The 57,495-nt window shown below is 39.0% G+C and carries 54 protein-coding genes and 2 pseudogenes (2 of these 56 only partly in view); 24 read left to right on the forward strand and 32 right to left on the reverse strand.

The window, feature by feature from the left end:
* The 4 genes in view from LEP1GSC202_RS06960 to LEP1GSC202_RS20010 are tightly spaced (at most 51 nt apart) and all read right to left on the reverse strand, a layout consistent with a single transcriptional unit that may run on beyond the window.
* Positions 1 to 754, reverse strand: the 5' portion of a protein-coding gene (locus tag LEP1GSC202_RS06960; RefSeq protein WP_015676832.1) for a 3-deoxy-7-phosphoheptulonate synthase. The gene continues 296 nt to the left of window position 1, outside the view; 754 of the gene's 1,050 nt are visible here — the first part of the coding sequence; its start codon is at positions 752 to 754; its stop codon lies off the left edge, out of view.
* 2 nt (positions 755 to 756) lie between these two features.
* Entirely contained in the window at positions 757 to 1,098 is a 342-nt protein-coding gene (locus LEP1GSC202_RS06965) for a rhodanese-like domain-containing protein (RefSeq protein WP_015677413.1), read from the reverse strand.
* Complete coding sequence (locus LEP1GSC202_RS06970; RefSeq protein WP_015676983.1) at positions 1,098 to 3,041, reverse strand: ABC-F family ATP-binding cassette domain-containing protein; 1,944 nt, start codon at positions 3,039 to 3,041, stop codon at positions 1,098 to 1,100. Before LEP1GSC202_RS06970 ends, LEP1GSC202_RS06965 begins: the two co-directional genes overlap by 1 nt.
* A gap of 51 nt (positions 3,042 to 3,092) precedes the next feature.
* Positions 3,093 to 3,254: a hypothetical protein gene (locus LEP1GSC202_RS20010; protein WP_012387307.1), complete on the reverse strand. Its 162-nt coding sequence runs from the start codon at positions 3,252 to 3,254 to the stop codon at positions 3,093 to 3,095.
* Between the two features lie 110 nt (positions 3,255 to 3,364).
* Between LEP1GSC202_RS20010 and LEP1GSC202_RS06975 the strand changes: the two genes are divergently transcribed.
* On the forward strand, positions 3,365 to 4,201 hold the full coding sequence (locus tag LEP1GSC202_RS06975) for a YihY/virulence factor BrkB family protein (RefSeq protein WP_015677076.1): 837 nt from the start codon (positions 3,365 to 3,367) through the stop codon (positions 4,199 to 4,201).
* Here LEP1GSC202_RS06975 and LEP1GSC202_RS06980 read toward each other — a convergent pair.
* On the reverse strand, positions 4,186 to 4,599 hold the full coding sequence (locus tag LEP1GSC202_RS06980) for a hypothetical protein (RefSeq protein WP_015676465.1): 414 nt from the start codon (positions 4,597 to 4,599) through the stop codon (positions 4,186 to 4,188). The genes LEP1GSC202_RS06975 and LEP1GSC202_RS06980 overlap by 16 nt on opposite strands.
* Positions 4,600 to 4,761: 162 nt before the next feature.
* Between LEP1GSC202_RS06980 and LEP1GSC202_RS06985 the strand changes: the two genes are divergently transcribed.
* Genes LEP1GSC202_RS06985 through LEP1GSC202_RS07000 form a run of 4 tightly spaced genes read left to right on the forward strand, consistent with a single transcriptional unit; the run spans position 4,762 to position 7,608 of the window.
* Positions 4,762 to 5,202, forward strand: a complete 441-nt coding sequence (locus LEP1GSC202_RS06985; protein ID WP_015676639.1) for a hypothetical protein — start codon at positions 4,762 to 4,764, stop codon at positions 5,200 to 5,202.
* Positions 5,183 to 5,761, forward strand: a complete 579-nt coding sequence (locus LEP1GSC202_RS06990; RefSeq protein ID WP_015676816.1) for an LIC12231 family lipoprotein — start codon at positions 5,183 to 5,185, stop codon at positions 5,759 to 5,761. Before LEP1GSC202_RS06985 ends, LEP1GSC202_RS06990 begins: the two co-directional genes overlap by 20 nt.
* Before the next feature lie 5 nt (positions 5,762 to 5,766).
* Positions 5,767 to 6,744, forward strand: a complete 978-nt coding sequence (locus LEP1GSC202_RS06995; protein ID WP_015677134.1) for a sulfite exporter TauE/SafE family protein — start codon at positions 5,767 to 5,769, stop codon at positions 6,742 to 6,744.
* Between the two features lie 57 nt (positions 6,745 to 6,801).
* Positions 6,802 to 7,608, forward strand: coding sequence for an EAL domain-containing protein (locus LEP1GSC202_RS07000; protein ID WP_015676408.1), 807 nt, complete (start codon positions 6,802 to 6,804; stop codon positions 7,606 to 7,608).
* A 38-nt stretch (positions 7,609 to 7,646) separates the two neighbouring features.
* On the opposite strand, the gene LEP1GSC202_RS07005 is transcribed toward LEP1GSC202_RS07000, so the two are convergent.
* Positions 7,647 to 8,831, reverse strand: a complete 1,185-nt coding sequence (locus LEP1GSC202_RS07005) for an Acg family FMN-binding oxidoreductase (protein WP_015677185.1) — start codon at positions 8,829 to 8,831, stop codon at positions 7,647 to 7,649.
* 52 nt (positions 8,832 to 8,883) lie between these two features.
* Between LEP1GSC202_RS07005 and LEP1GSC202_RS07010 the strand changes: the two genes are divergently transcribed.
* Positions 8,884 to 9,558, forward strand: coding sequence for a DsbA family oxidoreductase (locus LEP1GSC202_RS07010; RefSeq protein ID WP_015676771.1), 675 nt, complete (start codon positions 8,884 to 8,886; stop codon positions 9,556 to 9,558).
* Between the two features lie 62 nt (positions 9,559 to 9,620).
* Positions 9,621 to 12,707 (forward strand): efflux RND transporter permease subunit, encoded by a 3,087-nt coding sequence (locus LEP1GSC202_RS07015; RefSeq protein ID WP_015676891.1) that lies wholly within the window; start codon positions 9,621 to 9,623, stop codon positions 12,705 to 12,707.
* 95 nt (positions 12,708 to 12,802) lie between these two features.
* Here the strand turns inward: LEP1GSC202_RS07015 and LEP1GSC202_RS07020 are convergent, their stop codons facing one another.
* Positions 12,803 to 13,834 carry a DUF2804 domain-containing protein gene (locus tag LEP1GSC202_RS07020; RefSeq protein WP_015677610.1) on the reverse strand — a complete coding sequence of 344 codons (1,032 nt, stop codon included), beginning with the start codon at positions 13,832 to 13,834 and terminating at the stop codon, positions 12,803 to 12,805.
* Between the two features lie 131 nt (positions 13,835 to 13,965).
* Here LEP1GSC202_RS07020 and LEP1GSC202_RS07025 point away from each other — a divergent pair, with 131 nt between their 5' ends.
* Positions 13,966 to 15,714, forward strand: coding sequence for a GMC oxidoreductase (locus LEP1GSC202_RS07025; RefSeq protein WP_015677019.1), 1,749 nt, complete (start codon positions 13,966 to 13,968; stop codon positions 15,712 to 15,714).
* Positions 15,715 to 15,719: 5 nt separating this feature from the next.
* Complete coding sequence (locus LEP1GSC202_RS07030) at positions 15,720 to 16,631, forward strand: ankyrin repeat domain-containing protein (protein ID WP_015676426.1); 912 nt, start codon at positions 15,720 to 15,722, stop codon at positions 16,629 to 16,631.
* A gap of 26 nt (positions 16,632 to 16,657) precedes the next feature.
* Here LEP1GSC202_RS07030 and LEP1GSC202_RS07035 read toward each other — a convergent pair whose 3' ends face one another.
* The 8 genes and pseudogenes from LEP1GSC202_RS07035 to rpmH form a co-directional block, all read right to left on the reverse strand.
* Entirely contained in the window at positions 16,658 to 18,313 is a 1,656-nt protein-coding gene (locus LEP1GSC202_RS07035; RefSeq protein WP_015676491.1) for a hypothetical protein, read from the reverse strand.
* A gap of 71 nt (positions 18,314 to 18,384) precedes the next feature.
* Positions 18,385 to 18,639, reverse strand: a complete 255-nt coding sequence (locus LEP1GSC202_RS07040; RefSeq protein ID WP_015677234.1) for a hypothetical protein — start codon at positions 18,637 to 18,639, stop codon at positions 18,385 to 18,387.
* Positions 18,640 to 18,718: 79 nt separating this feature from the next.
* Positions 18,719 to 20,104, reverse strand: a complete 1,386-nt coding sequence (gene mnmE / locus LEP1GSC202_RS07045; RefSeq protein ID WP_015676652.1) for a tRNA uridine-5-carboxymethylaminomethyl(34) synthesis GTPase MnmE — start codon at positions 20,102 to 20,104, stop codon at positions 18,719 to 18,721.
* Complete coding sequence (jag, locus tag LEP1GSC202_RS07050) at positions 20,097 to 20,828, reverse strand: RNA-binding cell elongation regulator Jag/EloR (protein ID WP_015677384.1); 732 nt, start codon at positions 20,826 to 20,828, stop codon at positions 20,097 to 20,099. Before jag ends, mnmE begins: the two co-directional genes overlap by 8 nt.
* 28 nt (positions 20,829 to 20,856) lie before the next feature.
* Positions 20,857 to 22,806, reverse strand: coding sequence for a membrane protein insertase YidC (gene yidC, locus LEP1GSC202_RS07055; protein WP_015677349.1), 1,950 nt, complete (start codon positions 22,804 to 22,806; stop codon positions 20,857 to 20,859).
* Between the two features lie 3 nt (positions 22,807 to 22,809).
* The gene (gene yidD, locus LEP1GSC202_RS19615) at positions 22,810 to 23,037 is read right to left on the reverse strand and encodes a membrane protein insertion efficiency factor YidD (RefSeq protein ID WP_015676762.1); all 228 of its coding nucleotides are present in this window, start codon (positions 23,035 to 23,037) and stop codon (positions 22,810 to 22,812) included.
* A pseudogene (locus LEP1GSC202_RS07060) lies at positions 23,034 to 23,339 on the reverse strand (ribonuclease P protein component); the annotation flags it as partial. The pseudogene LEP1GSC202_RS07060 and the gene yidD, both read right to left, overlap by 4 nt.
* Before the next feature lie 26 nt (positions 23,340 to 23,365).
* On the reverse strand, positions 23,366 to 23,527 hold the full coding sequence (rpmH, locus tag LEP1GSC202_RS19620) for a 50S ribosomal protein L34 (RefSeq protein ID WP_004785725.1): 162 nt from the start codon (positions 23,525 to 23,527) through the stop codon (positions 23,366 to 23,368).
* A 212-nt stretch (positions 23,528 to 23,739) separates the two neighbouring features.
* Between rpmH and LEP1GSC202_RS07065 the strand changes: the two genes are divergently transcribed.
* A complete protein-coding gene (locus LEP1GSC202_RS07065) occupies positions 23,740 to 24,876 on the forward strand; it encodes an MltA domain-containing protein (RefSeq protein ID WP_244147655.1) in 1,137 nt (378 codons plus the stop codon).
* Positions 24,877 to 24,932: 56 nt separating this feature from the next.
* On the opposite strand, the gene LEP1GSC202_RS07070 is transcribed toward LEP1GSC202_RS07065, so the two are convergent.
* The 3 genes from LEP1GSC202_RS07070 to LEP1GSC202_RS07080 form a co-directional block, all read right to left on the reverse strand.
* Entirely contained in the window at positions 24,933 to 25,349 is a 417-nt protein-coding gene (locus tag LEP1GSC202_RS07070; protein WP_244147656.1) for a VOC family protein, read from the reverse strand.
* Positions 25,350 to 25,393: 44 nt separating this feature from the next.
* On the reverse strand, positions 25,394 to 26,137 hold the full coding sequence (locus LEP1GSC202_RS07075) for a helix-turn-helix domain-containing protein (protein ID WP_015677328.1): 744 nt from the start codon (positions 26,135 to 26,137) through the stop codon (positions 25,394 to 25,396).
* Positions 26,138 to 26,201: 64 nt separating this feature from the next.
* Positions 26,202 to 26,852, reverse strand: coding sequence for a TetR/AcrR family transcriptional regulator (locus tag LEP1GSC202_RS07080; protein ID WP_015676737.1), 651 nt, complete (start codon positions 26,850 to 26,852; stop codon positions 26,202 to 26,204).
* 128 nt (positions 26,853 to 26,980) lie between these two features.
* Between LEP1GSC202_RS07080 and LEP1GSC202_RS07085 the strand changes: the two genes are divergently transcribed.
* Positions 26,981 to 27,637 carry a DAPG hydrolase family protein gene (locus LEP1GSC202_RS07085; RefSeq protein ID WP_015676454.1) on the forward strand — a complete coding sequence of 219 codons (657 nt, stop codon included), beginning with the start codon at positions 26,981 to 26,983 and terminating at the stop codon, positions 27,635 to 27,637.
* The gene (locus LEP1GSC202_RS07090; RefSeq protein WP_015676979.1) at positions 27,621 to 28,223 is read left to right on the forward strand and encodes a glutathione S-transferase family protein; all 603 of its coding nucleotides are present in this window, start codon (positions 27,621 to 27,623) and stop codon (positions 28,221 to 28,223) included. The genes LEP1GSC202_RS07085 and LEP1GSC202_RS07090 overlap by 17 nt, the downstream gene beginning before the upstream one ends.
* Here LEP1GSC202_RS07090 and LEP1GSC202_RS07095 read toward each other — a convergent pair.
* Both LEP1GSC202_RS07095 and LEP1GSC202_RS07100 read right to left on the reverse strand, forming a co-directional pair.
* Positions 28,215 to 29,138 (reverse strand): cation diffusion facilitator family transporter, encoded by a 924-nt coding sequence (locus LEP1GSC202_RS07095; RefSeq protein ID WP_015677036.1) that lies wholly within the window; start codon positions 29,136 to 29,138, stop codon positions 28,215 to 28,217. The two genes, LEP1GSC202_RS07090 and LEP1GSC202_RS07095, sit on opposite strands and share 9 nt — an antisense overlap.
* A 129-nt stretch (positions 29,139 to 29,267) precedes the next feature.
* Positions 29,268 to 31,160 (reverse strand): putative bifunctional diguanylate cyclase/phosphodiesterase, encoded by a 1,893-nt coding sequence (locus LEP1GSC202_RS07100; RefSeq protein WP_015676544.1) that lies wholly within the window; start codon positions 31,158 to 31,160, stop codon positions 29,268 to 29,270.
* An 88-nt stretch (positions 31,161 to 31,248) separates the two neighbouring features.
* Here LEP1GSC202_RS07100 and LEP1GSC202_RS07105 point away from each other — a divergent pair, with 88 nt between their 5' ends.
* The gene (locus LEP1GSC202_RS07105; RefSeq protein ID WP_015676446.1) at positions 31,249 to 31,758 is read left to right on the forward strand and encodes an acyl-CoA thioesterase; all 510 of its coding nucleotides are present in this window, start codon (positions 31,249 to 31,251) and stop codon (positions 31,756 to 31,758) included.
* On the opposite strand, the gene LEP1GSC202_RS07110 is transcribed toward LEP1GSC202_RS07105, so the two are convergent.
* From LEP1GSC202_RS07110 to LEP1GSC202_RS07150, 9 genes and pseudogenes are all read right to left on the reverse strand, one after another.
* Entirely contained in the window at positions 31,755 to 32,078 is a 324-nt protein-coding gene (locus LEP1GSC202_RS07110; RefSeq protein ID WP_015676764.1) for a DUF1330 domain-containing protein, read from the reverse strand. The two genes, LEP1GSC202_RS07105 and LEP1GSC202_RS07110, sit on opposite strands and share 4 nt — an antisense overlap.
* 22 nt (positions 32,079 to 32,100) lie before the next feature.
* Entirely contained in the window at positions 32,101 to 32,715 is a 615-nt protein-coding gene (locus LEP1GSC202_RS07115) for a class I SAM-dependent methyltransferase (RefSeq protein ID WP_015677011.1), read from the reverse strand.
* Positions 32,708 to 33,932: pseudogene (locus tag LEP1GSC202_RS20480) on the reverse strand (MFS transporter). The gene LEP1GSC202_RS07115 and the pseudogene LEP1GSC202_RS20480 overlap by 8 nt, the downstream one beginning before the upstream one ends.
* A gap of 80 nt (positions 33,933 to 34,012) precedes the next feature.
* Positions 34,013 to 34,585, reverse strand: coding sequence for a gamma carbonic anhydrase family protein (locus tag LEP1GSC202_RS07125; protein ID WP_015676473.1), 573 nt, complete (start codon positions 34,583 to 34,585; stop codon positions 34,013 to 34,015).
* Positions 34,586 to 34,594: 9 nt separating this feature from the next.
* Positions 34,595 to 36,556: a 7TM diverse intracellular signaling domain-containing protein gene (locus tag LEP1GSC202_RS07130; protein ID WP_015677535.1), complete on the reverse strand. Its 1,962-nt coding sequence runs from the start codon at positions 36,554 to 36,556 to the stop codon at positions 34,595 to 34,597.
* A 47-nt stretch (positions 36,557 to 36,603) separates the two neighbouring features.
* Complete coding sequence (gene pheT / locus LEP1GSC202_RS07135; protein WP_015676352.1) at positions 36,604 to 39,003, reverse strand: phenylalanine--tRNA ligase subunit beta; 2,400 nt, start codon at positions 39,001 to 39,003, stop codon at positions 36,604 to 36,606.
* 42 nt (positions 39,004 to 39,045) lie between these two features.
* Positions 39,046 to 41,130 (reverse strand): bifunctional diguanylate cyclase/phosphodiesterase, encoded by a 2,085-nt coding sequence (locus tag LEP1GSC202_RS07140; protein ID WP_015677402.1) that lies wholly within the window; start codon positions 41,128 to 41,130, stop codon positions 39,046 to 39,048.
* The gene (locus LEP1GSC202_RS07145) at positions 41,120 to 42,367 is read right to left on the reverse strand and encodes an amidohydrolase family protein (protein ID WP_208597399.1); all 1,248 of its coding nucleotides are present in this window, start codon (positions 42,365 to 42,367) and stop codon (positions 41,120 to 41,122) included. The genes LEP1GSC202_RS07140 and LEP1GSC202_RS07145 overlap by 11 nt, the downstream gene beginning before the upstream one ends.
* Before the next feature lie 151 nt (positions 42,368 to 42,518).
* A complete protein-coding gene (locus LEP1GSC202_RS07150) occupies positions 42,519 to 44,375 on the reverse strand; it encodes a RecQ family ATP-dependent DNA helicase (protein ID WP_015677439.1) in 1,857 nt (618 codons plus the stop codon).
* 113 nt (positions 44,376 to 44,488) lie between these two features.
* On the opposite strand from LEP1GSC202_RS07150, the gene LEP1GSC202_RS07155 reads away from it, so the two are divergent.
* From LEP1GSC202_RS07155 to ftsZ, 8 genes are all read left to right on the forward strand, one after another.
* Positions 44,489 to 46,045 (forward strand): MBOAT family O-acyltransferase, encoded by a 1,557-nt coding sequence (locus LEP1GSC202_RS07155; protein WP_015676688.1) that lies wholly within the window; start codon positions 44,489 to 44,491, stop codon positions 46,043 to 46,045.
* The gene (locus LEP1GSC202_RS07160; RefSeq protein WP_039928326.1) at positions 46,035 to 47,312 is read left to right on the forward strand and encodes a DUF1574 family protein; all 1,278 of its coding nucleotides are present in this window, start codon (positions 46,035 to 46,037) and stop codon (positions 47,310 to 47,312) included. Before LEP1GSC202_RS07155 ends, LEP1GSC202_RS07160 begins: the two co-directional genes overlap by 11 nt.
* A gap of 56 nt (positions 47,313 to 47,368) precedes the next feature.
* Positions 47,369 to 49,078, forward strand: a complete 1,710-nt coding sequence (locus tag LEP1GSC202_RS07165; protein ID WP_425256019.1) for a caspase family protein — start codon at positions 47,369 to 47,371, stop codon at positions 49,076 to 49,078.
* A 127-nt stretch (positions 49,079 to 49,205) separates the two neighbouring features.
* Positions 49,206 to 49,328 carry a hypothetical protein gene (locus tag LEP1GSC202_RS20370; protein ID WP_279615297.1) on the forward strand — a complete coding sequence of 41 codons (123 nt, stop codon included), beginning with the start codon at positions 49,206 to 49,208 and terminating at the stop codon, positions 49,326 to 49,328.
* A gap of 177 nt (positions 49,329 to 49,505) precedes the next feature.
* Positions 49,506 to 49,871 carry an LIC_10421 family protein gene (locus LEP1GSC202_RS07170; RefSeq protein ID WP_015676882.1) on the forward strand — a complete coding sequence of 122 codons (366 nt, stop codon included), beginning with the start codon at positions 49,506 to 49,508 and terminating at the stop codon, positions 49,869 to 49,871.
* Positions 49,872 to 49,984: 113 nt separating this feature from the next.
* On the forward strand, positions 49,985 to 50,716 hold the full coding sequence (locus LEP1GSC202_RS07175) for a cell division protein FtsQ/DivIB (protein WP_015676479.1): 732 nt from the start codon (positions 49,985 to 49,987) through the stop codon (positions 50,714 to 50,716).
* A gap of 1 nt (position 50,717) precedes the next feature.
* Positions 50,718 to 51,956 (forward strand): cell division protein FtsA, encoded by a 1,239-nt coding sequence (ftsA, locus tag LEP1GSC202_RS07180; protein ID WP_015677055.1) that lies wholly within the window; start codon positions 50,718 to 50,720, stop codon positions 51,954 to 51,956.
* Positions 51,957 to 51,966: 10 nt separating this feature from the next.
* Entirely contained in the window at positions 51,967 to 53,157 is a 1,191-nt protein-coding gene (gene ftsZ / locus LEP1GSC202_RS07185; RefSeq protein ID WP_015676411.1) for a cell division protein FtsZ, read from the forward strand.
* 21 nt (positions 53,158 to 53,178) lie between these two features.
* On the opposite strand, the gene LEP1GSC202_RS07190 is transcribed toward ftsZ, so the two are convergent.
* Genes LEP1GSC202_RS07190 through LEP1GSC202_RS07200 form a run of 3 tightly spaced genes read right to left on the reverse strand, consistent with a single transcriptional unit; the run spans position 53,179 to position 55,974 of the window.
* Positions 53,179 to 54,585: a COG3014 family protein gene (locus tag LEP1GSC202_RS07190; RefSeq protein ID WP_015677129.1), complete on the reverse strand. Its 1,407-nt coding sequence runs from the start codon at positions 54,583 to 54,585 to the stop codon at positions 53,179 to 53,181.
* A gap of 16 nt (positions 54,586 to 54,601) precedes the next feature.
* Entirely contained in the window at positions 54,602 to 55,180 is a 579-nt protein-coding gene (locus LEP1GSC202_RS07195) for a hypothetical protein (RefSeq protein WP_015676553.1), read from the reverse strand.
* A gap of 35 nt (positions 55,181 to 55,215) precedes the next feature.
* Positions 55,216 to 55,974: a hypothetical protein gene (locus LEP1GSC202_RS07200; protein WP_039928327.1), complete on the reverse strand. Its 759-nt coding sequence runs from the start codon at positions 55,972 to 55,974 to the stop codon at positions 55,216 to 55,218.
* Here LEP1GSC202_RS07200 and LEP1GSC202_RS07205 point away from each other — a divergent pair.
* The 3 genes in view from LEP1GSC202_RS07205 to ispF are tightly spaced (at most 19 nt apart) and all read left to right on the forward strand, a layout consistent with a single transcriptional unit that may run on beyond the window.
* Positions 55,934 to 56,449 (forward strand): hypothetical protein, encoded by a 516-nt coding sequence (locus LEP1GSC202_RS07205; protein ID WP_015676675.1) that lies wholly within the window; start codon positions 55,934 to 55,936, stop codon positions 56,447 to 56,449. The two genes, LEP1GSC202_RS07200 and LEP1GSC202_RS07205, sit on opposite strands and share 41 nt — an antisense overlap.
* Positions 56,450 to 56,468: 19 nt before the next feature.
* The gene (gene nadA, locus LEP1GSC202_RS07210; RefSeq protein ID WP_015677556.1) at positions 56,469 to 57,455 is read left to right on the forward strand and encodes a quinolinate synthase NadA; all 987 of its coding nucleotides are present in this window, start codon (positions 56,469 to 56,471) and stop codon (positions 57,453 to 57,455) included.
* Between the two features lies 1 nt (position 57,456).
* Positions 57,457 to 57,495, forward strand: partial view of a 2-C-methyl-D-erythritol 2,4-cyclodiphosphate synthase gene (gene ispF, locus LEP1GSC202_RS07215; RefSeq protein ID WP_015677342.1) — the start only. The gene runs 456 nt beyond the window's last position; 39 of the gene's 495 nt are visible here — the first part of the coding sequence; it begins with the start codon at positions 57,457 to 57,459; its stop codon lies off the right edge, out of view.

Consider the following 57,495-nt stretch of genomic DNA (forward strand, 5'->3'; position numbering starts at 1 on the left):
CACCCACTTCATTCACTGACGCCTCATCAAAGTTAGGCCCTTTGTTTCCACCACGTAAGATCACATGCGTGTCTTTGTTTCCTGCAGTTTTGAAAATGGCGCTACTGCCTTGGTTTGTGACAGATAGGAAATGGTGGCTGGAACTTGCCGATCGAATGGCATCCACTGCAATTTGGACATTCCCATCGGTTCCATTTTTGAAACCAATAGGAGCAGAAAGGCCAGAAGCGAGTTCACGGTGTACTTGACTTTCTGTTGTCCTTGCCCCAATCGCTCCCCAAGCAACGAGGTCTGCGATGTATTGTGGTGAAATCACATCTAAAAATTCGGTTCCACATGGGATTCCCATTTTGTTGAGATCAAGTAATAGTTTTCTTGCAAGTTGTAACCCTTTGTTGATATGGAATGATCCATCTAAATCAGGATCGTTGATGAGACCTTTCCAACCAACTGTGGTTCTAGGTTTTTCAAAATACACTCTCATCACTATGAGGAGTTCTTTTTCAAACTCTTTGATTTTTGGTTTTAATTTTTCGGCGTATTCCATCACGGCACTGATGTCGTGAACCGAACATGGTCCAACAACGACTAACATACGTTTGTCGTCTTTCCCGTGAATGATGTCAGAAATTTGGCTTCTGGTTCTCACAACAACATCAGAAGCTTCGTCAGTGAGTGGAAGTTCTTCAATGATGACGGAAGGTGGAATGAGGCTATGTTGTTCTAATATTCTTAAATTTGCTGTTGGTTTCATAATTAATACTTTTGCATGTTTGGATCCACTAAGTCGGAATACGCTAATGTTCCGCCAGCGACGTTTTTGTAAGATTTAAATCCAGCTTGGGCCAAAATCCCACATGCCATACCAGACCTTCCACCAGACCGACAATAAACTAAAATTTCTTTGTCAATTTGGCTTTTGATTTCATCAATGCGAGCAGCAAGTTCACTCACAGGGATAAGTTTGTCCGTACCAGGGACGAGTGCAATTTGTTGTTCGTTTGGATTTCGTACATCCAAAACAAAAAAATCATCTTTTCCTTCTGCTCTTGCATCCAGACGTTTTTTAAAACTGACTACATCGATTTCCGGTACCATTATGTAACTCCGCCCATTTCCTCTAGTTCTATTGTCGCATCTTCCCAACGTTTTGTCAGGAGTGAGATTTCTCTTTTAATATCGTTATAAGTGTCCATTTCCAACTGAAAACTTCTGTTTTTAAAGAACTCTGGGTCTTGTAAAAGTTCCTCTTTGTCCTTTTTATTTTTTTCCAGTCTCTCTATTTGGACTTCCAAATCGGAAATTTCTTTTTCTAATTTTTTCCGTTTGTTTTTGCTCGCTTGGGGATTGGGCTTTTTTTCATCCGATTTTGGCTTTTGGTAGGTTTGGTCCTTCGCGTTTGTCCCCAATTCGTCTTCTTTGTGGAATTTCAGGTAATCGTCAAAACTGCAATTGAGGTTTTTTAATTCCCCACCAGAAAGTTGGAAAGTGCGGTTACAAAGCCCCTTCATAAAGTCTGGGTCGTGGCTGATGATGAGTAAACTTCCTGGAAAATCAATCAGGGCTCGTTTGATGGCTTCTCGGATCACAATGTCCAAGTGGTTTGTGGGTTCGTCTAGGAACAAACAATTGGATGGGTGGTTTACCAGTAACGCCAATCGGAGTCTACTTTGTTCCCCACCTGACAAATGTTTTACGGATTTAAACACTCCGTCACCGGGGAAAGCAAAATGCCCAAGTAGGGTCCTTGCCTTTTCTTCATTGAGTTCTGGGTATTTTTTTAATACTGTTTCGACAAGATTTAAGGATTCATCCAAATCTTCCCCATGGGTTTGCGAAAAATAACCAAGTTTGGTTTTGGGGCCGTAATATAATTTTCCCGTATCGAGTTTGTGTTGTTCTAACAAACAACGCATCAGAGTCGATTTTCCTGCACCATTTGGTCCAACGAGCGCAACTTTGTCACCAGCGGAAATTTCAATCTCAGCATTTTCAAAGATGGTTTTTTTCTCACCGGTATTACGATCAGGGTAAGAAAAGGATGCATGTTCTAAACGAAGGATGATATTACTCGATGGGACAAATTGGAATTGGTAGTCTGGTTTTTGGTTCCAAAAACTATCTTCTGGATTTTCAACTTTATCCCTTTTTTCCAATCGTTTGATCACAGATTGGACTTGTCTTGCTTTGGTGGCTTGGGCACGAAATCGTTCTACCCATTCCATTCTTGTTTTTAAATAGGTTTCTTCTTTTTCAAATTGGACTTTTAGTTTTTCTTGGATTTCATTTTTGGCTTCAAAAAATTCTTCCAAACTCCCTTGGAATTCAAAGGTTCCATGCGGATTGATTTCGATGATCGTGTCTACTGTTTGGTTTAAAAATTCAGGATCATGTGTGACAAGGACAAAGGCTTGGTTTTGAGAAACCAAAAAGTCAGCTAACCAAGATTTGGTTTTGTCATCCAAATGGTTTGTTGGTTCATCCAGAAGTAATAAGTTATGTGGATTGAGTAGGGCTATCGCTAAACCAATTCTGTGGTGGTAACCTGGTGAAAACTCTTTTGTTTTGCGTGAGAAATCTGCTGTGGAAAAACCTAAACCGGAAAGGATTTTTTTGGCCCTAGCTTCGAGACCGTGTAAGTCGTGTAAGTGGGCAAATTCTTCCAATTCACTTTGTTCATGTAACAAAGATTCGAATGCCGGATCTTCATGGTCTGTGGTTTCAAATTTGGATTCGATAATTTTGCGTTTGGAATCGTATTCGGCATACAATTTGTTTTCGTCGAGTACGGTTTCAATCACCGAAGTCTCTGGATTGAATTCTGGAATCTGTTGGAACAGGGAAAGGACGGTGTGTTTGGAGCGAATCACTTCCCCCGATTCGGGTTTCAGTTTGCCTGCGGCCATTTGGAAGAGAGTCGTTTTTCCAGAACCGTTTGGTCCCACAAGGGCGACTCGGCAACCTGGTTTGATATGCCAGCTGAATCCCTCAAAGAGGACTTTGGGGCCGAAGTGTTGGTGGATTTGGATGAATTGGATCAAGGCGTTTGCGAAAACCCGCCGTTTCGGCGGGGAATTTAGGAGGGACTAACCTTATTTCTTGGCTAGGAGTTCCGCCTTTCTTTCGCGAAGGTGTTTCACATAAAGGCTTGATTCGCCGTTCATGGTTTCAACCGACTTTTTAATGGCTGAGTCAATTTCCTCGACCGTCATTTTCGCGATTTTTTTGTTCTTCTTTTCTTTTTCTTCTGACATGGAAGTTTTCCCCTTTTAGGTACGTCACTGAGATTCTTCCAGGGTTTCCTCTCGAATCGAGACGGCAAGAAAAATAAGACAAAAATACGGACAAGTGGCAAACTGACCGCATGAAACGGATCCGTCGATTTTTCAGCGAAGTGTATTTGTATGATGTCCATGGCCTTGCCTCCGAACTTTCGTTTACCTTCCTTTTAACCCTATTTCCTTTACTCGTTGTGTTTGTGACACTACTCGGGCTTTTGCAAGACCCAAGGACGATCAATTTGATGACGGACCAAATTGGCAAATTTTTGCCGGCACCAATATTCCAACCCATCGACAAAAGTGTAGAAAATCTAACCAAAGTTAAAAGTTACAATGTGATCGCCATAAGCATTGCCATTTCTTTTGTTTCGAGTCTTACCATTTTTGGAACCATTTCCAAAGCCCTTCGATTCATTTCACGGGATGAAACCAAAGTGGGTTTTATCGCTTCTCAATGGATTAATTTTCGTTTGCTTGTTATTTCCCTTGTTTTGTTGGTTTTGTATTTTTATTTAACGTACGGAATTGTTTCCATTGAACGAATGTTATTTAAATCGTTTCGGTTTTCTTTTTTCCGTAACAACCCATACCTTTCTGTATCACTCATCATTTTACCATATAGCATTGGATTATTTACCTTCTATTATGCTTATATCACAAAAGCAAAAACTACTTTAAAAGAAAATTTGCCAGGTGCGATTTTTGCATCATTACTTGTTCTTGGGATGAGTTTTGGATTTCAGTTTTATCTCAAAATGAAAAACGTGGGTGTGAACTATTCTTATGCATATGATTTGATTTCAAAAATGGTGGTGTTGATGTTATACACGTATATAAACTCCACGTTTTTTATCTGGGGATTTTTATGGAACCAAGTGCTTGCTGATGACCGAGGGAAAAAATCTCAATCTAAAAAATAATCAGGTTCTAATATCCTTGGACAGTAAGAGATGATGATACCAAAATAATGTCTCGCCAACGAATGAAATAACCATTCACCACCGGACGATAAAATATCATCGGCATCTAAATCTGTGTATCCTCTTTTATGGAACAATTGGTCAAGACTCCAATTTTCTTCCCCGGGGATCACTTGGACTTTTAGGTGTGCATAAAATTTATTTTCTAGGTGGTGGTAACGAAAGACAATGGCTCTACCACCTAACGGATTTCTGATGGTGAATGTCAACCAAGATGGAAAATCATTGTCTGGTTCAGAACTTAAATGGTATAATTCCCAACCAATGTCTTTCGCATTTCCAAAAAATTCTTGGAAACTGGAAGTGAAGGCAGATTGGTATTCAGCGGTAATTCCCATGCCTAAATGAATTCATTTTACAATCCCATTTTTTAGGCAAACCCTATCTCTTTTTTTTGCTTTGGGATCGGATTCCTAAGAATCATTTTTACTCAATTCAAAACAAATTCAGGTTTCCTAAACAAGGGAAGTCCTTATGATGGGAACTCGAGGTTCGCCGCCATGATCGAAACCATCAACATCAATTGGCCAAGTGGTGCCATCGACCCAACCATCCATTGCCCCGCCTGCGGGAGTATGGTGCTCAGTCCTTTGGAAGAAGAGGGGCCTGGTTGCCATCACATTCAATTCATCATTGATAGCGAATCAGGTGAATTTAACTACATCACCGAATCATTTGATGAAATCCTAAAGGAATTTCGAAAACCAGATGTGGAAGAATTTGATGAATGGGATGCTACAGAAAGTTTTTTAGAAGAAGCCGAATCCAATACATTCTATGTGATGAATCTCATTTTACCAAGTAATGTTTCGATGGAAGATGATCCTGTTTGTTTACGGATCGGATATGAATTATTTTTTACGGAAGACCAAGAAGAATTATATGAGGAATTGGAAAGAAGACATGACGAGGAGGGTTTGCATGACCATAGCCAAAATTAAACAAAAGAAATCTTTATTCACGGGAGTGCTTTTGGCATTTTTGTTTTTGACCAATTGTCTCATTGGTTACAAAGACTATCCAAAAATTTTACCACTTCCTTCCGAAGAAAAAACTTTAGACACAAATTTTGTGTATGTACTTCCTACGTTCCCTCAGCTGAATTTGGGTGGAAGAGAAGCTCTCAAAAATTACTTTGAAAACAAAACTAGATTCAAAAAAACAACAGAAGGGGTTGATGTTCCTAAGACTGGTTATTTGGTGAACGTGAAGGTGAACTATCGTTCTCCTACTCCCATTGCCACAGCATTTTTAGGAGTTTCTACTCTCACAGCAACATTTTTACCTGCTTGGTCGACACAAGATGGATATGATGTACAATACATCCTTTACAAAGATGGTAAAAAAGTTGGAACTTATGATTACCATATCTTTCGTAACTATGCCCAATGGATATTCTTCATCCCTATCTCTTGGTACAATTTTGAAACTGCGACTGAAAAAGAAGTATTTGAGCGTATGACCTTAAAATTCTTTGAGGATGCAAAAGAACATTTTTAAATCATTTGGATCACTCATTTCAAATCTTCCATGAATTTGTTTGGGGTTTTTGGCCCGGTGTATTCATTGTATTTGGAGTGGGTTTTTTTGTTGGTTACTTAGCTTCCTTCCTCGGGCTCGGGGGAGGATTTATATATACTCCCTTTTTTCATAGTTTTTTTCATTTAACCGCTGTTCAAGCTGTTGCTGTCTCCCTCGCTCAAATGCCTGTTTCTGCTCTGTCAGGACTCTATGTGTATTATCAGAATAACAAAATCCGTTGGAAACAAGGGTTTTTGTTACTTGTCACATCCATTCCAGCAGCACAGTATACGGCCTTTGCTTTTGGAAGGTTTGAAGATACCACTTTCGGCAAACAATTGTACTACGGAATTCCACTTTCAGAATTTGTATATTTGTTTGTGTTTACAATTTTTTTAGGAATCCTTGCGACTTATAATTTGATCACCTCACTAAAAAAACGCAAACGATACTACGAATCATTGCCTATCCTCAATTCCGAATTGAATGCAAAACTACAGAACTCTGAAAAACGAACCAATTTGGTTGGTCCAAATCCGAATGAATCAATCATAAATGAAAAAAACCAGGAAGATCAGTTTCGTTTTTCTAAAAAATCTATCTCCATCGTTTTACTCGTTGGAGTTTTTTTTGGGATGTTTTCTTCGCTATTTGGAATTGGTGGTGGTTTTTTAGCAGTTCCATTATTTGTTTATTATTTTCGAATGAGTCCTGTAGAGGCAGTTGCTACATCGTTTTTAGGAATCTTTTTAACTTCTTTCGGAACCACGGTTCAATTTCTATTGTTAGGAAAATTACATTGGGAACTTGCTCTTATTGGAAGTTTTGGAGGAATTTTTGGTGCAAGGATTGGTTCTCTTAAGGCAGTGAATGCAAAACCATATACCATCTTACTTGTTACTTCTTTCTTTCAATTTTTAGTAGTGGTATGGTATTTAGTCGCTAAACTTCCAAAATTTTAGTTCTGAAAACTAAGTTGCAATCTTTGGCCGATCGTCTAAATTGGGTAACCGAAAAACATGAAGCCAAGTTTTCCTGAAGCACAGTTAGTAGATACACCCAATGGAAAAGTACCAAAGTTGTATAGTTGTGCCGAATGCCGTAGCGGGGCAGGTTTGGATTTTTCCTTTTCCATGGCTTTCCAACCCATAGTCGATTGGAACCAAAAGAAAATTTACTCACATGAAGCTTTGGTCAGAGGAACCCAAGGAGAATCCGCGTATTCCATTTTATCAAAGGTAAACCAAAACAATCGTTACCAATTTAATCAGTCTTGTCGGATCAAAGCAATCCAACTCGCAAGCCAAATCCAAATTCCATCTTTACTCAATATTAATTTTTTACCAAATGCAGTTTACCAACCAGAGACTTGCATCCGTACCACTTTGGAAGCAAGTAGAGAATACAATTTTCCTTTGAACCGTCTCGTATTCGAGCTTACAGAAGGGGAAGAAGTCCAAGACCATAATCATATCATCAATATTTTTAAAGCTTACCAAAAGTATGGGTTTTTGACAGCCATTGATGATTTTGGTTCTGGTTACTCAGGCCTCAACTTACTGGCAAAGTTCCAACCTGACATCATCAAGTTGGATATGGAACTCATTCGAAATATCCATATCAATTCTGTAGCACAAAAATTAACGAAAGCGATAGCAGGTGTTTGTCGTGAGATTGGCATTGCTGTGATTGCGGAAGGTGTGGAAACAATTGAGGAACTAAAAGTCCTTGTGGACATGGGTATCAATTTGTACCAAGGTTATTTGTTTTCAAAACCTGCGTTTGAGTCCGCAGGTGAACTTCATTTCCCAAATATCGCAACGTAATACCAAAACCTTTTGGTAACAAAACCAAACAAAAGGTTTTAAACTAAAAAACTTTTTAAATCCCTTCTATAGGAATCAAATCGGTAGGAACTTCGGCCAAGCCTAGCGATCAATTGGATTTCTTGGGTGGGTTTGAGTTTCAGGATTTGTTTTAATTCTTTGGTAAACAAACGACTTTCTGGATAATCTTCCACCGCTTGGTTCATGGTATGAAAGGCTATGTTTTTCACGGAACAAGAAAGAGTGTACCGCATCAAATCTCTACCGGTCTCAATCCAAGTGGTTTCATCATCCTTTCCCTCAGAGAGAAAAAAGACTAAGGCTTTCGCGGAGTGAACTTGTGATGAAAACATACTGATTGCCGCTTGTTTCGAATCTTCCGAATGCCAAACCTCTTTTGATAGATCCACAAAAAACTTTTTAGCAATCCATAGTTTGATTCCAGACAAACCATTTGCTTCTAAGGTCAATCCATCTCGGTTTTCTAAGATCGATGTTTCACTCAATCGAAACCATCTTCGATTGAGTTCGTTGGAAACATACCGATTGGTTTCCATGGCAAATGCGTTTTCTAACACTGGTAAAATGGCTCTTAATTCATTTACATCATTTGTCCATTTCATTTGGTTTTTGAAAGGAAGTGCAAAAGAATGTAATCCTTCTAATTCTTCTTTGGTTAATATCTCACCTGAATATACCGATCGATTCATCCTTCGATCCCTTACACCAGCAAATAAAAAATCGTGAACACATTTGGTTTTGGGTTTTAAAGAAACTTTTGCAATTGGAAATTTTGAAAATGTTTTTGCATATGGTTTTCCATTGGGAAAAAGTTTGATTGTTGTATCAAACATCAGTGAATCAGCAGTTAGGTGGCATAACTCTAAAAAACAACCTTGGGTATGGTAAAATTGACGATTGATGGGATCTATTTCAGGTAGTTGTTTTTCGCCATCTCCAAAAAGGTAAAACTCAAAATCAGATATCTTTTTGAATTTCCAAGGTTGGGAATTATGAGAGTTCGGGGCGAGGATGGCAGTGAGTAAAACTTGGTCGATGGGGTTTGTGTAACCAAGTGATTCTGCATAAGCGATTGGGTTTTCCCTGTGCTGTTTGTTCTCTTCACTGCCAAATGCATAGAGATTTTTTTGTAACGAGGTAAATGAAATGAGGCTACCAAACGCCAAACTTTTTTTTAAAAAACTTTCTCTACTATGTTTCATCTTTTTCCTGGTAATTCAAACAATCTCTTTATGAATCGGAGTCTAATTTCAAATGTCAACCAACTCTGAAGTATTTCCCATCGATATCGTTTCCGATGTAGCCTGTCCCTGGTGTTATGTTGGTAAAAAGAAACTAGAAAAAGCTTTGGCACAGGTTGGCAATTCCATCACACCAGAAGTCCGATGGCGCCCCTTCCAACTTTCTCCTGAGATTCCGGAAGAAGGAATTGATTACAAATTGCACCTAACACAAAAATTTGGAAGTTTGGATCGATTGGATGGAGCATGGAAACGACTCACGGATATAGGAAAAGAGATTGGAATCAACTTCCAATTCCAAAATATCCCAAAAGCCACAAATACATTAGTCTTACATGCACTTGTAGCGGCCCTTCCCACATTGGAAGAACAACAGAATTTGGTAGAACGATTTTTTGCAGCGAACTTTGAAAACGGTTTGGACCTAACAGACAAAGAAGTAGTTTGGAATGTGACAGAACCAGTTTACAAAGACAGAACCCGTTTTGAAGCCATTTACAATGATGGCAATTTGAAACAAGAAATCCAAAAAGAAATCCAATATTACCATCAAAATGGAATTAGTGGGGTTCCTTACTTTATCATTGGTGGCAAATATGCTGTGAGCGGAGCGCAAGACACTTCTGTTTTTGTTGAAGTCATTGAGACTGTCATAAAAGAACGAGAATCCGAAAATAAGGATCAATAAATTTCCGAAACATCTTGACTCGCCAGTCAAGATTCTAAATTCTAAGAATCCGAAGTCATACTATGAGAAAAGTCATCCATTTTTTTGTTTATAAACCGCTAGTTGCCAACCTAGTCTTTATCTTTTTATTCCTTGCGGGGATCATCTCTGTCCTTTCGATGAAACGAGAAGCTTTTCCACGTGTAAACTTTCGTCAGGTGAGAGTTCTAACAGTGTATCCTGGGGCAAGTCCTGTGGATGTGGAAAAAAAAGTTACGATTCCCATTGAAGAGAAGTTACGTGAAGTAGAGGGTCTCAATTCTGTTCGTTCCATCTCAAGAAACTCTGAATCTGATATCAGTATCAAAATTGATTTGGAACACAGTAATCCAGATGGAGTTGTAAATGATATCCGACGAGCGGTAGACCGAGTCACAAATTTACCAACTCAGGTAAAAGACAGACCCATTGTAACAGAACAAAAAAGTTCCAACTTCCCGGTTTTGGAAATTGCCATCCATGGTGCCATGGATGAGATGGAACTACAAGAGATGGGGCGTTTCATCGAAGATGAAATGCGTAAGGTGTCGGGAGTTTCGCGTGTGGATGCTTTCGGGAAAAGGAAAGAAGAATGGCGCATTCGAGTGGATCCCGACCTTAAAAAAAGGTACACCATTGGTTTTGCAGACATCATCAATGCCATCTCCAAACGGAATATCAGTGTTCCCGCAGGATCTTTTTTAAGACCCATCACACAAGACATTCGTGTGACAGGTGAGATCAACGAAATCAATGACATAAAAAATATTCCGATCCGCTCCAATGAAACAGGGAACACAATTTTATTATCGCAAGTTGCCAATGTAAAAGATACTTACGAAAGACCTAGAGTTCTTGCTGTTGTGAATGGGGAGCCTGCTTATGTGCTTCAAATCATCAAAAAAGACAGTGCTGACATCATACGGACTGTTGAAGCAGTTCAGGGAAGAATTGCTGAACTAAAAAAACAAATTCCAGCTAACATCCAATTTACGGAACTAAATAACGAAGGGGCAAGGGCTCTGAAACGATTGGATGTTGTGATCACAAACTCATTACAAGGATTGTTATTGGTTGTGGTGGTTCTGATTCTATTTTTTAGTTTTAAAGATTCACTTTTAACAAGTATTTCGTTGCCACTTACCTTATTTGCTGCAACGATCGCGTTCCCAATCTTTGATGTGTCTTTTAATTTGGTTTCCATGCTTGGGATCATCATTTCACTAGGGATGCTCGTAGACAATAGTATCATCATTTCAGAAAATATCTATAAGTATCGATCCAAAAATTATGATTCTAGAGAAGCAGCAGTACTAGGTGCCAGCGAACTCTTTGTTCCCATCATTGGTTCTTATCTAACAACGGTTGCCGCGTTTTTACCGATGGCATTTATGTCTGGGATTATGGGGAAATTCATTTGGCAAATTCCTTTTATGGTGATTGTGGCACTCACCTTATCACTTTTTGAATCCTTTTTATTGTTACCAGTGCGTTATGCCCAGTTCACTTCCAATGAAACCAAAAAAAGATCCAAACATAGGGAAAGGTTTCGTTCTGCATTAGAAAATGGGTTTGAATCTTTAAAAACAAAATTCACAAACTTCATCACTAAGGTGGTCGGTAGGCCTTTCCTTGCTCTTGGATGTATCCTCATCGTGTTTTTGTCATCATGTGGACTCGTTGGTCTCATGAATTTTAATTTGTTTCCAAAAGAAGGGATTGATTATGTATTAGTGAGAGCAGAATTCCCACCTGATTTTTCTGCCCAAGAGACCGCAAAACAACTGCAATACTTCCAACCGATTTTAGATAAAATTCCAAAATCAGAAGTCCAAAGTGTGATTTTAAAAATTGGAATCCAACAAACTGACCCAACAGACCCACTCACAAGGATAGGGGAACAGTTAGGAATGGCTCAAATCATCCTGATTCCTGAAACAGAACGGAATCGCACGGCCCAAGAAATTTTTGGAGAACTGGAACCCGAACTGAAAAAATTACCAAATGCAATTTCTGTTATGGTGGATTTGGTTGTGAATGGCCCGCCGATTGGTGCGGCAGTAACCGTTGCCATCGAAGGCCGTGATTACAAAACCTTAAAACTCATCTCAAATGAAATGCAGGATTTTTTACGAAAACAAGAAGGTGTCATCAATATCAATGACGATTACAAACCTGGTAGAGAAGAAATCCAAATCCGGGTAAAGGACACTGCCTCTGCCATCACTGGGATTGATACAGAAATCACTGCCTACTATGTGAGAACAGCGATGGAAGGATTGGAAGCATCCAACCTGCGAAAAGGAAAAGATGAAGTGAGGATCATCATCCAAAACGATGATCGTTTCCGAGATGGGATAGAAGATTTAGATTCCATTCGGATCTCCAATAAATTTGGCCTCCTAACACCGATTACAGCTGTGACAACAAAAACAACCGTACAGGGAATTGAAGCATTGTATCATAATGATTATGAAAAAGCGATCACTGTCCTTGCAGATGTGAATGAAGCCATTACCAGTTCTTCGATCGTCAATGGAAAAATCGAAGATGAGTTTGGCAGTATTGGAAAAAAATACCCTGGTTACAAAATCAAATTTCGAGGGGAACAGGAAGAAACGGCCAAATCCATGATATCCTTGTTAGTTGCAGGGGTGTTGGCATTTTTTGGGATTTTTGCCATCCTTGCGATTATCTTTAACAGTATCAAAAAACCAGTGTTGATCATCCTTTCGATTCCATTGGGATTTGTGGGTGTGGTGTTCGGATTTTTAATTTCAGGGAAAGCTCTTAGTTTTCTTGCTATGATAGGAATCATAGGACTTGCAGGTGTGATCGTAAACGCCTCGATTGTGTTAGTTGACACAATTGAAGAATTTCAGTCAAGAGGAGAGGGCCTTTTGGAATCTCTCATCACAGCATCTTCGGAACGATTTCGTCCCATCCTTGTGACTACAATGACAACCATGGCAGGGATGATTCCAACAGCCTACGCGATCGGAGGTTCGGATCCACTTCTCATACCAATGACATTGTCTCTCGCTTGGGGGCTTGGTTTTGGAACCTTTGGGTCATTGATTTTTATCCCAGCAAGTTTTTCTGCGTATTACAAACTAAGAAAACGAGCATGAGGATTTGATTTGTTTTATTTGATGGGAAAACTTTGGATCAGTTTGTAGATCCAAAGTCTTTTTAACCTCAATTCAAATCGACGGCATTGAATTCACTAATAATGATTGAGAACTTCTTCGGCAAAACCTAATATGTTCTCGAGTTTGATTTTTTTCCCATCATCTAAAACAACAGTTCCATTAAATGTTCCAAACACTTGGTGTTGGACGGATTTGATGATAAGAAAATTCATATAAGAGTTTCGGTCCACGATTGGTTTAAAATCCAAATCCAAACGATTGTCATTCGAACGGAATTTCCAAGGCGCCATGTAATCATTTGTATTGATGATGAATTCTACTTCGTCTAACTTGTGGATTTTACCATCATACAAAATCACATTTTCGGAAGCAGGCGTACGATCCGAAAACCCATACCCTAAGTTGAGTCCAAATGGTTTTCCAGCAATCCAAGCGGATACAGAACTCCAATACCAACGATTTTTGTAAGTCCAAACCCCTCTTCCCCAATCTAACGCACCAAAGTCGGTCTTTGCATCGAACTTGTAATGAGTATTTCCTACTCTGACTTGTCCCTCCGCAGGCATACAATTGATTTTGGTATTATAGTAGAAGGCCTTTCGGTTTTCTTTCCAAGAGGTGGCTATGTTCATTGTATCCATTTTCGGTTCTTTTAATTCAATTTTTCCTTGGATCCCTTTGGAACCATCAGGTGTTAGGAATTGTTCAGATCCAAATTCTAATGTACGTTTACCATCTTTTGTTTCAAAACGTAAGTGTAATTTTTTGTCTTGGAAAGCGACAACTCCAAGATCATTCACTTTTGGAAATCCAGTTTTACCTAAAGGAACTACGGACAAAGTATCAATTTGTTGGAATGTTCCTTTTTTAAAATCCAAAAAACAGATTGCAAATAGTCCCGCATAACCTAGATCAGATGCTGTTAAGGTGATTCCAAATTCTTTTGTAGGGGAGAGGATCGAATAATAATCCCATTCTTTGATCCGAAGTTTTGAGGCGGCAATATTTTCTCGGTTATAAGTCCAAAGTGGTGAACGTGCCCAACCTTCTTCAGTAATGGTTCCATCTGCGGTTAATAAAGGGATTTGTTTTTTGATTTCAGGCATGAACCGATTCAAAACCAATCATAACATTCGACCAGAAGTTTTTTCCGATTTCCTAAGAGCGAATTGACAGAAAATGAATTCTATCTGAGAATCGGATTCGCTCATTCTCCACAAACAAGGAAAAACGAACCATGAACCAAACCATTCCAAAAGAACATAAATTTGATTTCGACGTGATCATCGTTGGGTCAGGATTTGGTGGTTCTGTTTCAGCCTATCGACTTTCACAAAAAGGATACAAAGTTTTAGTGATCGAGTCTGGAAAACGATGGAAGGCTGGTGACTTTCCTAAAACCAATTGGAGTTTGCGTAAGTATTTATGGATGCCAAAACTTGGTTTTTACGGAATCCAAAGGATCAACTTACTCAATGATTTTTTACTTGTCAGTGGATCAGGAGTTGGTGGTGGATCACTCGTATATGCTTGTACATTGTATGTTCCTTCTTCCAAAGTTTTAAACTCGCCATTGTATTCCAAAATGGGTGGGGAAAAAGCATTGTTACCTTATTACGAAGTAGCAAAGCACATGTTAGGTGTAACTGAAAATCCACAATTATGGGAACCCGACCATTTATTATTAGAAACGGCAAAATCATTTGGTAAAGAAGATACATTCCGAAGAACACCAGTAGGAATTTATTTTGGAAATAAAAAAGATCCAAAGGATCCATTTTTTGATGGAGAAGGACCTGACCGCGATCCTTGTATTTATTGTGGTGGTTGTATGGTTGGTTGCCGCCACAATGCAAAAAATACATTGGATAAAAACTATTTATACTTAGCAGAAAAGTTAGGTGCCTTGATTTTACCAGAAACAAAGGTTACATCACTCATTCCACTCAATGTAAAGGGAATCCCTGATCCAGAAGCAAGTGGGGAATTTGGATATGAGTTAGAAACAAATAGTACAACAGGTTGGTTTGGGTATCCCAAACGAAAGTTTCGATCAAATCAAGTAGTTCTTTCAGCTGGAGTTATGGGAACCGTTGGTTTACTTCTCAAGATGCAACAAGAAAACAAAATGATTCGTTTGTCAGAGAAGTTAGGTGATACTGTTCGTACCAATAGCGAAACGGTTTTACCAGTCACGGTTCCTGGAAGTCATAATGCAGACTACTCAAGAGGGATTGCGATCACCTCTTCTGTACATCCAGATGAAAACACTCATATCGAACCAGTAAGGTATTCCAAAGGATCAGATTTTTTTGGAGTGATGGCGAGTGTGATGACAGACGGTGGGGGAAAATTTCCAAGACCTTTGAAATTCTTTTGGACAATGGTTCGTCACCCTCTTTATTTTTTAAAAGCCCATAATCCCTTTGGTTTTGCAAAGAATTCGATCATTTTACTAGTGATGCAAACTGTAGATAATAGCGTACGACTTGTTCGAAAGAGGAGGTTTGTTTGGCCTTTCCAAAAGACATTGACATCAACACTTTCCACTGGAGAGCCAACACCAACATACATTCCAATTGCCAATGCTTTTACGCGTAAATTGGCAGAAATTGTAGGTGGTATCCCACGTAGTTCTTTAAATGAAACTCTATTATCGGCGCCAGTCACAGGTCATATCATGGGTGGTTGTATTGTGGCAGAATCACCGGAAAAAGGAGTGATCGATTTAGAAAACAAAGTGTTTGGTTATGAAAACTTGCGAGTTTGTGATGCGTCCATGTTAACCGTGAATTTAGGTGTGAATCCAAGTCTCACCATCACTGCTTTATCGGAAAGAGCCATGAGCCTGATCCCTCCGAAGGAAACAAAAGAAATTCAATTTTTGAAATTTGAAGTGAAACGAGGATTTGATAAAACGATTGGATTCAAACAGACGAAACGTGTTGTTAAAAAATCGACAACCAAACAGAGACAATTATTGTAACAGGAATGGATGTCATTGAGGTAGCAAAATCGGGAAGTATACAAGAATGGGATGAAATCTTAAAGCAAGGTGCCGATCCCAATGAATTGGATTCCTACGGTACCAATGCACTCTCTTGGATGTTGAAAATGGATCATGTTGGTTTATTCCAACATGCGATCATAACTGGTGCCGATCCAAATTCACCGTATCGAACTCCAGGCAATGTGATCTTTGATGCGGTCAGTCAAAACCGCACTCAATTTATAGAAGCTTTGATTGCAACGGCAACCTACTGGAAATCATCACCTCATTTGCACACTCGAGATAAGGAAGGAAACACTTTATTTCATATTTCACTTCTTGAATCAGCAGAAAGTTTATGGGAGACCATCCATCCTTGGATTTCCCATGAAGAAATGATTTTAAGGAATGAATTAGGGAGATCCATTTTTTTAGAAGCAGTTGTGGAAAATCGAATTGAGATCATTTCCTATCTTTTAAAAACATTTCCAGAGATCGTAAGCCAAACAGATAGTGAAGGTAAAAATGCACTCCACTTGGCTTCCGAAAGGAATTTAGACGAAGTTTGTTCTATTTTACTTGAAGACAGAAAATTCAAATTAGAATCAAAAGATAACTTTGGTAATACGGCTTTGTTTTTGTCTGCATCTGCCGATGGAGTGGAATCCATGAAAGAACTTTTGTATGCAGGTGCGAACCCTTTCGTTTGGGGAGAAAATGAAGAATCCATCACGAGGTTACTGGATCGAGAAAAATTTGGACATTGCCTCAAATCTTGGAAAGATTTTGTGATTCAAAAAGCGATCTTAGGTGATGTATATCCCTTCAGAAAAGAAATGATCCAATACATCAAATTAGAAAAACCTTTTAAACCAGAAGAACTCGCCAAAGCAAAGTTAATTGACTTAATTTAAATCAAAATGAATTCAATCACAACTTTCTATTTCTGCGGAGTGGAATCATCTCCTAAAAATTTAGGTCCATAATTCCCTTCTCTGTCTGAATGATTTCGTTCACTCCTAGGACGTTCAAAGGTATAATGTTGTTCGATATTGGTTTTGAAAGGGGCGTTTTCAGGTGATTCCCCATATTGTTTGAGTTCATTTATTTTTAAAACTGTCCTTGGGTGTTTGCCAAGCCTTCCTTGGAATTGAAAAAAGGTCGCCACTGATTTATCAACTTGATGGTGTCCGTCTGGGTCTTCGACAGCTTTTTGGTTCACCCAACCAGGTTCTTCCCACATGACCAACTTCTCGATCCTTTGTTTCACCATCCTTCTAGCATCCACAAATTGTGTAGGAGTTTGGTTCACTTGTTCTCCTTCAATTTCGGAATGATGAGATCCTTTTTGATCAATCGTATCTGTTTTGACCTTGGGGTTAGATGTACCAGGTCCTATTTTTACAGCCATTAAATCATTCTCTGATAAATCAGATGGAATGACTAAAATGGATTCTTTTGCATCAAAACTTGGGAATACATCCCAAGGATCCGAAATATAATTGAATAAAAAATTACCTGCATTAAGTTTTACCGTATAACCACCATAAGCCGAAGTTGGATTTCCGCCATCTGATCCCATATTCCCTTTTGCCACATACAATATGGGATGGTTGTTTAGGGAATTGATATTGTTAAAATTTGTATCGAGTAATATATGATTGTGACCTGTAAGTAAAATTCGTTTTGGTTTTCCATCTTTGGATATCAGAAGTGCATACGATTCCAGATCACCTTGGTGAATGTTTCCAAATTTTGTTGGGCCTTCATTCCAATCATACCAAATCCAATAAGACACAACCATATCACCGTTCCCAACTTCATACCAATAATTGGCATCATCACGAAAACCTGGTAATGCTTCTTTTTGTGTTCCTGATACCGTTGTTTCAGCATACCTCACATGGTAATACAAGTGAGTTGGGTTTTTGGTTGGCAAAAATTCCGGGAAGGAAACAAAATTCCAAGTTGTTTGCCCTTTTGTTTTCCTTCGAAGATCCTTTTCCGGCAATGGGTATTCCTGCGAAGTAAAGAATTCGGAATATTTCTCTATGTTAGATGGTAAATGTTTTTTATCTTTATGGAATACTAGGATTGGTGCAAATTTTTTGGCTATTCCTTCCTGGATGCGATTTGGAATTTTGTTTTCTTGGCTGACAAATCGAAATTCCTTCGTGAGATTTCCACCTAATTTAAGTATGTCGTCTGGAGAATACCAATACGGATTGTGGCCAGGGGAAAACTTGCCGTGAACCTTTTCAATGCCTGTGATGCGAATTGCCAAATGTGTCCAATGGTTTGGAAGTGTTTGATTTTGTTTTAAGCTGGCAACATTCGTTTTGATTTTTCCTAACTCATATCGATTTTCTAAAATAGGAATATAACAGTTTTTAGATGTTGGATCTTGGCATAAAAAGAACTGGAGTGAAAAGGATATCGGTTCTCCGACAAGGTCCTTAGGGATCGCTGATAATTTCAATTGGAGAGAGAGGGAACTTGGAAGACTCGAGGGATTAGTTGTGTTTTGCGTCGTTTTACATTGGTAGGTAACAAAAAAAACAAAGAGGATTGTGAAGAGGCAGTTTGTATGTTTCATAAAATCAGAATTCTTTTAGAAATAAAAAAACCCCTGAAATCAGGGGTTTTTCAATAAAAGGAAGAAAGGAATTACTCAGCGTCTTTCTTTGCTTTTTTTTCTTTTTTGGCTTTCTTAGCTTTTTTTGCCTTTTTATCGCCGTTTTTGTTATTCTTTTTCTCTTTTTTCTCACCGTCTTTGTTGTTCATTTTATCTTTTTTAGGTTTAACGGTTTCAGAAGCTTCTTCTGTTTGCATTGTTGGTTCTTCGTCTGCTTCCGCTGTTTGTGCAAACAAACCAAAACTGCTAAAAGAGAAAAGAGTTAGAATCACAAGAAATTTTTTCATTTTTTACCTCGTATCGAATGTGCGACCAATTAGATACTACTTCGTCGATTATACAAGATTAAATTTGGAACGATCTTGTTTATTTTCCGACACAAAATTTGCTAAAAATTCGACCCAGAATTTCCTCATTTTCGACAGTCCCATTCACTTGCCCAATCTCTTGTAATGCGACATTGATTTCTTGGATGTAAATTTCCGCTGGAGCACCGTTTTCCATCAGTTGGATGGCTTCTGACAAACAAGATTCAATTTTTTGAATGTGATACCTTTGTCGGTCTTCGAGTAAGACCAAATCCTCAGTATCATCTTTGGAGGTAAGTTTTGATTTTAATAATTCTAATAATTCGGGGATTCCTTGTTTTGTTTTGCAAGAAATTTCTGAAATCGTGAGTTGGAATTCCTCTTTGAAATTATGAACGGATTCCATTTGCCATGATGGGTGTTTTGCATCGATTTTGTTGGCTACGATGAGTGAACCAAACAAACGATCTTTGTGTTTTGCAAAAAAAGTTTCTTTTTCGAAGGGAAGGGATGTATCGATGAGAAATAATTTAACATTCGCACTATCTGCTTCTCGTTTACTTCGTTCGATTCCCATTCGTTCGATAGTATCATCTGTATCTCTAATGCCAGCTGTATCAACAAGTCGAATGGGAATGCCATCCAAACTTAATTCTTCCGCTATGTAATCTCTTGTTGTGCCAGGAACATCAGAGATAATTGATCGATCTTTTCCAATCAAAACATTCATAAGACTCGATTTACCCGTATTAGGTTCTCCATACAATACAACTGTTGATTGTAAGATAAAGGATTCTGCTCTCTCTGAATCTTTGATCAGTTTAGAACATAAATTTTTGAGGGCAACCATTCGGTTTTTTCGTTCTTCTAAACTTTCGAAAGTGAGGTCTTCCGTTGAAAAATCAATTTCGGCTTCACATTCCGCTTTGAGTGAAATTAAATCACTTCGGATTTTAGAACTTAATTTGGTGATCTCACCGAATACGTTTTTTTGTGCGAGTTCCAATTCGAATTTGGACCTTGCTTCAATCAATCGACTAATGGCTTCTGCCCCAGACAAATTGATTTTTCCATTGAGATACGCACGTTTGGTAAATTCACCTTTATCTGCAGGTCGTGCTCCTTTTTCCAAAAGTACATGGAGTGCACGTTTTAATAAAATGGGATTTCCATGTAAATGGAATTCGGCTAGATCTTCACCTGTGTATGAGTTAGGTGCTGGATAATAGATAAAGACAATTTGGTCGAGAGGTTTTCCGTTTTCCACAAAGTCGCAGAAAATGGCAGATCGTTTTTGGTTTTGTATGAATGTTTGAGTTAGGGGAGTTCCGTTTTTTTCTAAAACGGCAAGGGAGATGGGCAAAACCAATGAACCCGAGACCCGGAGGATACCAATCGCTCCTGGGCCTTGGGCAGTGGACAATGCCGCTATGGTATCAATCAAGATCTTCTTGGTCTACTCCATCTGCAAAATCTTCAACAGGCAGACCTTTTTTTGACGGATCTTCTAAGTCTTTGTATTTGTGTTTTTCTTTTGCTGAAATGACACGTACACGTTTAAATGTTCCGTTACCTTCTGATCTTGTGAACACTCTTTCGTCTTCTTGGATTGCCATGTGGACAATCCTTCTTTCAAAAGGATTCATTGGATCGAGTAGTTTTGACCTTCCTGATTTAATCACTGAAGCAGCTACTGATTTTGCCAATCGGATGAGAGATAACTCGCGTTTGTCGCGATATGATTCGATATCCAAAACAATTTTACGATTGTGTCGGATTTTTGGATCCACCATAAGATTAAGAAGGAATTGGAGCGAATCCAAAGTGCCTCCACGTTTTCCAATGATGAGACCAGATTCTTTACTGGTTAGTTCCACATAAATTTTTCCGTCTACGTCACCCATTCCTACAACTTCTGCAGGGATTCCCATCTTTTTCAAAATGGTGATGATCACCCCATGGATGATTTTTTCTGATGGGATGTCCGTGTTAGCAACAAACGCGCGTACAACGGCAGGTTTTTTTTGAGTGATTCCTAAAAAGCCTGACTTTCCGGAATCAACTACTTCGAAACGTAAATCGCCTGCTTGGAGACGAAGGGTTTCGAGAGTGTAATCTTCTGCTTCCCCTTTCGTTTTTCCTTCGGCTTCGAAAATGTAATTATTCATCTGTGATCTTCCTTGTTAAACAATGATTTCATTTCTTTTTTTTGTTTTGGTTTCTAAAACCAGGCCTTGCCACTGCTTGTGAGTTGTTAGCAGGAGCCGGTCCACCGTTTGTCGGTTTTTTATCCTCAGACTTACCAAACTTGTTTGTATACACTTGTTGTGCGATGGACAAAATGTTTTGCATCGTCCAATACATCGTTACTCCCGCAGGCATTGACCAAAAGAAATATAACATAATGACAGGCATCATGTACATCATCATCTTTTGGTTTGGATCTGTAGAAACTGTTGTCATTTTGGATTGGACCACTTGAGTTGCTACCATGATGAGTGGGAGGATGTTGATGGCTAACGTTCCAATGAAGGCTAATTTTGGTGTTGTGAATACTGTATCAGGTTCACTTAAGTCTTTGATCCAAAGAAAAGGGGAATTCCAAAGGTCTACCGTGTCTGAAAATGCCGTATACAGTGCGATAAAGATCGGAATTTGGATGAGCATTGGAAGGCAACCCGCCATCGGATTGGTTCCATTCTTTTTATAGAGTTCGATCGTTTTTTCTTGTTTGAGTTTTGGATCGTCTGCATATTTCTCATTGATGAGTTTGATTTGCGGAGATAACTCTTGCATTTTCTTCATTGACTCCGCTTGTTTTTTGTTCAGCGGATAAAATGCTAATTTGAATAGAATGGCAAAGATAACTATCGCCCAACCGTAGTTTGGAATCACCAAATAAATTTTCTTTAAGATCCATACAATCCCATTGCGAAGTGGAGTTGTGATCCCTTGGTTGAATGATTTGTCGAGAGATTCACTTAAGCCCGCAAATGTTGAGTCTTTGTTGATTTTCGGATCGAGTTTGCTATCGCGGAATGCAGTTCCATCCAACTCACGAACTCCTACATAGGCCGCATAATCTAAGTTAACTTCTTCACCAGGACCAAGTTTCCAATTGTCATAAACAAGTAGGACTCCAGTTTCGTTACCTTTTCGGTTATCCAGTAAAACACCTGCTGGTTTGTCGTCTAGTGGATCGATCACACCGATAAAATAACGACTTCCTGTTCCAACAAAATCAACTTTGTCGTTAGAACCTTTTTTGATTTCGTAACGAGTGTCTTTTCCTTCGTTGGATCCAAATAAATTGTCAAAAAATCCTTGGGTGGTTGTTCCATCAATATGGTCTTTAAAACTTCCATCTAAATAGTAGTAACGAAAGTAGTGAGCATTGTCGCGGTCATTAAAGTCTTCTTTTTTCTTTAAGATGGGACCAAGGGAACTAAAGGAACGAAAGTATACATCAGATTTTGTTGGAGAAATGTGAATGGTTTCAGATGTTTTGTTTTTTAATGTTAAATGGAACTTAAAGTAATTTTCAGAAGGGAAAAATTGGAATTTTTTCTGGATCGTAAATTTACCATCGATAGATGGTGCTTCAAAGATAACAGTTTTGGTATCGGCATTGTAACTAGAGCTGAAGTTAACTAAGTTATATGCAGAAAAAGGAATGGTGTCTTTGTCTTCAATGATGTTGAAGTCAAATCCTTGTCCTCTTGTGAGCTCTACTGCTTTTTCAGTTTGGCCATCAAAATCAATTTGGAACTTTGGGTCTTTTGCAATTACAAATTCAGAACCATCTGGTTCTTTATGATCTTTGATATAATATTCAGTGATCCTTCCACCCAAACTCGAAAATCGAACTAAAAACGAATCAGTTTTTAACGAAAAGGTTTTTACATCTTCTGGTTTGACTGGATTAAGTTTTGTCGATTCAGATGTTGCCTTTTTGATTTCAGCTTTTGGACTGGCATTTGTTGTTTTTTCTTTTTCCGTTCCCTCAGTTTTAGCAGCCTCATCAACTGCTTTTGGTTTTGGAGGTTGTGGTGGAAAAAAGATATAATTGATCCCCATCCATACTGCTAAACTTAAAAATAAAGCGAGGAATAAGCGACCTTGTCTGTTAGTGGAATCGTTTTGCATAATTTAACTCTTGTTATAAGATTTCGGTAAAGGGTCATGCCCACCTTCATGATAGGGGTGGCATTTTGAAATTCGAATGATACTTAAAACAAACGCTTTGTACCAAGGATAGGTTTCAAACGCTTGTTTGGCGTATTCAGAACAGCTAGGAGTGAATCGACATGACGGAGGTAATAGGGGAGAGAGCAGTTTTTTGTAGAGGAAAATAAGAAACAAAAACAGCCGATTCATGGGAATTGTTTTAGTGCCGAAAGGAATAAAACCTCTCGGTCTTCCTTAGATAATTTCGCAAATCCAACCTGCACAAGTAGCGCACAATCGAATCCTACTGGGATCAGAGAAAGATTTTTCCGAACCAACTCTCTTAGAATTCGTTTCGAACGGTTGCGTAGAACGGCAGTTTTGTGAGTTTTATCGGGGCAAAATAAAAAACTGGCAAAAGGTTGGCCGTTTTTCCGAACAAGCCAACGAAGTGGAGGCTTGCCCATTTTTCGATTCTGACGAAAGAGTTCCTGGATCCTAGTTTGGTCGCGAAGGGTCTCCGAAGGAAGCTCCTAAATTAGAACTTTCTCCCGATTTTTTCGTCGGAAACAGTCAATTTATAACGTCCCTTTCTTCTTCTAGAAGCTATCACATTTCTTCCGCCTGGGGTAGCCATTCTGGCTCGGAATCCGTGAGTTCTCACGCGTTTAATTTTACTCGGTTGGAATGTACGTTTCATGAAACACCTAATTTATCTATATATGATCGCAAAAATATGAGGTCTTTTGAAAGGTTTTTGGTACCCCCATGGAAGTCAAGGGGAATTGGGAAAAATGATTGGACAGCAAAGATCTTATGTGACATAAGACCCATTCCATCAGTTCCTTCCAGGCAAAACCCTTCTTGCTTTCCCACCTTCCCTTGTCGATGGTTACAACGGAAGGGGAAACAATGAAACATTTGGTTTATGCTTTGTTTTGGTTTTTCCCTGTTCTATTGATTTGCATCCAGGGATTGGGTGCCAACCCAAAGAAAGTCATCCCATCTCAAAAATTGCGGGATCCAAAGCTTTTCAGCTTACAAATCGCCATCCAAGAGTCCATCCTCTACTTTCAAAAACTCCCACAAGATACAAAGTTTTTGTTCCATGGGGAAACATATTCACCAAATGAAATTTTACACCCTCTGCAAAAGATTCAAAAACAAATCCACCTCTATGAAACTGCGGAACTCCTCACTGAAGTGAAAAAACTTTTCCAAGAAGTGGAACTAAAAACAGGGAATGATCTCCCACTGATCACTGGGTATTATGAAGTGAGGGTCCAAGGAAAAACCAAACTAGAGGGGCACTATGCTCACCCGGCACTTGTCCCACCCATACGAGGAAACGTAGACGCAAAAGTTGTCTCCTTTCCACGAGAGTATTGGAAAGAAGAATCCCATTGGAAATCCCATTCGCAAGCAATCGTTTTCCTTCGTTTGACGGATCTCCACTTGGCACAATTGGAAGGATCAGCGATCGTACAAACGGAAACAAAGGAAGTCTTTCGAATCAATTATTCTTCTGACAATGGGTTGGATTATGTCAGCCCATCTGTTCATTTAACTGGTGTTTGTCAAAGTTTGAAGCCATATCATCTTTCGAATTGTATGGAAACAAATCCAAACGAAGTAACAGACGCGATCTGGAAAAATCCAAGGTATATTTTTTTTGAAAAAGAAACAATTCATAATCATAAATCCAATTCGATTCCCATCGGACCATTGGGAAGTGGTGGCATACGTCTTGTAGAGGGAAGATCGGTCGCAATGGACAAACAAATTCCTCTTGGATTTCCAGTCCTTTTGAGTTTTCCTTCCACCAAACAGACATATCATGACCATCTGGCATTTGTTCATGATCGAGGGAACGCCATCCAAGGCGAAGGAAGAGTTGATTTTTATTTAGGAAATGGTTTTGGAGTTGATGAGGTTGCAAACCAACTGTTAACCAAAGGAAAAGTGGTGTTACTAGTTCCACGAAAAAAAGACTGCCAAACTGTTTCACCAAAAAAATGTAACCGTCGGCAATCAAAATCAATGGAATGATCCTAATAAAAAAATCTTAGTCTAAATGATTTTTAAATTTAAGGATCCTATGGTACTCATTTCATAGAACTGAGTCCAATTTGGTTTCCTTCAGAATCTTCACAAATGGATACAAATCCAAATTTGCCGATTGAAAACTTTTGCCGAACTAATTTTCCACCAAACGATTTTAATTTTTTTTCATCCAGTAAACAGTCTTCAACACTAAAATAAACCATAGTACCACCTAATCCAGGTTTCTGGTACTTTGATTCCACAAGGGCACCAGAAGAACCATAAACAGACATATCCGAAGAAAAAACTTTCATTTTTGTTTCACCAGTTGGGTCGATTAGATCTTCTAAGGTTTGTTGGCATATAGTTTCATAAAATTTTGTGGCTCTATCCAGTTGATTCACATAGAGATCAAACCAACCAATGGCATTTGTTTTTGTCATATCATTATCCTCCATCATGAAAGGTTTTGTTTTCATGATGATTGACTTTACTTCAAAAATGAAAGTTAAGATTGTATAAATCAGACATCGAATTGTTTGAAATATTCTTTTGGTGTGTAACCTGTGATTTTACGAAAGGAGTGTATGAAATGAGATTGGTCTGTGTAAAAATCTAGATAATGGCCTTTTAATGCCTTTTGTAATCTTAAAATTTTTAAAAAATCGTGTGGTGAAAATCCTGTTGCCTCTTTGAGTTTTCGTTGTAACTGTCTAGGAGATAAGTTTCCATATACTGCCATATCTTCTACCGACTCAATCTCATCCAAATTTTCTAAGATTAAACTTACTAATTCATTTTTCTTTACAATTCCATCTTTTAATAATGTTTGCACAAGTTCTGAAAAGATTTCAGAAAAATTTTCAAACTCTAAATTTGAAAGACGGTTTGCCGTAGCCACGAGAGGTAAGTTTCCTATGTAAGGTTGGTCCACAAATCCAGAAACGATTTCTTTTGGATTCCCTTGCCACATTCCCGGCAAAAATTGAATGCCTGTATAATGAAATTTTTTACCTAAGTTGAGAGTTACATATTCCGTTTTTCTCATCGTGACTGCGGCAATTTTTGTATCCAATAAATTAAGTAACACATTCACACAGGCATCCGGAATCACATGTAGGATAAAATCTTCCTCTAACTTCTGAACAGTTTTCATTTCCCAGTAAGAATGGACAATGTATTGTAATTCGTTCGGAACCTGTGTTACCTTGAAGGAAACAGCATGGAACTTTTTATGAATGCCATCGTTGATTGGATCGTACTTCACAAAAGTTTTTCCTTTCTAATTCCTCTTTCATTGGATTGAAACATTAGTGATGATCAATTCATTTTTAATTTGATATGCCACGGTAGAAAATTGAAAAAATAGATTCGATTTCAGTATCGACTTCGATTGGATACTTGGGTGCTAAGACAAACTTAGTTATCAAAAAACTGGCACCTAAACTGAACGAAGCACGTACGATTTGATTTGGATCTAAGTCCTTGCGAATATCACCTTTTTCTTGAAAATAATGAAAGGCTTCGAGCGAGGTATCATACAAATTCATTTTCCACAATTGTCCAAATATCTCTGCAAATTCTTTTGAAAATAGAAGAGCGCCAAGCAAAAGTTTTAATTTTTGTGGTTCTTTGGCAACAGCATCATACCTTGCTTTTAATATCCCAGTATACCAATCCTTAAAATTTGGATTCAAAGTTTTGAGTCTATGTTTTAAATCCGTCATATGTCCTGGCAAAATTGTCTCAAAAAGTAAACCAGATAACACTCGTTTGTATAAATCATTTTTTGTAGGGAAATATTTAAATAAAGTGCGTTCTGTAACTCCTGCTTGTTTTGCTAGTTCTGCGGTTGTGGCACCGCTAAATCCTTGTTCTGCAAAAACATCCTCAGCTGCATACACTATATCTTTTTCCTTCTCAGTTCGTGGGTTTTTGTAGGATTCAAATTCATTTTGTAGCAGTTTTAAGGTAAGTTTCATGAATATTTTCTAACTCGTTAAATCTCATTTTTTTCCAATCGTTATTTTTTTCGATTGATTTTTTGTATAGTATTTACTTTACAATGAATTTAGCTAGGTATAGTGTATACTATACACGGGAGATTGTCATGAAACGAGTCAAATTAGGTTTGTTACCCAAACTTGAAATTGAGTGGCTACGTAAATCTGTAGATTCGGCTGAATCAGGAAGGGAAATTTTACCTGATGGGCGAGTCAAGTATTGGATCCGACATGAAATTCTAGATGGAATTGAACCGAAAATGTTGGTTTGGTGGTTTCAAAATCTGGAAGGAGAGATGGAATACAAAGGAAAACATTACAATCGATACCATGTATGGCATCCAGAAGACCATGTTCATGTAAGTTACGAAAAACGAAAAGAAGATGGTTCGATCGGACCTGGTGCCGTATTACGAATCGTCGAATATCTGGGCCGACAAAAAAAATATTTAGTCAATGTAATCAGTCCGATTGAAAAATTGGATGAGGATGGATTCATCCACAATCCTAAATTGTATGGGTTGTTCCCTTTAGCAAGAATGGAATATCGTTTCCAACAAACCAAAGATGGAACATCTTATGAGAATTGTTTAATTGTTGGTTGGAAGGGATTTTCTTTTCGTTTCTTTAGACCAATTTTTGAATTTCTATTCTTTGACAAAAAACATGGATATGCTTGGATCAAACATAATATAGAAGAAGTAGGTCAGTTCCAAAAATTTTTGCCTGATCTCTATAGGAAAGAAAATGAAAATTTACGGTGATAGCCAATCGGGAAATTGTTATAAATTACAGTTAGTTGCTTCTTTTTTAAACATAACCTATGAATGGATTGAATTAGATATCAAAAATGGAGATACGAAAACCGAGTCATTTCTCAAATTAAATCCAAACGGGAAAATTCCCATCCTTGTGTTAGATGATGGTAGGGTTTTATCTGAATCAAATGCGATTTTAAATTTTTTGGCCGAAGGAAGTGATTTAGTTCCAAACGATTCATTTGATAGGGCGAAAGTATTACAATGGCAGTTTTTCGAACAATACAGTCATGAACCTTATATTGCTGTTGCAAGATTCATCCAACATTACTTAGGAATTCCTGCTGATAGAAAAGTGGAATACGAATCAAAACAATCTGGAGGACACAAAGCCCTTCGTGTAATGGAAATCCAATTGGAGAAAACACCGTATTTAGTCGGTGAATCGATGACACTAGCAGACATTAGTTTATTTGCTTATACTCATGTAGCCCACGAAGGTGGATTTGATCTAACTGAGTATCCTAAAATCAATGGATGGATCCAAAGGATTCAGAATCAAAAAGGTTTCATTCCAATGAAATCAAGGTAATTGGAGGTTACAAATTTCCTCATCCGTTTCAATTTCTATTGTTGTATGAACAATTGCAAATTTGATAGCAATGTTTCTGATTTGTTCTTTGATACTTTGGTATCGATTTGGTTTCAATTTTTTATCAATCAATACATGAAGCGAGGCCACATGTTGGTTTCCATCCAAACTCCAAATTTTGATGTCGTGAACTGACTTCACACCTTTAATTTGTTCCCATTGTACGATCAAATCTTTGCGATCGAGAGTAACGGGAACGGCTTGTAGAAAAATTCGCATCACTTGTTTGGTATTCCCATATGCATTATATAAAATCCAAATTGCAATCCCTAACGATAACAATGGATCAATCCATGGCACTTCCCAAAAATACATTAGGATACTTCCGAATAACACGGCGATCCATCCTAATATATCTTCCAAAAAATGCAAAAAAACAGCTTTTTCAGAAAAACTTGACCCATGTTGCAATCGAAACATGGCAATTCCATTTACGACAACACCAACAATGGCAAGCAAAAACATGACATCCGCTTTCGATTCTGCAGGTGATAGAAATCGTTTAACGGATTCGATGATCATAAATACAGAGCCAACCGATAATAAAACTGAAATAATTAGAGCACCTAATATGGAAAAACGTTTGTATCCATAATCGAAATGCCGATCAATCGGTTTCGTAGAAACTTTTTGTAAATACCAAACAAATGCAAGAGAGAACGCATCTCCAAAATCATGGAAAGCATCAGAAATGATAGCGATACTATTGGAATAAATCCCACCCAATAATTCAAAAATAGAAAAAAATAAATTTAATACAAAAGCCCACGCAAGATTTTTAGATGCGGAGGAATGATGGTGTGAATGGTTGTGGTCTTTGATTTTGTGATTAGAATGATCGTGGCCATGTCCCATAAGGATAAAATAAAAACCAAATCAATAGAATGCAACCAGGAAAGAAATCATTTGTATGAAGGTTGGGTTCCGAAATATGCAATACAATAACATTCAAAACGCTTTTTAGAGATCTTTTGCAATTCTATTTCATTCGAATAGGATGATTGGTTTTGAATAGATGTAACCTTGCACGATATGGCAGGAGGTTTTTTTCAAATGTTGGATTTGTTCTTCCCTTTCGATTCCTTCTGCAATGGTTTTTAACCCAAGGGAATCTGCGAGATGGCAGATTGATTCCAATAACAGAAAATTTCGATCGGAGATTGCAATGTCATCCAAAAACGATTTATCAATTTTTAATTCATCAAATTGAATTTTTTGCATATAGTGCAAAGAAGAATATCCTTTTCCAAAATCATCCAAAGAAACGGAAATTCCATTTGCCCGAAGTGAGTTCACAATTTTTTCTATCGTTTCAACTTCATCTAAGAAAACATCTTCTGTGATTTCAAAAATTAATATTTTAGGATCAATGGATTTTTCTTTTAAATAACCGATGATATAGTCATTGAAGTTTGGATATAAAAAGAAGATAGGTGAGATATTAATCGAAATTTTAATTTGATTCCCATATTTATGGAGTAAGTTTGGAATCTGGCTGATCACTTTTTGGAAAATATTTTTCCCAAAGGGAACAATCAAATCTGATTTGGTGATGATGGGAATAAATTCTTCTGGCGAAATTTCTCCATATTCCTTTACACTCCATCTAGCAAGTGCTTCCAACCCTACAACTGATTGAGTTTTGATATCTACTTTTTCTTGGTATGCAATTCTAAATTCGTTTGAATGAATTGCTTTCTCTAATTGGTTTTTAAGTTTTTGTTCCCTTTCGATTTTCTTTTCCATCTTTGGATCAAACCAAACAAGAGAATTGATGGAATTTTCCCTTGCAACATTCATCGCGATGGAAAGTTTTCGGATCACTTCATCCAATGTATTGGCTTCTTCTGGAAATCGAATTCCGGAAACTCGGTATTGTAATCTATGTCCTAAACGATCTGGAGTGAGGATTTGGTTATTATTTAAATCAAATTTAACGATGGCATCTTCAATCCTTTCGCGAGAAGAGTTTTCAATCCAAAGGATAAATTCATCCCCACCCAAACTGGCAATAATGGTGTTGGGTCTTTCTTTTGTGTATTCTTTCAATACGTTTCCAATTAATGTTAAAATTTGATCACCAAATCCAATTCCATGTAAGGCATTGATGACTTTGATTCCTTTGATATTAATGAGTAAAACAAATGTATCTTTTTGGCCTGAAGAGATCCGGTTTTGAATCGATGTTTCAAATAAATATCGATTTGGTAATTGAGTTAAATTATCGTAAAATGCTAGTTTGTCGATGTATTGGTTTGACTTAAGGATTTTTGCTCTCGATTCTTTTAGATAAATAATATTTTTGATTAGTTTTGCCCTTAACCTTTGGATTAAAAATCCGGATAGGATTGAGAATATAACCAAACTAACCGTCTTGAAATACCATTCTCTTGGACTTTGGTTTCGAATGCCTAACTCATCTGGAAAGACTAGGTAAGAAGTATAAACTGAAATTCCAAAAATTGCAGGTATGATGGAGATGAAAAGGGCTGATACTAAACTTGGTAATGGTGGTAAAAAAACAAAAAAAGATATGATGATAAAGGCAAGTGACATCTCACCTGTTCCCAATAAACCACTCCGAAAAAATGATAATACCGAAATAAAAATTGCTGACCCAATGAGCGTCAAGATGCGAACGATGAGTGGAACTTTGTTTTTGAGTAAATATTCTAGAAAAAATAAAAAGGAAATTCCGATGTCTACGAATAGAAAAACATAGTCAATTTCACCCTTGTTTGTGAAGAAAGGGATGAGATGCAAACAAGCCGCGACTAAAAAAAGTAGTGAAGTAGCGATTAAAAATCTTCTGAGTAGTGGTCCCGTATCTTTACGGAAATTGAGCCAGTAGACGTAATTTCGTTTGGTTGTACTCATATTGTCCCTACAGTTTCATCTTGTCTAAAGGCGGCAGGTTTAAAAAAGTCTTTTCGAAACAAAACGTCAACACTATCTTATCCTCATTGTGTCCTCTCCTAATGAATTACCGCCGAAGTCACCACAAGAATCTGCTGTTGAAACCCGTCATATCGTTTTGCCTAATGATGCCAATCATTATGGTACTGCGTTTGGTGGTGCAATCATGAGTTGGATTGACTTAATTGCTGCAATGTCCGCACAGAGGCATTCTGGTCGCGAAGCTGTTACCGTTAGTATCGATCGGATCAATTTTATCACACCCATCCAAATTGGAGACCATGTCAATTTGAAGGCTATGGTCAATTATGTTGGAACCACCTCAATGGAAGTAGGTGTGCAAGTGAACCGTGAAAATCCTTATACAGGAGAAATGGTTCGTGCAACAACCGCCTATCTATCGTTTGTTGCATTGGATGAAACTAAAAAACCAGCTCCTGTTCCACCATTGAAATTAGAAACGGAATTGGAAAAACGCCGTTATGCGGAAGGGAAAATGCGGATCGAAATGGCAAAAGAATTTGCCGCAAAAATCAAAGCAGGTAGAAAAACCCTTTAGTCTTCAAATCGTTCGTACTCTGCAATTTGCGTTGTACTTTCTACTGATGGTACAAAGTATGTTTCCCGTATTTTTTTATAATCTGGATCTGCGAAGAAACTTTGTTTTCTTTCTTTGTTTTTGAAATAAATGAGAAATACTCGATTGATAGGGTTTTCTGTTTCTGATTTTAAAGTTTCTTGGATTTTGAAGTCATAACGAAATCCACCTTCATATTGTTCCAAAATGCCCTTCATTGCATTTCGATACTCTGCATAAAGGTTTTCATCTTTGACTTGTAAACCAACGATTGTTTCGAATGATAAAATTTCTTTTTCCATGGATACTCTCATATCATTTAATTTAAATTTGCTTTTTGAATCTACCAAAAACAAAGTTTTGGACTGTACCAAATGGTGTATGGTGGTCTTCTCTTTGGAATTCTATGGGGATAAATTCTGGTGAAAATGTATCAGTTAACGTTTCTTCGGTGTATTGTTTGATTTCAAGACCACTACATTTTTTGGGACCATCGTTGCTGAAGGTTCCAATGATAAGTTCACCTCCTTTGTTCAATGCATTTAGTAAATTGTTTTTGTAAAAAGCGATAGACTCCGGATCAGTTAAAAAATGAAAAACGGCGCGGTCATGCCAGATCTCGTATTTTGTATTGGAATGGAATTTGGTAATGTCTGTGACAATCCACTCAATATTTTTGCTTTTATCACCTAGTCTTTGTTTGCATCGAATCAGTGCATTTTGGCTTATATCGAGAACAGAGATATTTTCATATCCTTTCTCTATCAAGTGGTCAACAAGGTTTGATTCTCCACCGCCGACATCTATCAGTTTGGAATTTTTGGGTTTGTTTGTATTATCAATCAATTGTAAGGAAAGAGAAGGAATGTTTTGGGTCCAACTCACTTCACTTGGTTGTTTCTCAGTATAAATTGTTTCCCAGTGTGATTGATTATCCATGTTGTAAACCCATCCCCTTTCTTTTTTGAAGGTAATACAAAGTAACGATAGAAACAAAAACCAAAAAAGGGATACTCACTAAGTTGAGTGATAACCAACCAATTTTATGTTCCAAATAACCTGCGCTATAGGTAGATAAAATTGCAAATGAATATACAATTGTATCATTTGTTGCTTGGATTGTGTTTTTTTCAGAAGGATGGTATTGTTCTACAAGTAAGTTTGTCCCTCCGACATACATAAAATTCCAGCCAATGCCAAGTAGAATGAGAGCCACTGCAAATGGTAAAAACTCGGTTCCTTGCAAAGCAGAAATACATTCGAGTCCCATCACAAAAACACCTAACAAAATCAAATAGGGTGCTGTCATTTTCCGAACTAAAAACCCAGAGAAAAAAGAAGGAATGTACATCCCTAAGACATGCCATTGCAATACAAGTGTGGAAGCATGCATGGCCATGGCCATGGGTTTTCATGGCAACTGGAACTGCCGTCATCAGCATTGCCATTAGACCAAAACTAAAGGCTGTGGCAAGAATTGAAACCCAAAGTCCCAAGTTTCTGATATGAAAGGACATGGGACGTGTCAGATCTCTTGGTGAAATAGGCTCCGATATATTTTCTTCTATTGTATTTCTTTTGTTAGGTGATGGTAATAAGGTAATCAAACCAAATTGTATAGATAAAGAAGTTACCAAAATCAAATAACATCCTAAAAATAAAGAAGAAGGGAAGAGGTCTTTGCCTTGTAATCCAGCAAGTGGACCAAGAAAGGCAGCTGGAATCCCTGCAATTAAAATCCAAGAAAGAGCACTTGCTCGGTCATGGGTGGGTACAGATTCCATTGCCACAAAACGAAGGTATTGGATAAACGATTGGTGGAGACCAAATAACAAGTGTGCCACGGTAAATAAAACAAAACTTTTTTCCCACATCGCATATGTTGCGAGTATGGCTCCGAAAATTCCAATGATCGTACCAAGAAGTAAACCATATTTACTCCCTTGCCATTTCATAAACTTTGAAGCTGGCACAAGTCCCATGAGTGTTCCCAAAATCACGAAGGATATTGGAAGTGAGGCAGATTCGGGAGAAGGAGCGATGGTTTGTCCAGCAAGGGCGGAGACAGCCATGATCATCACTGTACCAATTTGGAAAACAGTTTGGGTGATGGAAAAAATTCCAAGGACTTTGACTTTATTTAGGAAATGGTTCATAAATCAGATAATAGTATCCAAGTGTTTGGTTTTGTTTCACGATGTTATCGATAAAACTAATTCTATTGGATAAGTTCTGTTTATATCCCAAGTTTTGCGATGATTTCTTTTGCTTGGGATACAAAATGTATTTCTTCTTCTTTTTGGAAGGGAACAAATACATTCTGAGCAAATCGTTCGGATAAGTGAGCATATTCAATACAACCTGCGACAGTGAGTTCAGGTTTGGCTTTTCCTGGGAAAATTTTAATATCGGAACCGTTGGGCACAACAAGAGATCTGGGTGGGATTTTTTTTCCACCTCGGATCATACAACCTGCCGCAATTTGTGATCCGTCCCCAATCTCTGCATTATCGAGTACAATTGATCCAATGCCAACAAGAACTCCTTTACCAATTTTACAACCATGGATCATTACGTTATGACCAACTAACGTCCATTCTCCGATCGAGATTGGACTTGTTGAGTCCGTATGCAATGTGGAATTGTCTTGGATATTGACAAAATCACCCAATTTGATTTGGTTCATATCTGCACGGACCACTGCACCCGGCCAAATGGATACCGAAGTTCCAAATTCTATCATACCAAATGCGGTGGCATTTGGATGGATGAATGGTTTTGTAAAATGAGGAATTTCTTTGTAAGACATGGTTCAAAGTCAACCAAGACTTTGTATTTCGCAACCGATAAATGTAATGTCGTCTTGTTTTGCATGACCATCAGTGAACAAAGAGAGTTCACTTAACACTTTTGCCATTGTATGGTCCAAACTAAGTTTTAAATTTTCTTTTAGAATTTCATACAATCTGTCTTCACCAAAAAGTTCTTTTTCTTCATTAAATTGTTCAAAGATCCCATCTGTGAATAAAAATATTCGATCACCTTCTTCAATTTGATGTTCGATGAGTCGGTATTGTGTATGGTCCATAAGTCCGATGATTTTACCTGTTCTAGGCAAAAGTTTGATGTCATGAATTCGTTGGTGGATTTGATCTGGGTGGCCAGCTGATGCATAAAACAACTGTTTGTTTTTTAAATCAATATCACATACAGAACAAGTAAAAATGGTTTGGATATTGCTATATTTATTAATAAAAATTTGATTCATATGAAAAACCAAATCATCTGGATGGTCATAAATCATTTTGAGTGATTCGTATTCTGCCTTGATTGCCATTGTGATGAGTGCCGCTTGGATCCCGTGGCCTGTGGCATCGGCTACAAAAATTCGGTAATAATCGGCTTTCACTTGGGTGAGGTCGTAAAAGTCTCCACCCACTTCCGACATCGATTGGTAATAGGAATGGAAATGAATTCTTGGATCACTGGTTTTGATATCAGAGAATAATGTTTTTTGGATTTTTTTGGCAACGTTTAGATCTTTTTTGATGAGATTTAATGATTCATCTAATGTTTTTGTGCGTTCTCTTACTTTTTCTTCAAGGGTAACAAGGGCTTCAGCTTGTGTGTTTGCTTTTTCTTCTTTCAATTCGTTGATTTTGTTGGCTAGAGCAAGTGATAAAATTCCAGCCTCTAGTGTGGACCCAATTTGATTTCCATACAATGTGAATACATTGACTGGAAGAACTCCATTTTGCATCAACGTGTACATCAGGATTCCGAAGAGTAGAGTAATCCAACCAAATAAAAATAATCGAGCTTGTTTGTTTCCACTGCTATAATTCACAAGTGCCACAACTAAAACGGATACAACGAATAATTGAGCAATGAAGTTGCCAATTCGGACGGCAATGTCAATTGGAAGATAGGCATAAGGAATCAAAATATAAAACAACACAATGAACTTTAAGGATTGTAAGAGTCTATGTGACCATAAATTAAAATCTCGTAAGTTTAATGTTTGTTGGGCAAATGTCCATCCTGTGATCGCAGAACAAGTTACGATGATACTTCCAATTCGGTTATGGATTTCTGGATGATCTAACGTAAAAATTTGGTTCAAAATTCCATTTAGATACATTTGCAATAATAAATTACAAAAAATGGATATAGAATAAGTAATATAAGCTTTTTCTTTTAAAATAAAATAAATGAATAAATTGTAAATCACCATAATGAATATGGTGCCATAAAAAAAACCTAGGATTGTATTTTCTAAATTTTCCTTTAGATAAAAAGTCTCTTTGGAATAAAATCGAATCAAGTAACTTATGTTAGATGAAGATTTGGTTTCTAAGATAATCGTTTTTGTTTCACCAACGGGCCAATTGAGTTCAAATGCGATGGATTTAGAAAATGCATCCCAATGGGAATGAGCAATAAAATCTCCACCTTCTTTAATGGGCTCTAACGTCCCTTCTTCGTAAACTCTGATGAAATCTAAATGAGGGTTTCCCAAATCTAAAATGAGTTTTGGAACTGAAGTATGGTTTGTTGCTTTGATTTTTAAATATACATGTTCCGATTGGAAACCCAAACTCAAATTGTTTTTGAAAATAGGAGTCCATCGAAGTTTCGGTGAATCAATTTCAGATCCAGAATGGATCACATAATCGATTTTTTCAGGCACAAAACTTTCGTCACTGATGGACTTTTGGATCTCCCACCGGGAACAGGAAAATAAACTTCCCGATAAAATAAAGAGACAAAGGATCCGCATAAACTCGAATGATTTCCCAATAAAAATTGTGATTTGTCAAAGCAAATTTATCGTAAGGTATAACCGTTGTCTTTCGCTGCAGTTACCAAACTGTCAGAAAGTTCCTTAAATCGTTCTTGGGTAAAGGTTTTATCATAGGACATAAGTCGAAAACGATAGGTTACTGATTTTTTCCCTTCGCCAACGGATTCCCCTTGGAAGATGGTTTGCACATAAACAGATTCCAATTCAGGGATTTGTAATGTTTCTACCAAGTTCGCAAATGGTTCTGTTGGATCTGATTCGTTCATGAGTAAGGATATATCCAGTTGTCCCTGTGGGAAATGGGAAGGTGGGATGAAATGAGAATTCCTTCCATGGTTTTCCCAAATTTCGACCAATACTTCCATATTGATTTTAGCAAGGATGACCCGACGTTTTACATCATAGAGATCGCTAAACCGTGTATGTAAGATCCCAAGTTCTGCGACTTCTTTTCCATCATAGTGGAGAGCCAAACTAGCGTTTGGATGGAAATGGGAACGGTTTTGTTTGGACCATAAAAATTTTGGTAAGTTGAGATAGAAAAAAAGTTCTGAAACAGTTTCCCGTAAACGTAAGAATTCTTGTTCAATGGAAACAAGGTCCGTTGGTTTGTGTTTGGATAAGGAGAGAATGGAAAGCCAACGTTTTTCTTCCGCTAAATCCGAACCTTTCCCCTCTTTGTGATAGGTTCTCCCCAACTCAAACAAATTCACAGATTCAAAACGATCTTGGTTTAACTTTGCTTGTTTGATGAGACCTGGATACAAACTGGTACGAAGTAAGGAATGTTCTTCCGGCATTTCATTAGCGATTTTTAATGAAGATTCTGTATAAGCCACTTCCAGTTTCGCATCAGCCGAAGAAGCAAATGAATAATTGTATACTTCATTGAATCCAACTTCTAAGGCTAAAAATTGTTTTACCCTTCTTTCCAATTCACGTAGTGGGTTTCGGATTGGAGTTTCCACCGCCATGGAAAGTGCTTCCGTTCGGATGGAAGCATAGCCAATGGTCCTTCCAATTTCTTCTACAAGATCTTCTGGAATGGTAACATCATAGTTTTGTCTATATTTTGGGACAACAACTGATAAGGATTCATCCTTTGCTGTGACAGTAAAACCTAATCGTTGTAAAATGTCCGTTACTTCTTGGAGACTAATCTTTTTACCCAGTTTATGGCGTAGGAAACTTAAATTGGTATCGATTGTAACGGTTTTGGATACTGTGTGATTGAATCCTTGAGGTTCAAATACCTTAACATTTGGATTTCCATTTTCGATAAGAAGTTGTACAGCACGTTTGATCACCGGCAAACAAGTGTAAGAATCCAATCCTTTTTCATAACGAACCGCTGACTCCGTACGAATATTCGTTTTTCGGATGGTGAATCGAACATCTTCTCTTTTGAAAACGGCGGATTCCATCACGATGTCTTTTGTGGATTCCGTGACGGCTGAATCTTTTCCACCCATGACTCCAGCTAATGCGACAGGAGTATTTCCATTCTGAATGAGTAAGATGTTTTCTGGAAGTTTAGGAGAAGTATCATCTAAAAGAGCAAAACTTTCCCCTTCCTTGGATTTGGATACGGTAAAGTTTGAGGATTGTAATTTAGAACGATCGAAAAAATGAGTGGGTTGTCCAAGTTCCAATAACAAATAGTTGGAAACATCCACCACATTATTGATGGAACGGATTCCACATTTTTCCAATCGGGATTTGATTTTGGGAATTGAATTTGTGACATTTACATTTTGGATTGCACAAACATAATAGGCATGTGCATGTTCAGATTTCTCAACCGTTAAACCTTGGTTACCCGATTCCCAGTTTGTATCTGATTGGAGTGGAAAGGAATTGAGAGGGATTTGGAGTTGGCTTGCAAGTTCTCTTGCAAATCCAAAATGGTTCCAAAGGTCAGGCCTATGGGTAATGGACTTATTGTCGATGGTAAGAATGGTATCTTCCCATGAAAAGAGTTTACGAACCGAAATGCCAAGTGTTGTGTCTTTGGGAAGGATGAGTACCCCTGATGATTCTATTGCCGTGCCCAATTCTTTTTCGGAGCAATACATACCTTGCGAACGAACTCCACGAAGTTCGGAATCTAAAATTTCTTTCCCATCCAATTTAGTTCCTGGGAGTGCTAATGGAACAATATCCCCAACATTCACATTTGTGGCTGCTGTGACAATTTGGTAGTCTTTGGTCCCGTCTGTCGCTATGGTTGTTTGTAATTTTTCCGCATTCGGGTGTTTTTCTAGGGATTTGATTTTGACTGTGATAACGGATGATAGGTGGGATTTAAATTCTTCCACATCGTCTATCTCACAGATGGACGTATTAATCTTTTCCAGTACTTTTTCGAATGGAATCTGGGAGAGCGGGGTAAAATCGTTTAGCCAATCAACTGAAAGTTTCAAGTGAAATCCTTATTTGTTAAAAACGGCGGGAAAGCGAACGGGTCAATCCGAAATTCCAAGTTCTGTTTTTAGAAAATGCAGGCAGTCCTCCGAAGTCATTGGTTTGGCAAAATAAAATCCCTGGATTTGGTCCACACCACTTTCGGCAAGTAACTGTACTTGTTCCTCAGTTTCTGCTCCCTCCGCCACAACACTCAAACCCAGGTTATGTGCCAGGTTGGAAACTGCATGGATGATGGTTTTGGAATCCTTGTCGGTTGTGATTTCAGAAACAAAGGATCGGTCAATTTTTAAGGAAGAGATTGGGAGTTTTTTTAAGTATCCCAAACTACTGTAACCCGTTCCAAAATCGTCGATGGCAATTTTGGCTCCCAGTTTCCGAATCTCTTGCATCGTGCGAACTGCTGCATCTGCATTTTCCATAACCGAACTTTCTGTCAGTTCCACTTCTAAGTCATGTGGGTCCACTTTGAATAATTTTAGATTTTCAGCAATGGTTGAAATAAGCCTTTCGTGTTTGAATTGTTTGGTGGAGATATTCACTGCCATGGAAACTTCTTTTATCCCTTCGTCTTTCCACATACGCATGGTTTTGATGGCAGACTTAATCACCCATTCTCCAATTGCTAGGATCATACCGGTTTCTTCTGAAATTGGAATGAATACATTTGGTGAAATAAGGCCTCTTTCTGGATGGCGCCAGCGGATGAGAGCTTCCACACCCACTGGCTTTCTTGTATACAAATCAATTTTAGGTTGGTACATCAAAGTGAACTGGTTTTCGATGATGGCGATCCGCATCCTGTTTTCAATTTCCAATCGTTCGGCAACCACGGTTTGGAGTTCTTCAGTGAAAAACACATAACAGTTTTTGCCTTGAGACTTGGCTAAATTGAGAGCACTATCTGCGTTTTTGAGCAGTGTATTGGAATCTTTTCCGTCTGTTGGGTATAAGGCGATTCCAATCGAGATATTCACAAAAATCCTTTCTCCATCGATGACAAAGGGATGTGTCATTGCATCTAAAATGGATTCAGAAATAACGGCCGCATCTCTTTCATTTGATAAGTCTGGTAATACAACCGTAAATTCATCTCCCCCTTGCCGGCTGATGAGATCATACACTCGGATGCTTTCGCGTATGCGATATGCCACAAGTTTGATGATTTTATCTCCAAAATCATGGCCACGGGAATCATTGATGATTTTAAAATTATCCAAATCAATCGCAAGGATCCCCACCAAATTTCCATGACGCCTTGCTTCTTCAAAAATAGGAAACAGTTTGTCGATGAGAGAGTTCCGGTTCGGGAGGTTTGTGAGTTGGTCAAAAAATGCCATATAGGCAATTTTTTCTTCCGCATGCCTTCTTTGGGTGATATCAAGAAAGGCAACCGCTAGGCCAAAGTTTTCAATGGGAATGGGTGTTGCTAAAATATCAAACCAAGTGATTTTGTCTTCTTTGATCATTCCAATTTCCAAATTCCGAATCACTTCTTTGTGCCGAAGGGCCCGCATCAAACTGGATTTACGTGGGTAAATTTTGGTTCCATTGGGTTGGATGAGAGTGTACTTCCGAATGTTTAATGTGCGGTTGAGAAGTTCTCCATCTTGGATGTCGAAATAAGTCCTTGCCGTTTTATTGGTTTCAATGATTTTTCCTTTTTCATCGGTGATGGCGATCCCCATGGGAAGGTTATCAAAGATAGACTTGTACTTCTGTTGTTGTAATAAAAATTCAAAGGAAATGTCTTTTTGGATCGTAACATCTCGGTCAAAACCCAAAATGATTTTGGATTCACGAAGTGGGATCAGTAACCAAATGATCCATACCTCTTCTTTGGATTTGGTCACAAGGCGATTTTCGAAATTCACAATATTCGGATTTTCACCCAAACTATTAAATGTGTTTTCTGTGTTTTCTTTATCGTCCTCTTGAGTGAATTTAAGGATGGATTGACCCACCAAATCTTTAGGCTCAAATTCCAAAAACCGAGCAAACCGATCTGTGACAGAAATAAAATGCCCCTCCCAATCCAAAACTTGGAAACTGTTTGGGTATTCGGTCAGTAAAGATTTAACAGTGAGACCAGAGAGAATTTTACTGCCTAAAGGCTCATTTCGCATGTATTTCTTTGCCTAAATAATAGACCGCTTCGATGGATCCAGGAAATTGGAACCCTTCGAATGGCGACCATCCGGACTTACTTTTAATCATGGATTTTTTAAATTCAACTGGTTTTTTTAAATTTAGGATAGAAAAATTTGCCGCATAACCTTCGTTAATAAATCCAACCCCTTTTCCAAATGATTTTGGTAAATAAGGTGCTACAAACTCACCGGGATTTTTAGAACAAATTTTGGCAATGAGTGTCAAGGGAATGTTTAATTTTAATATCATATATGTGACAAAAAGTCCATATGTATCCAATTGTGAGATGCCACTTGTACCTTTTTGTTTTTCTTCGATAGAATGTGGTGCATGATCGGTCGCTAAATAATCAATATGCCCATCAAGTATGCCTTTTACCATCGCTTCTCGATCTTCACGTCCACGAAGCGGAGGGTTCATTTGGAACCATTTGTGATTGGTTTCCGTTAACATATCGGTATCAAACATCAAATGGGTTGGAGTCACTTCACATGTGACCTTCACACCTCGCTGTTTAGCCGCAATGATCTTGGAAAGACCGTCTTTTGTTGAATAATGACAAAGTTTCCCTTTGAGGTTGTACTTCTCAATGAGATATAACGCAAAATCTGTGGCGACAGTTTCTGCTTCTTTGGGACGCCTTGTTTCATGTGTGGGTTGGTCTTTGTTGGCGATGAGGATTTCAGGGTCTTCGCAATGGAAACTCACATCTTGGCCTTGGTAGTGTTTGATCACTTCTTCGAGTGACGGGTTATCGTGGAAAAAAAGTTCTCCAATGGAAGGGCCCATAAATACTTTATAAGGAACTTTTTTGGATAGAGGTTTTGTATGAGGTCCAATTCCTGCATAGAGAGTGATATGGATAGGAGCTTTTTCGGTAAGCGCTTGTTTTGCGGTATAAGTTTCGTCATCAATTGGTGGAACTGGATTGTTTGGCATATCTGCCACATGGATCACACCTCCATTGATGGCAGCTGCACTTGCCGATAAAAAATCTTCTTTATAAGTGTGTTTGCCCGTCACATCTTCTCTTGCATGGATGTGGATGTCTCCAAACCCAGGAAATATCACACAATCTTCGGAGTATTGGCGTGCATTTGGATCCAAACCTTCCTTCACATTTGTGATGAGCCCAGTTGTGACATCAAATTCGACCGTTCCCAAAAATTCTCGTTCGTGAGTGACAATCCTACCTGCAATTTTTTCCATAATGACCCTTTGAATCAGCAGATTCTAATAGGGAAGGAAAGTTTCAAGGGAATTTACTGTAAATTCTCATCAGTGATTTGAATGGATCTATTCAATTATGGAACGAAAATCTCAAATCGACAATTGTTGATTGGTCGAAGTGATTCTGTTTTGTTTAGTCCCACTTAGCCAAAATTTCAATGATATCATTGCCAAATCGTTCCACTTTCGCAGGGCCAACACCTTTCGTGGCTTCCAGTTCGGATAAGTTTTTGGGTTTTCGTTCCGCAATCCGTTTGAGAACAGGATTTTGGAACACCATAAACTTTTTCCATTTGAGTTGCCTTGCTTTACGATCGCGGTAATTCATCAGTTCTCGTAAGATTTGCGAATGTAAGGTAGGAACTTTTTTTGGTTTCGTATTTTTACTTTCCACATCATTTGTGTTAGATGATGAGCCGAGTTTTACTTTGGTTTTGGAAAAATTGGGTAAATACAATTTAGGGTACTTTGCCCCCGCCACCAAAACTTTTTTTTCTTCCACCCATGTTTCTAATTTGGCAACCACTGCTTCTTCTGGGATCCCTTCCAACTTTCCATGGAATGGATTACGTTCCATACGGTAACGTAGGACATCTTTGGTACGTTTGCCTACTAGGGTTTTTGCAATGATGTTTTTGCCAAAGACAGCAGGGTGTTCTTTCAAAAAGTTTTGGATGGTTTCTTCTTCCCAGTCGGAAAGTGGGTATTCCCGCTTTTCATTTTTTTTCTGGAGTTTTACTTTTTCTGATTCTAAAAACTTCGAACGGTTAACACTGACACCTGTCTCTGTGCAAATATCGCAGGTTCCACAGGGAGGAATGGTTTCCCCGAAATAGGAACAAAGTTGCACTTGCCTACAAACTTCATGGTTAGCATACTCTTTGATGTATTTGAGTAAAGTATCTCCACCTTTGAAGTTTGTCTCTTTTGACAACATAAACACTTGCGTGGCAACATCACCAGCTTTGTAAAATAATACACATTCAGATGGTAAGTTGTCTCGGCCTGCACGACCAGCCTCTTGGTAATATGCTTCGAGAGAGGCAGGGACTTGGTAATGCACCACCAAACGAACGTCAGGTTGGTCCATTCCCATCCCAAAAGCATTGGTGGCAACTAGGATCGGTACTTTTCCTGAGGTATATGCGTTTTGAGTGCGTTCTCGGATTCCGTCTGTGCGTCCAGCATGGTATTTCCCAACGGAAAACCCAAAGTCTTTCAAAAGATCGTACACTTCGTCCGTTTTTTTTCGCGTGGCACAGTAAACAATGGCTCTTCCAGGAAACTTCCTGCCATCTTTCCATGGTTCCAGTAGTTCCATGAGTCTGTCTGCTTTGTCTCGTTCTTGGTTTGGGTATTCCACACTGAATTTGAGATTTGGTCGGAAAAAAGTGGAGAGCACCACTTTTGGCGAACGCATCCCAAGGGAGGCTTGGACATCTGTTTGTACTTTTTCAGTGGCTGTGGCAGTGAGTGCTAAGATAGGAAATTTTGGATTCGGATGCCGTTCTCGCAAAATATGGATTTGGCGGTATTCAGGCCTGAAATCATGACCCCATTGTGAGACACAATGGGCTTCATCCACAACAAGGGAAAATAAATCCATCTCACGAAAGATCCTTAAAAAACCATTTGATAATGCCCTTTCTGGGGAAACCAGTAAAACCCTTAGTTCCCCACGAACTGCTCTTGCGAGGATGGTCATTTGTTCCACTTCGTCTTGTGTGGAATTACAAAATGCAGCAGGGATTCCTTTGGAAAGTAAACTCTCTGTTTGGTCTTTCATAAGAGCAATGAGAGGTGATATAACAAGCGTTAGTTTTGTTTTTTGTATGGCCGCCGGTAGTTGGTAGATGAGAGACTTGCCGGCTCCAGTAGGTAAAATTGCAAGTGTGTCCTTGCCCAAAAGAACGGATTCAATTGCTTCCCTTTGTCCAAGGCGAAATTCTGAAAAACCGAATTTGGTTTTGAGTTCCGAAAGTAGATCCAAGCTAACTATAAGATTTTTGGGAAACAGGAACGGGTCAATGATAAGATTCTCCCTTTTTGCCTCATTTTTGAATTTTACAGAATCTGCTAACCTTGAAATTGTAACGAAGACCGATGCTTTTTAACACTTTTGTCTTTTTATTGTTCTTTCTTATCGTGTATTCGGTTTTCTTGTGTTTTGGTTGGTTTGCCAAAAAAGAGAAATGGGCTTACCGCGCGCAAAACCTTTGGTTACTCTTTGCTTCCTATGTTTTTTACGGTTGGTGGGAATGGTTTTTTCTCTTCTTAATTCTCATTAGTACCACCATCGATTACGTCGCAGCCAATCTCATCGAATCTTCAAACCACCAAGGGCAAAGGAAACTTTACCTATCAGTTTCCATTTTTGCCAATTTGGGCCTTCTTTTCACCATGAAGTACTATGATTTTTTTGCTGTGAACCTCATTGATTCCTGGAACCAAATTGCCATTTGGCTTGGAGGGAGTGCTGCCACAGATTCGAGTACCTATCTTTTGAAAAACATAGTCCTTCCTGTTGGGATTAGTTTTTACACCTTCCAAACCATGTCGTATACGATTGATGTGTACAGAAAACAAATCCCTGCTGAAAAAGATTTTTTTGATTTTGCATTGTTTGTGAATTTTTTCCCACAACTGGTGGCAGGTCCGATCGAACGGGCACAAGATTTACTCCCTCAGCTAAAACAACCGAAGTTCCCAACATTGGATGGAGTCCAAAAGGGTTTGTACGATATCTTACTTGGATACTTTATGAAAGTCTATGTAGCTGACAATTTGGCTACGTATGTAGACCAGGTATTTTTTGCTGCCAAATCCATATACACCCAAAATCCAGAGATCATCCACTCCATCGACGGCTCACAAGTGTTTGCTGGAGGATTTTTATTTTTAACTCAAATTTATTGTGACTTTGCTGGGTATTCTTTCATTGCACTTGGAATTTCTAGATTACTAGGGGTGACCCTCACAGTGAATTTTGAAACTCCAGAATTTTCGAAAACCCCCACAGAATTTTGGAACCGTTGGCATGTAACATTGAATCGGTGGTTTCGCGATTATATTTATATCTCTCTTGGAGGGAGTAAGTATGGGAAATTTGCTCAATACCGAAATTTATGTATCATCTTTTTTCTCTCTGGGCTTTGGCATGGAGCCAACTGGACATTCATTACTTGGGGATGTTTGCAAGGTGTCTACACTTTGATTTACCTTGTTGCCTTTTCCAAAAAGAAGGAAGATTTAGGTGATCAAACGATCGAAACTTCCCGAACCATTTCCACTACAGTTTCCCAAATTCTTACGGGAACGTTTAGCCGAGTTTTGGTATTCTCACTCGTTGCTTTTAGTGCCGTTGCATTTCGTTCCTATGATGCCAATATGATGTTTGTATACTTAAAAAAATTCTTAAGTGTTTGGACATGGGACCTTTCTCCCAATAGTAATGTGAAAAATATGTTTGGACTGTGGGAAGAATACTTTAAAATTTTTTTTCCACTCCTCATCATCGATGGCATCACCTATTTCAAAAAAGAAAGGTATTGGATCTTTTTAACACATCCAATCATCCAAGCTTTTGTATTATCGTTTATGGCATTTCTCATCCTCACAAGAGGAGTTTTTGGAAAAGAGGTAATTTACTTTGCGTTCTAAATTCTTAGGCATTGGTTTGGCCCTTTTGTTTTTTTTGGTTTTGGAAATCACAGTTCGTGTGACAGGAATCCATTATTTAGAACAACCTGAAATCTTTTTTGTAAACTTAAAGAAAAACTTTGTAGAATCTGGCAAAGGTGATGCCGACATCATCGTGTTAGGTGATTCTAGGTCCATGGCTCTTTCCGGTTATGCCAAAGATGAAAAAACAGAATACTCTGTTTACAACCATAGTTTGCCTGCCATGGGCCCAAGGTACTACCGATTTTTTTTGGATAAATACCTAAAGAAAGGGAACAAAAAACCCAAAATGGTTCTCTTTGCCGCCTCGCCGAAGTTATACGCAACAGGTTATGGCCCACCATTGTATGATCCAGATGCGAAAGTGGTATCAAACAATGAATCCATTTCTGCCTATATCAACCGACGATGGAACGAAGGGTTTGAAAAAAACTTTTTTCGAACTCCCACAAAATCGAATGTCATTAGTTACAGTGGCAAACAAGAAGACATGAACCAAATCCTTTGGGAATTCTTTGGCCACAGATACCTCCACCAATTTACATTTTCGGAACTTTCTGAAAATTATTCTGGAGTGGAACGCCTTTTCATTTTATCAAAAGCAGCCCCGTTACTCTATGAATCCTATCGGTTTCATGGTGCTATCCGAAATGCGTTAAGCCTCTCCAATTGGAAGGTAGACAAACAATACAAAGAAAAATCCTTCTTTTGTGAATCCTGTGAAAACATCGAAGCAGGGCTTTGTAAACCATCCCCCTCCCAACTCGAAGACAATTTAACCATCGAAGACCAAATCAATCGTCATTTCGGTAAATATAATATTTCCAACCGATTGAAACCCGAACTAGTTGTTTTTTCCAAAGCCCTTGTGCAAAAAGAATTGGCAGAGGAACTCAAAAATCCAACCCCATTCATCTACCAAAAACCTGACTTTCAAGTATTAAAAGACTTAATCGAATTCACTAAAAAAGAAGGAATCCCTTTTGGACTTGTGTACATGCCATGGTTGAAAGAAAGACAAGAAACCAAGGAATCACTTGCCCTTCTTTCTGATCTAAAAGAATTTTTTTCCCAAAATCCTGAGGCAAAACTCTTTTTCTTTCCTGAATCTTCCTACCCTTCCGAGCGATTTGTAGATAATATCCATTACGATTGCCGAGGAGAAAAACGGGTAAACGCCGAATTTCGGGAATTTGTGCTGCCACAAGTCTTTCGTTTTTTGTCATCTAAACAAAAATCCAATTGATTTCCGATTTCTAGTGTTGGAGAATGAGGCACTCCATTCGGATAAGAGGAAACCCAATCATGTTTTCGTTACGAAACATATTTGTTTGTATTCTATCTGCCTATCTCATCGGTTTACCGGTGTTTGCGCAGAACCGTTATGCGTTGTTCATAGGAACGAACTACAAAGGGAATAAGGCAAAAATCCCTGAGTTGAATCTCTGTGAAGCCGATGCGAATTTTTTAAAAGAGAAAATCCAAAAAAAAGGAAACTTTAAGGATATCAAAGTTCTGTTAGGTTCCATGGTGACTCGTGAGAACGTGAAAAATGCAATCAGCCAACTTGGGAAAGTAGTTGGGAAAGAAGATTCTGTATTTTTGTACTTCTCTGGCCACGGGATGTACATGAAAGATGCGAAGGCAAAAAATGGAATGCGTAACTATCTCATCTGTTACGATCGCCCGCACATTTCGGATGAAGAACTCAATGAATTTTTAACGGAAATCAAATCACCCAAAACGGTTCTTGTGATGGACTGTTGTTATTCTGGTGGGATTGCCAAAAAGGGAAAAAACACACGTGGTGCCGCAGAGATCCCGATTGCCCAAGGCAATGATGGGGTAGTCCGCCAAAATGCTGAGGATTATTTTTTCCAAGACAAGGCTGTGATTTCTTCTTCTGATGATGACCAAACTTCCATCGAAGTGGGTGGTACCATCAACCATGGAATCTTCACTTACAATTTTGGGAATGCCTTAGAAAAAGCCGACCTCAACAAAGATAGCGTAGTCACCGCACTCGAAGCGTTTTTTGTGGCAAAAGAAGAAACGATTAAAATGGCACGTCAGTTCAGCCATGAACAGACCCCACAGGTTTCTGGAAATGCTGCTGGTATCTTTTTAACAGGATCACCCACTCCGCAAACCCCTCCACCGAAACCTCCCAATGTAGTGGTGAACGTTCCCATCACTCCAGTGGAGACCACCACTCCAAACAACCAAACAACAACCACTCCGGTGTCACCAGAACCAGTACCGGCTCCAGCCAATGAAACGACGGTTGTCATCCCTCCTATCATCGAAGTGGAACCTCCTGCTCCTCCGTCTGTATCGACAGGGAACATCCTCATCCGCACTTCCATCATCAAAGACAAAACCTATGGGGGAGCGGCCACAAAGTCACCTTACGACCTCCTCAACAAACAAGGGAAACTGAAGTCGTCCCAACCGGAAGAAAAGGTGAGGGCGATCAAAGTCCTTGTGGATGACCAAGAATACAAGGCCCAAGTCACAACGGAAAAATCCAAAATTTGGGGCTCGATCACGCGGAATGGAACTTTAATCCCAGGTGATATTTACAATGTAAAAATTGACAATTTGCCTGCTGGGGTCCACCAAATCGAAGTTCGTGCCGACAACTACCCGATTTACAAAACGGCAACGGCTGTGATTCCGAAACAAACCGTGACAGTCGATGCAATGAGTTCCATGGATGGATTTGGTGCGATCCGAGGCCGTGTGTTCTTCAAAACCTTGGACAACCCAATCGAAAAACACCCCATCTATATGCCAACGGTTGTGTCTACAAACCAAATCTTTAAAGTCACAACGGACAAAGATGGATACTTTTGGTTCACCAACCTAAAACCAGGTAAGTATGAAATCAGAGCTAGTTTTATGGAAGAAATGAAACTCGAAAACTCGGAGATCGTCGTGAAACCCGGCGAAGTGACGACGGTTGAGATCATCCTCAATAAAAAATTGAGTTATACCAAAACCAAATACTGACCAAAAGGTTTCTGTTCCGATCCACACCCAAAGAGAACTGGTTGGGTGATGGATTTAGAAAAGGCCCTCGTGAAGAGGGTTTTTTTTTGTCCTGATGTTTGCTGAATTCCTTTTTTACGGCACTCAAATGCAGTTTTATGCGAAAAAGAGTGCCGTGATTCGCGAAGGGACTCTGTTTTCTGCACCGGAAACCAAGGGTTCTCACCTCAAAAACCGTGTCATACAGCCGAAAACAGGCCCAAATGATTAATTTTAATCCAATAAAGATTAAAATTAATCCAAAATGAAAGAAATTTCTTGTTTTTGGTCGAAAACGAAGTTTTTTTCCTCTTTTTACGATTGAATTTAATCCCCTTTTTTAGAACTCTATAGTCATATAAGAAAAAGGGGATCGGAAAAAGAGGTTCCCAGATCTAGAGAGGATCACATGAAAACAACAAAAATAATCGCAACAGGGATCTTGGCAATGGGACTTGCAACTGCAAACCTACATGCTTTGGACACAAACGAGAGATTAGAGCTTTTGGAAACTGCTATGATTGAGCAAGCTAGCACTCCAGCGCAAAAGTCTGCTGTTTCTGAATACCTAGCGAACGTTGCCAAAGAAAAAACAGAGTTGGCTCAAGCACTCCGTGAGAGAGCTGGGGCACCTCGTGGTGGTAAAATTCTTAGCCAAATGAACGAGAAGAAGGAACTCCTTCGCCGTGCAGATGCTCTTGAAAAAGAAGCTAAGAAATACAAAAACGTGTCTATGGACCTTCGCACAGATTCCAAGCAAGTAGCACAAAACTAAGCCACTCAAATTCAATTTGAGTTTAGCGAGAAAGGTCAGGTTCGCCTGGCCTTTTTTTATGCCCTTTTGATAAATGCTTTCCAAACAACCTAACTATGTGACATAATCAATATATGGTTGACACCCCCCAAGAAATCAAAGAAAAACGATTTGGGCGTGTGGTACCGATCCTTTTAGTCCTTTCCGGGCTTTTGGCTCTCGGATTACTCTTCCGTTGGGGAAGGCCAGTGAAACCTGTGGAACGTTTGCAGTGGGAAGGTTTACAATACCTGACTCCACCAGATGTTTTGACATTTATCGGTGCGGATGGTTTATCACCAAACACGAATGAGTGGAAGGATTGGGAAAAAAAAATTTCCAATCACCCAAGGATCAAAAAAGTTCGAATCACAAGAGATCCAGATGGATTTTTATTGATTCATATAGAGGAGAAAGTCGCAGAATTTGTCATACATGTAGGTAGTTCTCTTTATGAAGTGGATGAAACATTAGAAATTTTATCCAAAGACGCAGTTTTGAATACTCACTTAATCGTGATTAGTGGACCGTTTTCAATTGGGGAACAAAAACTGGAAGGCAGACAAATTTTTGATGTCACCAAAGAAATGCGATATGCCCTTTCCCTTTACCCAGCACTTTCCACAAGAATTTCTGAACTTGTCGCAGAACGTGACGGTAATTATACTATGTACTTAAAATCACCAAAACCCATGAAAGTGTTTTTGGGTGATAAATTAGAACTCAATTTATTTCGTAAATTATACGCCTCACTTGCGTATATGGAAGCAGAGTCCATCAAAGCCGTTTCTATTGATTTAAGGGGAGAAGACGCAGTTTACCATTAATATGATCGAAGATGATTCCCCCATCATAACGGCATTGGATTTAGGTTCTTCCCTTATCAAGGTTGTCATTGGACGACTGATGGGTGATCATGAAATCGAAATTATTGGAACAGGTGTTTATCCATCTTCAGGAATTAAAAATGGTTCCATCGTCAATATAGAAACCACTACCAAGTCCATTATAGAAGCGTTTGGTGATGCCGAACTCATGGCTGGCCAGGAGATCACATCTGTTGTTGTGAATGTTTCTGGTAAATCGGTTCATGGGTTTAATGAAAAGGGAATCATCGCTGTTACCAACCGCGAACGGATCGTTTCTGAAATGGATATCATGCGTGTGGTGGAAGCAGCCCAAGCTGTACACGTTCCGAATGACCAACAAGTTATCCACGTCCTTACCAAAGAATTCAAAGTGGATGACCAAGTGAATATCAAAGATCCAATTGGGATGACAGGTGTTCGTTTAGAAGCAGAAGTACACATTGTATCTTGTGGCAATACAGCTTTGAATAATATTGATCGTTGTGTGGAACAAGCAGGCCTTTTGCAAATGGATAAGGTGTTATCCAGTCTTGCTTCTTCTGAAGCAATTTTAACAGCGGGAGAAAAGGACTTAGGGACTGCTGTCATTGATATCGGAGCCGGCATTTGTGATATCATCATTTACGTAGATGGGGGAATTGCTTTTTCCTCCGTGGTTCCTTTTGGTGGGTTCCATATCACAAGTGATATTTCCATTGGTCTGAAAACCACTGTGGAAACTGCGGAAGTCATCAAAAAACGATACGGCCATACAAGAATTGATATGGTAGATCCAACTGAAAAGTTTGAGATCCCATCCATTTCCGGTAGGCCAGCCAGGTCAGTGTTTCGCCAAGAACTTGTGGAAATTTTAGAACCAAGGGTTCGAGAAATTTTAGAGATGATTGACCATGAACTGATTCGATCAGGGTATAAGTCAAGTTTGGCGGGGGGAGTTATCTTAACAGGGGGAACTTCCTTATTACAAGGCATTGAAGCGACTGCCGAAGAAGTACTGCGTTTGTCAGTGGGTCGTGCAAAACCTGCGGGGCTTAGTGGCCTTGTGGAACGAATTGCAAGTCCTGAATACGCAACAGCTGTTGGTCTTATCAAATACAGTTCCAAAATACAAAATTTAGAACAAAGAAACATGCATTCCGTATCGGACGGAGAAGGATGGATGAAGAAGGTTCGTCGTTGGATGGAGAATAATCTCTAAGGAAAAATGAATGTTATACCTAGAAGAAGAAAAAACTAGCCCAGCCATTATCAAAGTCATCGGAGTTGGTGGTGGTGGAATGAATGCTGTCACACGAATGGTGAATTCTAAAATGACAGGTGTTGACTTCATTGTAATGAACACCGACGAACAAGTATTACTCAAATCTCCCGTCGAAGTCAAAATCCAACTTGGTAACAAAGTGACACGTGGTATGGGTGCTGGTGGTGATCCAGAACTCGGACAAAAAGCAGCCATTGAAGATAAAGAGAGAATTGTGTCGGCACTCAAAGGCGCGGATATGGTGTTTGTCACTGCAGGTATGGGAGGTGGAACGGGAACGGGGGCTGCTCCCATCATTGCTGCCATCGCCAAAGAACTCAAGTGTTTGGTTGTGGGTGTGGTAACGGTTCCATTTTCTTTTGAAGGCAAACGCCGTGCAGAACTTGCCAAACAAGGCATCGACCAACTGAGAGCCAATGTGGACACTCTCATTACCATTCGAAATGATTCTATTTTCCAAGTGGTAGACAAAAACACACCTTTTGATATGGCATTTCGTGTCATCGACGATATCTTGTTAAATGGTGTTCGTGGGATCAGTGATATCATCAATCACCCTGGAATCATCAATGTGGATTTCGCTGATGTGAAAACCATTATGAAAGACACAGGAGATGCCATTTTAGGAGTGGGTGAGGGACGAGGTGAGGCACGTGTGAGTGAAGCTGTAGAACAAGCCATCAACAACACTCTGTTAGAAGATTCTAGTATCCAAGGAGCTCAGTCCCTTCTCATCAATGTGACTGGCGGAAGTGACCTTACCATCCATGAATGGAATGAAGTTTCTCAAATCATTACGGCACAAGCGGATCCCAATGCCAACATCATCATTGGACTGAATGAAGACCCAAACCTTTCTGACCAAATCCGAGTGACAGTGATTGCCACTGGTTTCACTAAAAAAGGAAAACAATACCAAAGGGAACAAAAGGTTGTGGGTTCGGAAGAGTCCATCTCCCCCATGGTCTACATCAAAAAACCAGAGGAAAAAGAAGCAGGGTTTGCAAGAGAATTGGATGTACCAAAGGGGATGAGGCAAAACCAAAGGAGTTTTGGGGCACAAAAACAATCCTCTCCATTTCAGAAATATGGAGAGGACTACGATATCCCAACGTTCTTAAGAAAGAAAAACGATTAAAAAAAACTAACCTTCATTCTGTTAGTTGGAGTAGGAACGAACCGAAACAAATAAAGGTTTTCCTTCTTCCACTATCAATTTTTTCGGAGCATTAGTCACAACAGATCCAGGGGAGTCTACTTTGAAATCGTATTCTCCTGGTGCGAGCAAAACTCGTTTCACTTGGAAATTGGATGGAATGGTCCTCCAACAACGTAGGTCAGGTGCAATGGTTTGTGAAACTGCGATTCCGGCTGCAGCTCCCGCTGCCACACGGATAAGGCTCGAAACCAAGTCATTGTTTTTCCCACGACCACCTGACTCAATCGCCCGAGCCATTGCTTCGGAAGCAATGACAGCTGCTACCACTTTGACGGCGAGTGAAGTTAAGTTTTTTGTGATGAGAGCTTTGTAGTTTTCATTAAAATTATTCATCGCTGTCTCAGAATAATTGTTCATGATATCGGAATACCCAACGTCCACACCATTGATGTAGTATTTTTTTGGAAGGGAACCTTTTGGATCGCGTTCTTTGTAAATAGGGATTGGGTTTTCTGCAACGGACAATGCTGTAATTGCACCTGCAAGCGATGCACCTGCCCCTTTCACAGCAAGTCCCTTTTCGACTGCACCACGTAAAGCGGCTGCAAAGTATTCATCTTGGATGAGTTTTCCCCGAGACATTTTGATGGCTGATTTCCCTGCTTCATGGATGATGATGACTTCCGAAAGTTTTTCGTTTTCGGGAGAAGTCCTTTGCATCGAACTGTTGTAAGCTTGTAAACTAGAGCGACCTGCACCGTATTTGGATTTGTCTCCGGAATCGCCTTCTTTGGCAGCTAACAAATACCTGTCGGCAATTAGGTTTTGGCTTTTGCCAATGAGTTGTTCCATGTTTTTGTATTGGACACGGGCATCATTGTAGCGGCCAAGAGACTCGGAAACATAGGCATCGATGAGCCTAGCTGCATTGTTTTGGCGGTATTCGGCAGCCAAAAATCTCATTTCTTTCAGTTCAAAGTCCAAACGTCTAAAATAAATTTTTGCGTTATTGGTGTCACCTTGCAGAAGGTAATTGTTCGCAATGTAGAACTTAATCATTACCCTTTCAAAATCTTCCCCCGTATAATTGGATTCGTTATCGGAAAGGATAAACGATAGTCCAGACCGAGTCATACTGACCTTGATATTGTCTGCAATGTCTTCTGCTTCTTTGAAAACTTTATTGGAAGTGACGTAATCCCCTTTGGTATGAAAGATCATACCCGCTTCCATCAAAAAAAGAAGTTTGTCCTTATTGGAAGAACCCTCGTAGAGTTCTCGAATTTTAGGAATGGCAGAGTCATAGTTTTGACCGTAGTATGCCGATTCGGTTGCTTCGATGATTTTGTTATAATCACTGGCACAACCGAGAAAAAGAAGAGAGAAAAAGAGAAATGATTTTTTCATGTATTGGTGGAAGGGATTACCAACTAACCCCTTTGTTTCCTCTAACGGCTAATTTTCGATAGGACACCTTTTCTGACCAAACAGCAATCGTAGTTTCCACTTCTACTAGTTCGATGTTGATTGATTGTTCTACGATTTTTTCTCCGTCCGATGTGAACATGTTTTCGTTGATTTCACAACGAACAAAGAAGTTTGGAGATTTGAGTTTTCCAATGGAAAGTCTATTAGAGGTAAGACCAGACAAACTGAATTGGATTTCGTTGAGCGACTGTTCTCTTGTTTTCGTACGAACTGTATAAATTTTGTTTTTGATGAGTTTGGAAACAAACGCGTTGTCAAAAAGTTCGGTTTGGATTTGTTCCGATGTATCGTTTCGTGTAGGGAAGTGTGCCACAAAGACACCTTCTTCATGTGGGTTTTCTTTGAAATACTCCCCAATTTGACCGGCTAATTTTTCGGCCGCTTTGACCAATTCTTGGCTTGTGAGTCCACCTGAGTCGGAGATATAATCATCAGCGTTGTCGAGCCTTTTCGGGCTGGAACTGCATTGGAATAAGAATCCTACTAAGAGAAAGGAGAAGAGAATTTGTTTCATAACCCCATTTATATGGGGGATGGAAACATGTCTTGTCAATTCCAAAAATCCGATTTCAATTCCTCGATTTTAGAACTCCGATAAAAAGTTTTTTCCTCATCGGTCATTTCCTTCATTTCCCTTTCATACATGAGATCCACCACTTGCCGGTAAAAATTTGGGCTTTCCCATGTTTGGATGACCCATTTTTCCTTTTGGTAAAGTTCCTCTTTTTTTCGCAGGAAAATTCGTTTTCGTTCTCTTGAGTAACTATAGGGATTTCTCGAAATGTAATCTTCCAAATAGGAAACCAAAATGGCTGGAGGAGTTGTCGGGTGTTTGGGAAAAATCAACTCGTAGAGAACACCCGGGAAAATTTCTGCTTTCAGTCGGTTTATGGCTGTTAGCTTTTCGTAACTTGTAAGAGAAACTTGGGATTCAATTTCATCCGCTTTTTCTTTCCAATTCATATATGCTACATAAACTGCATAGAGGACATGACCTCTTTCGTCGGGATATTCTGTTAAAAGGAAACTGTATGTTTTTTCCCTATCGCCGTTCCATTGGTACGATTCTTTTCCCCGTAAGGTTTCTAAAAAATCTCGTAAATCACTTGGGTAACCTTGCCCTTTAAGGACCTCTGGGCGATTTTGTAACCTTTTCCAATAGATCTCGGAACGTGAATCAAAGGAAGTTTCCATAGGATCCACTTTCGTTTTTTTCAGAAAAAGGATATAGACAAGACTACCAAGTAAGAAGGAGAGTAGAATCGAGATGAGTAGAATGAGGGCGATTTTCTTTTTGTTTGTTGGCATTCTCATTTTGGACTTTTCCTGTACGAAACAATCAAATCAAGATTCCAATACAGAACTACTAAGTGCGTTACTCTCTCAAGGGAGTCCTGTCCAATCCGCTTGTCAAAGATTTATTCTAACGGAAGCCAATTGTGTCGCAGTGCCCGATCCAAGTGTATCTGCTTGCCCAAGTCTTATTTCTAAACTAAAAGATCAAATTTTACCGAGAGAATTGAGTACGGACGCGGTAGCCATTTTGTATTTTGATTGTTTTTCTAAAATTAATTTGGCATATAATAGTGCTAAGGCTTGTAACCAAAACTCATTTGCTTCCAATTCTGAATACCGGAGGGTCCAACGTACAGGGACGTCTCCTGCTGAAACTTCATGGCAAGAAGCGATGAACCAATGTGGTTCTTTAGAAAATTCCGTTCCCCCTGCTGATTCGGGCCTTCAGGAAACAGACACCATCCTTGGTTCTGATCCTTTCCAATGATCTTTAATAGGAGAAAAAAATGTCACTTGTCACAAGAGACCAATTGGTCCAAAAACTAAATCCCATTTACCTACCTCATGAAATTGAGGAACGGATCCTGCCACTTGCGGAAGAAATCAACCGTCTCAAAAAAGAAAAAAATGCAGTGATCCTTGGTCATAATTATATGACACCGGATGTGTTTTGGGGTGTGTCTGATATCATTGGAGATTCGTTGTATCTATCCAAGATGGCAAAGGAAACAACTGCCGATCTCATTTTGTTTAATGGGGTTCACTTTATGGCAGAGACTGCTAAAATTTTATCCCCAGAAAAAAAAGTTCTCATTGCCGACCCAAAAGCGGGTTGTTCCCTTGCGGAATCCATCACACGAGAAGATGTCAAAGCACTCAAAGCTAAATACCCTGGTGTTCCTGTTGTAACGTATGTCAACTGTTCGGCGGAAGTCAAAGCTGAAACAGATGTATGTTGTACTTCGGCCAATGCCGTACAAATTGTCAATGCGGTCGAAGGGGATACGGTAATCTTTTTGCCAGACGAATACTTGGCGGGGAATGTTCGTAACCAAACCACAAAAACCATCATCTCACACCCAGGACGATGTATGGTGCATGAGATGTACACTCCGGAAGACATTCGTTCCACAAAACGGTTGTTTCCTGGTGGAGTCACTGTCATCACTCACCCTGAATGCCATGAAGATGTGGTAAAAGAAGCTGATTTTTCGGGTTCTACATCACAAATGGTTGATTTTATTCGAAAGAGCAAAACAGACAAAATCATGCTTGTAACAGAGTGTTCGATGGGCGATAATTTACGTGCCGAGTTCCCAGAAAAAGAATTTGTCTCCACTTGCCAAACTTGCCCCCACATGAAAAAAATTACCTTGGAAAAAGTGAGGGATGCACTTTTAAAAGAACAGTTTGAAATCTTTTTGGACGAAGAAGTGATCCGGCTTGCCCAAAAATCTGTGAATCGAATGTTAGAATTGAGTTATAAAAAATAATATGTTTAGAATTGGAAACGGAATCGATTTTCACAAACTC

Source organism: Leptospira yanagawae serovar Saopaulo str. Sao Paulo = ATCC 700523 (genome assembly GCF_000332475.2).
GTDB lineage: Bacteria > Spirochaetota > Leptospiria > Leptospirales > Leptospiraceae > Leptospira_A > Leptospira_A yanagawae.

Excerpts from the sequence above, each read along its gene's own strand:
- LEP1GSC202_RS20370 (WP_279615297.1), top strand. The coding sequence starts at position 49,206 with ATGCAGTTTTATGCGAAAAAGAGTGCCGTGATTCGCGAAGGGACTCTG.
- LEP1GSC202_RS06975 (WP_015677076.1), top strand. The coding sequence starts at position 3,365 with ATGAAACGGATCCGTCGATTTTTCAGCGAAGTGTATTTGTATGATGTC.
- LEP1GSC202_RS07025 (WP_015677019.1), top strand. The coding sequence starts at position 13,966 with ATGAACCAAACCATTCCAAAAGAACATAAATTTGATTTCGACGTGATC.
- yidC (WP_015677349.1), bottom strand. The coding sequence starts at position 22,806 with ATGCAAAACGATTCCACTAACAGACAAGGTCGCTTATTCCTCGCTTTA.
- LEP1GSC202_RS07005 (WP_015677185.1), bottom strand. The coding sequence starts at position 8,831 with ATGAAACATAGTAGAGAAAGTTTTTTAAAAAAAAGTTTGGCGTTTGGT.
- LEP1GSC202_RS07020 (WP_015677610.1), bottom strand. The coding sequence starts at position 13,834 with ATGCCTGAAATCAAAAAACAAATCCCTTTATTAACCGCAGATGGAACC.
- LEP1GSC202_RS20010 (WP_012387307.1), bottom strand. The coding sequence starts at position 3,254 with ATGTCAGAAGAAAAAGAAAAGAAGAACAAAAAAATCGCGAAAATGACG.
- LEP1GSC202_RS07190 (WP_015677129.1), bottom strand. The coding sequence starts at position 54,585 with ATGAAAAAATCATTTCTCTTTTTCTCTCTTCTTTTTCTCGGTTGTGCC.
- LEP1GSC202_RS07115 (WP_015677011.1), bottom strand. The coding sequence starts at position 32,715 with ATGGATAATCAATCACACTGGGAAACAATTTATACTGAGAAACAACCA.
- LEP1GSC202_RS07065 (WP_244147655.1), top strand. The coding sequence starts at position 23,740 with ATGAAACATTTGGTTTATGCTTTGTTTTGGTTTTTCCCTGTTCTATTG.
- LEP1GSC202_RS06965 (WP_015677413.1), bottom strand. The coding sequence starts at position 1,098 with ATGGTACCGGAAATCGATGTAGTCAGTTTTAAAAAACGTCTGGATGCA.
- LEP1GSC202_RS07040 (WP_015677234.1), bottom strand. The coding sequence starts at position 18,639 with ATGAAAAAATTTCTTGTGATTCTAACTCTTTTCTCTTTTAGCAGTTTT.
- jag (WP_015677384.1), bottom strand. The coding sequence starts at position 20,828 with ATGAATAATTACATTTTCGAAGCCGAAGGAAAAACGAAAGGGGAAGCA.
- LEP1GSC202_RS07035 (WP_015676491.1), bottom strand. The coding sequence starts at position 18,313 with ATGAAACATACAAACTGCCTCTTCACAATCCTCTTTGTTTTTTTTGTT.
- LEP1GSC202_RS07155 (WP_015676688.1), top strand. The coding sequence starts at position 44,489 with ATGCTTTTTAACACTTTTGTCTTTTTATTGTTCTTTCTTATCGTGTAT.
- LEP1GSC202_RS07125 (WP_015676473.1), bottom strand. The coding sequence starts at position 34,585 with ATGTCTTACAAAGAAATTCCTCATTTTACAAAACCATTCATCCATCCA.
- LEP1GSC202_RS06990 (WP_015676816.1), top strand. The coding sequence starts at position 5,183 with ATGACCATAGCCAAAATTAAACAAAAGAAATCTTTATTCACGGGAGTG.
- LEP1GSC202_RS07170 (WP_015676882.1), top strand. The coding sequence starts at position 49,506 with ATGAAAACAACAAAAATAATCGCAACAGGGATCTTGGCAATGGGACTT.
- LEP1GSC202_RS07000 (WP_015676408.1), top strand. The coding sequence starts at position 6,802 with ATGAAGCCAAGTTTTCCTGAAGCACAGTTAGTAGATACACCCAATGGA.
- LEP1GSC202_RS07175 (WP_015676479.1), top strand. The coding sequence starts at position 49,985 with ATGGTTGACACCCCCCAAGAAATCAAAGAAAAACGATTTGGGCGTGTG.
- LEP1GSC202_RS07030 (WP_015676426.1), top strand. The coding sequence starts at position 15,720 with ATGGATGTCATTGAGGTAGCAAAATCGGGAAGTATACAAGAATGGGAT.
- LEP1GSC202_RS06980 (WP_015676465.1), bottom strand. The coding sequence starts at position 4,599 with ATGGGAATTACCGCTGAATACCAATCTGCCTTCACTTCCAGTTTCCAA.
- LEP1GSC202_RS07085 (WP_015676454.1), top strand. The coding sequence starts at position 26,981 with ATGAAACGAGTCAAATTAGGTTTGTTACCCAAACTTGAAATTGAGTGG.
- LEP1GSC202_RS07010 (WP_015676771.1), top strand. The coding sequence starts at position 8,884 with ATGTCAACCAACTCTGAAGTATTTCCCATCGATATCGTTTCCGATGTA.
- LEP1GSC202_RS07110 (WP_015676764.1), bottom strand. The coding sequence starts at position 32,078 with ATGGAAAAAGAAATTTTATCATTCGAAACAATCGTTGGTTTACAAGTC.
- ftsZ (WP_015676411.1), top strand. The coding sequence starts at position 51,967 with ATGTTATACCTAGAAGAAGAAAAAACTAGCCCAGCCATTATCAAAGTC.
- LEP1GSC202_RS07140 (WP_015677402.1), bottom strand. The coding sequence starts at position 41,130 with ATGCGAAATGAGCCTTTAGGCAGTAAAATTCTCTCTGGTCTCACTGTT.
- LEP1GSC202_RS07015 (WP_015676891.1), top strand. The coding sequence starts at position 9,621 with ATGAGAAAAGTCATCCATTTTTTTGTTTATAAACCGCTAGTTGCCAAC.
- nadA (WP_015677556.1), top strand. The coding sequence starts at position 56,469 with ATGTCACTTGTCACAAGAGACCAATTGGTCCAAAAACTAAATCCCATT.
- LEP1GSC202_RS07070 (WP_244147656.1), bottom strand. The coding sequence starts at position 25,349 with ATGAAAACAAAACCTTTCATGATGGAGGATAATGATATGACAAAAACA.
- LEP1GSC202_RS07205 (WP_015676675.1), top strand. The coding sequence starts at position 55,934 with ATGAGTAGAATGAGGGCGATTTTCTTTTTGTTTGTTGGCATTCTCATT.
- LEP1GSC202_RS07200 (WP_039928327.1), bottom strand. The coding sequence starts at position 55,974 with ATGCCAACAAACAAAAAGAAAATCGCCCTCATTCTACTCATCTCGATT.
- ftsA (WP_015677055.1), top strand. The coding sequence starts at position 50,718 with ATGATCGAAGATGATTCCCCCATCATAACGGCATTGGATTTAGGTTCT.
- rpmH (WP_004785725.1), bottom strand. The coding sequence starts at position 23,527 with ATGAAACGTACATTCCAACCGAGTAAAATTAAACGCGTGAGAACTCAC.
- yidD (WP_015676762.1), bottom strand. The coding sequence starts at position 23,037 with ATGAATCGGCTGTTTTTGTTTCTTATTTTCCTCTACAAAAAACTGCTC.
- LEP1GSC202_RS06985 (WP_015676639.1), top strand. The coding sequence starts at position 4,762 with ATGATCGAAACCATCAACATCAATTGGCCAAGTGGTGCCATCGACCCA.
- LEP1GSC202_RS07080 (WP_015676737.1), bottom strand. The coding sequence starts at position 26,852 with ATGAAACTTACCTTAAAACTGCTACAAAATGAATTTGAATCCTACAAA.
- LEP1GSC202_RS07100 (WP_015676544.1), bottom strand. The coding sequence starts at position 31,160 with ATGAGTACAACCAAACGAAATTACGTCTACTGGCTCAATTTCCGTAAA.
- LEP1GSC202_RS07090 (WP_015676979.1), top strand. The coding sequence starts at position 27,621 with ATGAAAATTTACGGTGATAGCCAATCGGGAAATTGTTATAAATTACAG.
- LEP1GSC202_RS07130 (WP_015677535.1), bottom strand. The coding sequence starts at position 36,556 with ATGCGGATCCTTTGTCTCTTTATTTTATCGGGAAGTTTATTTTCCTGT.
- LEP1GSC202_RS07195 (WP_015676553.1), bottom strand. The coding sequence starts at position 55,180 with ATGAAACAAATTCTCTTCTCCTTTCTCTTAGTAGGATTCTTATTCCAA.
- LEP1GSC202_RS07095 (WP_015677036.1), bottom strand. The coding sequence starts at position 29,138 with ATGGGACATGGCCACGATCATTCTAATCACAAAATCAAAGACCACAAC.